Annotated in this window: 49 protein-coding genes (1 of these 49 running past the window's edge); 31 read left to right on the forward strand and 18 right to left on the reverse strand. The window is 70.4% G+C overall.

From position 1 onward, the window contains the following. Window positions 1-1,178: ABC transporter permease (locus tag ACI3KX_RS01515; protein WP_404907270.1), on the forward strand; the 1,178-nt coding region annotated here is incomplete at its 5' end. A gap of 24 nt (window positions 1,179-1,202) precedes the next feature. Here the strand turns inward: ACI3KX_RS01515 and ACI3KX_RS01520 are convergent. Next, window positions 1,203-1,667: an SRPBCC domain-containing protein gene (locus ACI3KX_RS01520; RefSeq protein ID WP_404907272.1), complete on the reverse strand. Its 465-nt coding sequence runs from the start codon at window positions 1,665-1,667 to the stop codon at window positions 1,203-1,205. 16 nt (window positions 1,668-1,683) lie between these two features. Here ACI3KX_RS01520 and ACI3KX_RS01525 point away from each other — a divergent pair, with 16 nt between their 5' ends. Beyond that, entirely contained in the window at window positions 1,684-2,007 is a 324-nt protein-coding gene (locus ACI3KX_RS01525; protein ID WP_404907274.1) for an ArsR/SmtB family transcription factor, read from the forward strand. A 6-nt stretch (window positions 2,008-2,013) separates the two neighbouring features. On the opposite strand, the gene ACI3KX_RS01530 is transcribed toward ACI3KX_RS01525, so the two are convergent. Continuing rightward, the gene (locus tag ACI3KX_RS01530; RefSeq protein WP_404907276.1) at window positions 2,014-2,790 is read right to left on the reverse strand and encodes an alpha/beta fold hydrolase; all 777 of its coding nucleotides are present in this window, start codon (window positions 2,788-2,790) and stop codon (window positions 2,014-2,016) included. A 229-nt stretch (window positions 2,791-3,019) separates the two neighbouring features. Here ACI3KX_RS01530 and ACI3KX_RS01535 point away from each other — a divergent pair, with 229 nt between their 5' ends. The 18 genes from ACI3KX_RS01535 (at window position 3,020) to ACI3KX_RS01620 (ending at window position 22,784) form a co-directional block, all read left to right on the forward strand. Further along, on the forward strand, window positions 3,020-3,694 hold the full coding sequence (locus tag ACI3KX_RS01535; protein WP_404907277.1) for a GntR family transcriptional regulator: 675 nt from the start codon (window positions 3,020-3,022) through the stop codon (window positions 3,692-3,694). Window positions 3,695-3,812: 118 nt separating this feature from the next. Continuing rightward, a complete protein-coding gene (locus ACI3KX_RS01540; protein WP_404907279.1) occupies window positions 3,813-5,102 on the forward strand; it encodes an amidohydrolase in 1,290 nt (429 codons plus the stop codon). A 43-nt stretch (window positions 5,103-5,145) separates the two neighbouring features. Beyond that, window positions 5,146-6,714 (forward strand): ABC transporter substrate-binding protein, encoded by a 1,569-nt coding sequence (locus ACI3KX_RS01545; RefSeq protein ID WP_404907281.1) that lies wholly within the window; start codon window positions 5,146-5,148, stop codon window positions 6,712-6,714. A 70-nt stretch (window positions 6,715-6,784) separates the two neighbouring features. Then, window positions 6,785-7,810 carry an ABC transporter permease gene (locus ACI3KX_RS01550; RefSeq protein WP_363358192.1) on the forward strand — a complete coding sequence of 342 codons (1,026 nt, stop codon included), beginning with the start codon at window positions 6,785-6,787 and terminating at the stop codon, window positions 7,808-7,810. After that, window positions 7,807-8,769, forward strand: a complete 963-nt coding sequence (locus ACI3KX_RS01555) for an ABC transporter permease (RefSeq protein WP_404907283.1) — start codon at window positions 7,807-7,809, stop codon at window positions 8,767-8,769. Before ACI3KX_RS01550 ends, ACI3KX_RS01555 begins: the two co-directional genes overlap by 4 nt. Beyond that, window positions 8,766-9,680 (forward strand): ABC transporter ATP-binding protein, encoded by a 915-nt coding sequence (locus tag ACI3KX_RS01560; protein WP_363358190.1) that lies wholly within the window; start codon window positions 8,766-8,768, stop codon window positions 9,678-9,680. Before ACI3KX_RS01555 ends, ACI3KX_RS01560 begins: the two co-directional genes overlap by 4 nt. Further along, window positions 9,677-10,546 (forward strand): ATP-binding cassette domain-containing protein, encoded by an 870-nt coding sequence (locus ACI3KX_RS01565; RefSeq protein ID WP_363358189.1) that lies wholly within the window; start codon window positions 9,677-9,679, stop codon window positions 10,544-10,546. The genes ACI3KX_RS01560 and ACI3KX_RS01565 overlap by 4 nt, the downstream gene beginning before the upstream one ends. Next, complete coding sequence (locus tag ACI3KX_RS01570; protein ID WP_404907285.1) at window positions 10,543-11,640, forward strand: sugar phosphate isomerase/epimerase family protein; 1,098 nt, start codon at window positions 10,543-10,545, stop codon at window positions 11,638-11,640. The genes ACI3KX_RS01565 and ACI3KX_RS01570 overlap by 4 nt, the downstream gene beginning before the upstream one ends. Before the next feature lie 14 nt (window positions 11,641-11,654). Continuing rightward, a complete protein-coding gene (locus ACI3KX_RS01575) occupies window positions 11,655-13,094 on the forward strand; it encodes an FAD-binding oxidoreductase (protein WP_404907287.1) in 1,440 nt (479 codons plus the stop codon). Next, a complete protein-coding gene (locus ACI3KX_RS01580) occupies window positions 13,091-14,152 on the forward strand; it encodes a sugar phosphate isomerase/epimerase family protein (protein WP_404907289.1) in 1,062 nt (353 codons plus the stop codon). The genes ACI3KX_RS01575 and ACI3KX_RS01580 overlap by 4 nt, the downstream gene beginning before the upstream one ends. 30 nt (window positions 14,153-14,182) lie before the next feature. Further along, window positions 14,183-15,448 (forward strand): M24 family metallopeptidase, encoded by a 1,266-nt coding sequence (locus tag ACI3KX_RS01585; RefSeq protein WP_404907291.1) that lies wholly within the window; start codon window positions 14,183-14,185, stop codon window positions 15,446-15,448. Beyond that, window positions 15,445-16,701: an amidase gene (locus tag ACI3KX_RS01590; RefSeq protein ID WP_404907293.1), complete on the forward strand. Its 1,257-nt coding sequence runs from the start codon at window positions 15,445-15,447 to the stop codon at window positions 16,699-16,701. The genes ACI3KX_RS01585 and ACI3KX_RS01590 overlap by 4 nt, the downstream gene beginning before the upstream one ends. Then, window positions 16,698-18,044, forward strand: coding sequence for an amidohydrolase family protein (locus tag ACI3KX_RS01595; protein WP_404907295.1), 1,347 nt, complete (start codon window positions 16,698-16,700; stop codon window positions 18,042-18,044). The genes ACI3KX_RS01590 and ACI3KX_RS01595 overlap by 4 nt, the downstream gene beginning before the upstream one ends. A gap of 131 nt (window positions 18,045-18,175) precedes the next feature. Next, window positions 18,176-19,111 (forward strand): NADP-dependent oxidoreductase, encoded by a 936-nt coding sequence (locus ACI3KX_RS01600; protein ID WP_404907297.1) that lies wholly within the window; start codon window positions 18,176-18,178, stop codon window positions 19,109-19,111. Next, window positions 19,108-20,178, forward strand: a complete 1,071-nt coding sequence (locus tag ACI3KX_RS01605; RefSeq protein WP_404907298.1) for an alkene reductase — start codon at window positions 19,108-19,110, stop codon at window positions 20,176-20,178. Before ACI3KX_RS01600 ends, ACI3KX_RS01605 begins: the two co-directional genes overlap by 4 nt. A gap of 9 nt (window positions 20,179-20,187) precedes the next feature. After that, window positions 20,188-20,655 (forward strand): MarR family winged helix-turn-helix transcriptional regulator, encoded by a 468-nt coding sequence (locus ACI3KX_RS01610; RefSeq protein ID WP_363358180.1) that lies wholly within the window; start codon window positions 20,188-20,190, stop codon window positions 20,653-20,655. Window positions 20,656-20,716: 61 nt separating this feature from the next. After that, window positions 20,717-22,093, forward strand: a complete 1,377-nt coding sequence (locus ACI3KX_RS01615; RefSeq protein ID WP_404907300.1) for a TrkH family potassium uptake protein — start codon at window positions 20,717-20,719, stop codon at window positions 22,091-22,093. After that, on the forward strand, window positions 22,086-22,784 hold the full coding sequence (locus tag ACI3KX_RS01620) for a potassium channel family protein (protein ID WP_404907302.1): 699 nt from the start codon (window positions 22,086-22,088) through the stop codon (window positions 22,782-22,784). Before ACI3KX_RS01615 ends, ACI3KX_RS01620 begins: the two co-directional genes overlap by 8 nt. Before the next feature lie 54 nt (window positions 22,785-22,838). On the opposite strand, the gene ACI3KX_RS01625 is transcribed toward ACI3KX_RS01620, so the two are convergent. Next, entirely contained in the window at window positions 22,839-23,315 is a 477-nt protein-coding gene (locus ACI3KX_RS01625; protein ID WP_404907303.1) for a hypothetical protein, read from the reverse strand. Window positions 23,316-24,523: 1,208 nt separating this feature from the next. Here ACI3KX_RS01625 and ACI3KX_RS01630 point away from each other — a divergent pair. From ACI3KX_RS01630 to ACI3KX_RS01640, 3 genes are all read left to right on the forward strand, one after another. Further along, on the forward strand, window positions 24,524-25,915 hold the full coding sequence (locus ACI3KX_RS01630) for an AAA family ATPase (protein WP_404907304.1): 1,392 nt from the start codon (window positions 24,524-24,526) through the stop codon (window positions 25,913-25,915). A 436-nt stretch (window positions 25,916-26,351) separates the two neighbouring features. Further along, a complete protein-coding gene (locus ACI3KX_RS01635; RefSeq protein ID WP_404907306.1) occupies window positions 26,352-28,394 on the forward strand; it encodes a vWA domain-containing protein in 2,043 nt (680 codons plus the stop codon). Between the two features lie 172 nt (window positions 28,395-28,566). Beyond that, a complete protein-coding gene (locus ACI3KX_RS01640; protein ID WP_404907308.1) occupies window positions 28,567-29,280 on the forward strand; it encodes a head GIN domain-containing protein in 714 nt (237 codons plus the stop codon). 72 nt (window positions 29,281-29,352) lie between these two features. Here ACI3KX_RS01640 and ACI3KX_RS01645 read toward each other — a convergent pair whose 3' ends face one another. Then, on the reverse strand, window positions 29,353-32,238 hold the full coding sequence (locus ACI3KX_RS01645) for an AAA family ATPase (protein WP_404907309.1): 2,886 nt from the start codon (window positions 32,236-32,238) through the stop codon (window positions 29,353-29,355). 126 nt (window positions 32,239-32,364) lie between these two features. Between ACI3KX_RS01645 and ACI3KX_RS01650 the strand changes: the two genes are divergently transcribed. Next, a complete protein-coding gene (locus ACI3KX_RS01650) occupies window positions 32,365-36,237 on the forward strand; it encodes a S8 family serine peptidase (RefSeq protein WP_404907311.1) in 3,873 nt (1,290 codons plus the stop codon). Between the two features lie 109 nt (window positions 36,238-36,346). Here ACI3KX_RS01650 and aztD read toward each other — a convergent pair whose 3' ends face one another. From aztD to aztB, 4 genes are read right to left on the reverse strand one after another with little or no spacing between them, the layout of a single operon-like run. Further along, on the reverse strand, window positions 36,347-37,558 hold the full coding sequence (gene aztD / locus ACI3KX_RS01655; protein WP_404907312.1) for a zinc metallochaperone AztD: 1,212 nt from the start codon (window positions 37,556-37,558) through the stop codon (window positions 36,347-36,349). Between the two features lie 26 nt (window positions 37,559-37,584). Then, window positions 37,585-38,508 carry a zinc ABC transporter substrate-binding protein AztC gene (gene aztC / locus ACI3KX_RS01660; RefSeq protein ID WP_404907314.1) on the reverse strand — a complete coding sequence of 308 codons (924 nt, stop codon included), beginning with the start codon at window positions 38,506-38,508 and terminating at the stop codon, window positions 37,585-37,587. Continuing rightward, complete coding sequence (locus tag ACI3KX_RS01665; RefSeq protein ID WP_404907316.1) at window positions 38,505-39,737, reverse strand: ABC transporter; 1,233 nt, start codon at window positions 39,735-39,737, stop codon at window positions 38,505-38,507. The genes aztC and ACI3KX_RS01665 overlap by 4 nt, the downstream gene beginning before the upstream one ends. Before the next feature lie 60 nt (window positions 39,738-39,797). Beyond that, a complete protein-coding gene (aztB, locus tag ACI3KX_RS01670; RefSeq protein WP_404907318.1) occupies window positions 39,798-40,640 on the reverse strand; it encodes a zinc ABC transporter permease AztB in 843 nt (280 codons plus the stop codon). 56 nt (window positions 40,641-40,696) lie between these two features. On the opposite strand from aztB, the gene aztA reads away from it, so the two are divergent. The 4 genes from aztA (at window position 40,697) to ACI3KX_RS01690 (ending at window position 42,506) form a co-directional block, all read left to right on the forward strand. Beyond that, on the forward strand, window positions 40,697-41,359 hold the full coding sequence (gene aztA / locus ACI3KX_RS01675; RefSeq protein WP_404907320.1) for a zinc ABC transporter ATP-binding protein AztA: 663 nt from the start codon (window positions 40,697-40,699) through the stop codon (window positions 41,357-41,359). A gap of 313 nt (window positions 41,360-41,672) precedes the next feature. After that, window positions 41,673-41,837: a hypothetical protein gene (locus ACI3KX_RS01680; protein WP_363358171.1), complete on the forward strand. Its 165-nt coding sequence runs from the start codon at window positions 41,673-41,675 to the stop codon at window positions 41,835-41,837. A gap of 80 nt (window positions 41,838-41,917) precedes the next feature. Beyond that, window positions 41,918-42,232, forward strand: coding sequence for a TraR/DksA C4-type zinc finger protein (locus ACI3KX_RS01685; protein ID WP_363358170.1), 315 nt, complete (start codon window positions 41,918-41,920; stop codon window positions 42,230-42,232). A gap of 73 nt (window positions 42,233-42,305) precedes the next feature. Next, on the forward strand, window positions 42,306-42,506 hold the full coding sequence (locus ACI3KX_RS01690; RefSeq protein ID WP_404907322.1) for a hypothetical protein: 201 nt from the start codon (window positions 42,306-42,308) through the stop codon (window positions 42,504-42,506). A 146-nt stretch (window positions 42,507-42,652) separates the two neighbouring features. On the opposite strand, the gene ACI3KX_RS01695 is transcribed toward ACI3KX_RS01690, so the two are convergent. From ACI3KX_RS01695 to ACI3KX_RS01740, 10 genes are read right to left on the reverse strand one after another with little or no spacing between them, the layout of a single operon-like run. Continuing rightward, window positions 42,653-43,306 (reverse strand): alpha/beta hydrolase, encoded by a 654-nt coding sequence (locus ACI3KX_RS01695; RefSeq protein WP_404907324.1) that lies wholly within the window; start codon window positions 43,304-43,306, stop codon window positions 42,653-42,655. After that, window positions 43,303-44,856 carry an arylsulfatase gene (locus tag ACI3KX_RS01700; protein ID WP_404907326.1) on the reverse strand — a complete coding sequence of 518 codons (1,554 nt, stop codon included), beginning with the start codon at window positions 44,854-44,856 and terminating at the stop codon, window positions 43,303-43,305. The genes ACI3KX_RS01695 and ACI3KX_RS01700 overlap by 4 nt, the downstream gene beginning before the upstream one ends. Continuing rightward, window positions 44,853-45,779, reverse strand: a complete 927-nt coding sequence (locus ACI3KX_RS01705; protein WP_404907328.1) for a dihydrodipicolinate synthase family protein — start codon at window positions 45,777-45,779, stop codon at window positions 44,853-44,855. The genes ACI3KX_RS01700 and ACI3KX_RS01705 overlap by 4 nt, the downstream gene beginning before the upstream one ends. Further along, window positions 45,779-47,398: an FAD-dependent oxidoreductase gene (locus tag ACI3KX_RS01710; RefSeq protein ID WP_404907330.1), complete on the reverse strand. Its 1,620-nt coding sequence runs from the start codon at window positions 47,396-47,398 to the stop codon at window positions 45,779-45,781. The genes ACI3KX_RS01705 and ACI3KX_RS01710 overlap by 1 nt, the downstream gene beginning before the upstream one ends. A gap of 20 nt (window positions 47,399-47,418) precedes the next feature. Further along, window positions 47,419-48,240 carry an ABC transporter ATP-binding protein gene (locus ACI3KX_RS01715; protein WP_404907331.1) on the reverse strand — a complete coding sequence of 274 codons (822 nt, stop codon included), beginning with the start codon at window positions 48,238-48,240 and terminating at the stop codon, window positions 47,419-47,421. Next, window positions 48,237-49,226, reverse strand: coding sequence for an ABC transporter ATP-binding protein (locus ACI3KX_RS01720; protein WP_404907333.1), 990 nt, complete (start codon window positions 49,224-49,226; stop codon window positions 48,237-48,239). Before ACI3KX_RS01720 ends, ACI3KX_RS01715 begins: the two co-directional genes overlap by 4 nt. A gap of 15 nt (window positions 49,227-49,241) precedes the next feature. Further along, window positions 49,242-50,768 (reverse strand): ABC transporter substrate-binding protein, encoded by a 1,527-nt coding sequence (locus tag ACI3KX_RS01725; protein WP_363358162.1) that lies wholly within the window; start codon window positions 50,766-50,768, stop codon window positions 49,242-49,244. Between the two features lie 35 nt (window positions 50,769-50,803). Further along, window positions 50,804-51,676, reverse strand: a complete 873-nt coding sequence (locus ACI3KX_RS01730; RefSeq protein ID WP_404907335.1) for an ABC transporter permease — start codon at window positions 51,674-51,676, stop codon at window positions 50,804-50,806. Beyond that, window positions 51,673-52,596, reverse strand: a complete 924-nt coding sequence (locus tag ACI3KX_RS01735) for an ABC transporter permease (RefSeq protein ID WP_404907337.1) — start codon at window positions 52,594-52,596, stop codon at window positions 51,673-51,675. The genes ACI3KX_RS01730 and ACI3KX_RS01735 overlap by 4 nt, the downstream gene beginning before the upstream one ends. Beyond that, entirely contained in the window at window positions 52,593-53,660 is a 1,068-nt protein-coding gene (locus tag ACI3KX_RS01740) for a LacI family DNA-binding transcriptional regulator (protein WP_404907339.1), read from the reverse strand. Before ACI3KX_RS01740 ends, ACI3KX_RS01735 begins: the two co-directional genes overlap by 4 nt. A gap of 191 nt (window positions 53,661-53,851) precedes the next feature. On the opposite strand from ACI3KX_RS01740, the gene ACI3KX_RS01745 reads away from it, so the two are divergent. The 3 genes in view from ACI3KX_RS01745 to ACI3KX_RS01755 are tightly spaced (at most 24 nt apart) and all read left to right on the forward strand, a layout consistent with a single transcriptional unit that may run on beyond the window. After that, entirely contained in the window at window positions 53,852-55,666 is a 1,815-nt protein-coding gene (locus ACI3KX_RS01745) for a fumarylacetoacetate hydrolase family protein (RefSeq protein WP_404907341.1), read from the forward strand. Next, window positions 55,663-57,045: a sulfatase gene (locus ACI3KX_RS01750; protein WP_404907343.1), complete on the forward strand. Its 1,383-nt coding sequence runs from the start codon at window positions 55,663-55,665 to the stop codon at window positions 57,043-57,045. Before ACI3KX_RS01745 ends, ACI3KX_RS01750 begins: the two co-directional genes overlap by 4 nt. 24 nt (window positions 57,046-57,069) lie before the next feature. After that, window positions 57,070-57,671, forward strand: partial view of a glycosyl hydrolase family 28-related protein gene (locus tag ACI3KX_RS01755; RefSeq protein ID WP_404907344.1) — the 5' portion only. 1,228 nt of this gene lie beyond the right edge of the window; only the first 602 of its 1,830 coding nucleotides appear in the window; the start codon lies at window positions 57,070-57,072; its stop codon lies off the right edge, out of view.

A 57,671-nucleotide genomic window follows, 5' to 3' on the forward strand; every position in this document is an offset into this window, starting at 1 on the left:
TTCACGAGGTCGCCTCGCTCTCGCCCGCGTCCGGCGTCGGCAGCACCCGCCGGCGACGCGGGCGAGAGCGAGGCGACCTCGTGAACGGTCAGCGGCTCGGCACCATCGTCGGCCTCGAGCTGACGCAGCGCACGCGGAGCGTGGCCTGGTACGTGCTCCTCGGCGTCTTCGCGCTGCTCCTGGTCATCGTCACGGCGCTCTCGTTCCTGGCGTGGGGTGCCGCGTACCAGCCCGGCGGCGCGATCTACTCGACGATCGTCTACATCACGCTGCTGCTCGTGGTGCTCGTCTCGCCGACGCTGAGCGGCAACGCGATCAACGGAGACCGGGATGCCGCCACCCTCGCGCCCGTGCAGATCACCCTGGCGACGACGGCCGAGATCCTCATCGGGAAGTTCCTCGCGGCGTGGATCACGGGACTCGCCTTCGTGGCGGTGTCGGTCCCGTTCCTCGCGGTGGCCACGCTGGCCGGCGGGGGAGAGCCCGCGACCATCGCGGTGTCGCTGCTCGTGCTCATGTTCGAGGTGGGCATAATCGCGGCGATCGGAGTCGCGCTCAGCGGCATCCTTTCGCGCCCGTTGTTCTCGGTGGCGAGCACCTACCTCGTGGTCGCGGCGCTCGTCATCGGCACGCTCATCGCGTTCGCGCTGGTGGGCTACTCGATCCGGTCGGAGGCGACCAGCAGCTACCGGTCGTTCGAGTACGGCGAGTACTCCGGCGACACGTTCCCGTGCATGCCGGGGGAGGAGTCGAGCGACGAGTATCCCTGCGACGAGGATGCCGAGGTGCGCTGCGGCGAGTGGCAGACGTCGACGTACGAGGTGCCGCGGTTCGACCGCGTGTGGTGGCTGCTCGCCGCGAACCCCTTCGTGATCCTCGCCGACGCCACGCCGACGCAGTTCGACGAGTACGGCAATCCCAACGACCTCTTCGGCCAGATCAAGTTCGGTGTGCGGGCGGCCCAGCAGCCCCCCGACCTCGAACAGCGCTGGGACGACTGCGCCCCCGATCTGCAGAACGACAGGCCGACGCCCGAGGAGGTCATCGACCAGTCGGCGCCGATCTGGTTCGTCGGCATGGCGCTGCAGCTGCTGCTCGCGGCCGGACTGATGTGGTGGGCCTGGGCGCGCACCCGCACCCCGGCCGGGCGCCTGCCGTCGGGCACGCGCATCGCCTGACGGTCGAGGCGGGACCGGCGCTCGTCAGGCGTAGAAGCCGTCGCGCAGGTTGATCCCGTGCTCGACCCAGATCTTCAGCGCGGCGAGCATGCCGGTCCAGCCCTCGCAGTTGCCGAACGCGCTCTTCGCGCCGTCGGGGCTGGCCTCCCAGGCCGACTCGGTGATGGTCACGAGGGTGCGTGCGCCGTCGTCGATCGGCTCGAACTCGAACGTGGTCGTGGTCTCCGACTCGACGCCCGCGCGGGCCTCCCAGCGGATGACGAGCTTCCGCGGCGGGTCGGACTCTACGACGGTCACCGGGAACCGGCCGGGGAAGTCCGCGAAGTCCCAGGTGACATCGGCGCCCTGCTCGAGCCGGCCGCGCGCGCCGCCGGTGGTGAAGTAGCGCGACAGCTGCTCGGGGTCGGCGACGGCCTCGTAGACCTCGGCCGCCGGCCGCGAGACGCGCCCCGACACGGTGAACGAGAGGGCGGTGAGTTCTTCAGACATGTTGTAGTTTTATAACATGACGGATGCCGAGCACAAGGGGTCCGATGACGACCTGGTGTTCAAGGCGCTCGCCGCCCCGCTGCGCCGGCGCATGCTCGATGCCTTGAAGGGCGAGCCGCTCACGACGGGGGCCCTCTGCGCGCGCTTTCCCGAGGTCGATCGCACGACCGTGCTGCAGCACCTCCGCGTGCTCGAGCGGGCCGAGCTCGTCACGGGCCGCAGGATCGGCCGGGAGCGTCACCTGGCCCTGGCGCCGGTGCCGATCAAGCGCATCCATGACCGCTGGATCGGGGAGTACGCGCGCGCCGCCGTCGACCTGCTCGACCGGCTGAACGACTGACGGCGTCTACCCGAGGCGCTCCTGGATCACGCGGGCCGTCGCCACGGGGTCGGGACGATGCATCACCGACTCGGGAACGACCACGAGCTCCGCGCCGTCCATGGCGTCGGCGAGGCGGTCGGCCGCGGTGACCAGGATCGGGAAGGTCTGCTCACCGCGCAGCACCGTCACCGGCGCCGCGACGCCGAGCATCTCGTCGGTGGGGAGGGACGCCTGGCGGACGAGGTTGGTGTCGTAGACCGTGGACTGGGCGAGCGGGAGCAGCGAGGCGAACTGGTCGCTCGCGCGGATGCCCTCGACCATGTCGCGCGGGAGCCCGACGCTTTCGAGCTGGAAGGTGACGATCGCGTCGTCGAACCGGCCCTCATCGACGTCCCGCTGCAGGCGGTCGGCGAGGTCGTCGGCCGGCTCGTCGACGCCGAACCGCAGCGGCGGCTCCGACAGGAACAGTGCGCGGACCGGCACGCCGCGGGATGCCGCGACCAGCGCCAGTACCGCGCCGGACGAGTGCCCGAGCACGGCCGCGTCGCCGCCGACCGCGTCGATCACCGCCGCGAGATCCTCGACCTCGCGGTCGGGCGTCGAGTGCCGTGCGTCACCGCTGGAGCCGCGGGCGCGGCGGTCCCACGTGACCGCCCGGAAGCCGGCATCCGACAGCGCCTGCGCGAGCCCCGCGGCGTCGGCGGCCGTCGACATCGCGCCGTTGACGATGACCACGGTGGGCCCGTCGCCGGTCGCTTCATACGCGATGGGGGTGCCGTCGGCGGAGGTCGCGGTGCGCATGGCGTCAGCAAACCACGGGCCGCCGACATGCGCCAGGCATGCGGCATCCGTTCCTCAGAACGTGCGCGCCCGCGCGCGAGCGGTGGCGTCCGTCACCGATCGCCGAGGTGCGCGCTCACGAGCCCGCCGCGCTGCGCGGCCGCCCATGGGAACCGCGGGCGAGGCCGCGGGCTGGCATACAGTAGGCACACTCCACCGTCCCACCGCACTCCGTCGAAAGGTGTTCTGCATGGCGAACGACGTTCCGCTCGGCCTTGCCGACCAGTCGCTGTCCGTCAAGATCTATGAGGAGCTGCGCGAGCGGATCATCGAGGGCACGCTCGCCGCGGGCGAGCGCATCCGAGAGCGGGAGCTCGCGGCGGAGTTCAACGTCTCCCGCATCCCCATCCGCGAGGCGATGCCGAGGCTCGAGGCCGAGGGGTTCATCAAGACCCTGCCGCGCCGGGGCGCCGTGGTGACAGAGATGACGCTCAACGACGTCGAGGAGCTGTTCGTGGTGCGCTCGAGCCTCGAGGTGCTCGCCGCCAAGCTCGCGGCACAGGCGTGCGCGGCCGGCGCCTCGTCGGACGAGCTCTTCGCGCGACTGGCGAGAGCGGAGGCAGCACTGGATGCCGGTGGCGACCGGGACATCGCCGCCGCCAACTCCTCGCTCCACGAGGAGATCCTCGACCTGTCGGGGAACTCGCTGCTCATCGGGCTGATGGGGTCGATCAACGGCCGGGTCCGCAGGCTCTTCCGGCTGGAGGCCGAGCGGGACCAGCGCGTGCTCTGCGCGGAGCATCGCGAGATGTGCCACGCGATCGCCGACGGCAACGTCGAATGGGCGGGAGCGCTGGCGTACGCGCACGTCGAGCACAGCAGGGTCGACTCGCTGCGGCTCATGCGGCAGCGCCTCGAGCACTGACGACCTCACTTGGCCTACCAAGCGGATCGAAACATGCAGTTTACGTAGCGCCTGATCGAGCGAAACACGGGAATGGAATCTTGTATACCAAGTTCCTCCTCCTCCCGAAGGGTCCTCGGTGCCACGCTCGCTCCTCCTCCTCGACGGCTCGCTGCCGGACGGCTCACGCGCCGACCTGACGATCACCGACGGGTGCATCGCCTCGGTGTCGCCGGCATCCGCGGTGACGATCGAAGCACCCGGGGTGTCGTCGCGGCGATTCGCCGCCGCGCTGCAGGAAGGCAGCGCGAGCGAGCTCCCGGCCATCGATCTCGAGGGACGCCTCGTGCTGCCGGCGCTGGTGAACGGCCACGCGCACCTCGACAAGACGTTCGCCGGCTCGCCCTGGCAGCCGCACCGCCCCGGCTCCACCGTCCGTGAGCGGGTCGCCGCCGAACGCGCCATCCGCGACGAGCTCAGCGCCTCGGTCACCGAGCGGGGGTCCGCGCTCGCCGCCGCGATGATCGGATTCGGCACGGGCACCGTCCGCACGCACGTCGACATCGACACCGCGATCGGCCTGTCGTCGCTCGACGCGCTCCTCGAGCTGCGCGACGAGCTGCGCGACGTCCTGGGCGTGCAGATCGTCGCCTTCCCGCAGAGCGGCATCCTCGCCTCGCCCGGCGTCGGGCGGCTCCTCGCCGAGGCCCTCGCGGCCGGCGCCGACGTCATCGGCGGGCTCGACCCGGCCGGCTTCGACGACGACGCGGAACGCCACCTCGGGATCGTGTTCGCGCTGGCGGCCGACCACGGCGTCGGTGTCGACATCCATCTGCACGATCTGGGCGAGAGCGCCGTCCGCCAGTACGCGCTCATCGCCGCGAAGACACGCGAGATCGGGCTGCACGGGCGCGTCACCGTGAGCCACGCCTACGGGCTGGGCTCGATCTCGACCGAGGCGGCCCGGCGCGTCGGAGCGGAGTTCGCCGACGCAGGCGTCGCCATCATGACCAACGGCCCGGCGGGCCCCATGCCTCCCGTGCTGGCCCTGCGCGAGGAGGGCGCCGTCGTCTTCTCGGGCTCCGACAACATCCGTGACGCGTGGTGGCCGTTCGGCGACGGCGACATGCTCTCGGTGGCCCGCCAGGTCGCCTACCAGTCGAACTTCCGCACCGACGACGAGCTGGCCGTCGCGCTCGACATGGTCACCGGCGCCGCCGCCCAGGCGCTCGGCGTCGGTCCGTATGGCGTGATGCCGGGCGCCCCCGCCGACCTTCTCGTGCTCGACAGCCCTTCGCCGGCAGCCGCCGTCGCCGCGAACCCGAGCGACCGTCTCGTGCTGCACGGCGGCCGCGTGGTCGCCGCCCAGACCTCCGCCTCCCACAGACTCGCGCCCCGCACTCTCGGCGCGTTGGCCGCCCGGCCGTGATCCACCCGTTCCTGCAGCACCCGACCCCGAACCCGGAGTGAACATGAGAACCACCAGGACCCGCCTCGCCACCGCCCTCATCGCCACGCTCGCCGTCGGCGCGCTCACCACCGCCTGCGCCGGCGGCTCGAGCACCGCGCCGACCACGGCCGCCCGCGACGACACGGTCATCATCGGCACCGGAGCGACGCCCCAGACGCTGGACCCGGTCCTCGCCTCGGACGTGCAGACCGACTTCACCGTCGGCGGCGCCTATGACAAGCTCATCGACTACGACGAGGACGGCGCGATCGTGCCGATGCTCGCGACCGAGTGGGTCTACAACGACGACGCCACCGCCGTCACCATCACCCTCCGCGACGACGCGACCTTCCACAGCGGCAACGCGGTCACCGCCGCCGACGTCGTGTACACGCTCGACCGCATCCAGGCTCTCGGCGTGGGCGTCGCCTCGTTCCTCTCGTCGTACTCCTCGAGCACGGCCGTCGACGACACGACCGTCGAGATCGCGCTGTCGGGCACCAACACGACGTTCGTGGGCGCGCTGAGCAAGGTCTACATCCTGGACTCGGCACTCGTGTCGGAGCACGAGGGGGACGACCACGCCCAGGCCTGGCTCGCGACGAACGACGCCGGCTCCGGGCCGTATGTCATCACCGACTACACCGCGAACCAGCAGGCGACGCTGGAGCGCTACGAGGACTCGTGGCGCTTCGACGAGGCGCGGCCCGCGAGCCTCGTCTACCGCTACATCACCGAGAGCTCGACCCTGCGCGACGAGCTGAAGTCCGGTGGGGTGGATGTCGCCACCGGCATCGTCGGCACCGACCTCGACGCGCTCGCCTCGGCCGACGGGCTGGAGGCGCTGGAGCTGCCGAGCCCGCTGCAGCTGTTCGTCATGATGAACACGCAGGAGGGCATCACCGCCGACCCGCGGGTGCGTGAGGCGATCAAGCTCGCCTACGACTACGAGGGGCACATCGCCTCGATCCTGAGTGGTCGCGGGTCGGTCGCCTCGGGCCTGGTCTCTCCGATCGTGGCCTGCCGTGTCGACACCGGCCCCACGGAACAGGATGTCGACGAGGCCAGGGCCCTGCTCGAGGAGGCGGGCGCGGTCGGCGCGACCGTCACGATGGCCTACCAGGCGCAGATCCCCGAGCACCAGAAGGCCGCCACGCTCCTGCAGTCGAACCTCAAGGACATCGGGCTGACGCTGGAGCTGCAGACGGTGACCTACCCCGAGTACGTCGCGATGATCGAGTCTCCCGAGACGACCCCGGACCTCGGCCTGCTCTGGGACTTCCCCTACTACCCCGAGATCGGACCGATGCTCTTCCGGGTCTACGACTCGCAGTTCATCGGGCAGACGAACTACGCGCTCTACTCGAACCCCGAGGTGGACGCGCTGCTGGAGGAGGGCATCGCCACCGTCGACCCCGACGCCGCCTGCGACCTCTTCACGCAGGCGCAGGAGCAGATCCTCGCCGACGACGTCAGCCTCAACATCTCCAACCCGGCCACCACGATCATGCTCCGCGACGGGGTGGGCGGCATCAGCTACTCGCCGACGTACCAGCTGTTCGACCCGACGATGCTCGTCGTCACCGAATGACGCCGCGGTGGCCCCGCCCGACGGCGGGGCCACCGTCCACCCCTGACCGACCCGAAACGAGGAGGCCCGAATGGCGAGCTACATCGCCAAGCGGCTGGGGCTCGCGCTCCTGAGCGTGTGGGGCATCATCACCATCGTCTTCTTCATGACGAAGCTGATCCCCGGCGACGCGGCGCGCGTCGCCGCAGGACGCACCGCCACCGCCGAGCAGATCGCGCAGGCCCGCGAACGCCTCGGCCTCGATCTGCCGGTGATCGAGCAGTACCTGGTGTTCCTGGGCCGGGCGCTGCGCGGCGACCTGGGACAGTCCGCGTCGACCCACCAGAGCGTGGTGAGCGACCTGTCGGCGACCGTCCCGACGACGCTGCAGCTGGTCGTGGTCACCATGATCCTGACCGTGATCGTCGCGGTGCCGCTCGGCGCCGTGTCGGCCGCGCTCCGCGACCGCGCCCCCGACGTGTCGGCGCGCATCCTGTTCGTCCTGGCGGGCGGCGTGCCCGTGTTCTGGCTGGCCATCCTCTTCCAGTGGGGCTTCGCGTCCACCCTGGGGTGGTTCCCCATCTCGGGCGCCAACTCCTTCGGGATGGCGCCGCCTCCCGTGACCGGGTTCACCCTCGTCGACTCGCTGCTCGCCGGCAGCCCGCCGATGTTCGCCGACTCGCTGTCGCACCTGATCCTCCCGGCCCTGGCGCTGAGCGCTCCGTTCATGTCCACGATCGCCCGCAACGTGCGCTCGAACATGATCGGCGCCCTCGACTCGGACTACGTCTCGTTCGCCGTCTCGAAGGGGGCGGGGCCGTACCGCGTGGTGCTGCACCACGGGCTGCGCTCGACCATGGGGTCGACGCTGACGCTGCTCGGCATGCAGTTCGGCTGGATGATGGGCGCCGCCCTGCTCGTGGAGAGCGTGTTCGCGCTGCCCGGCATCGGGACCTACCTCAATCAGGCCGTCCTCAATCAGGACACCTTCGCCGTGCTGGGCTGCGTCCTGGTCATCGGCGTCGTCTTCACCGTCGCGAGCCTCATCGTCGACGTCGTGCAGATCTGGACCGACCCGCGCGTGCGCGCGTCGCATCTGACGGGAGCCCGCGCATGACGCTGACCACCGATCCGCCCGGACTTGACGAGGAGAGCACCTCGTCCGACGACCCGCGTCCTCGCCCGCCTCGCACGGCGGAGTGGCTCACGCCCGCCGGCCTCGGCGGCGGGATCTCGAAGGGGCTGCGAGGTCTGTTCGGGACGCACGCCGGAGCGCTGGACCGCATCGCCATCGTCGTCTCGGCGGCCCTCGTGGTCGTCGCGATCATCGGCCCGCTGCTCGCTCCCTACGACCCGTACCTCGCCATGCCGTCCGACGCGCTGCTGCCGCCGAGCGCCGCGCACTGGATGGGAACCGACGACGCCGGCCGCGACGTGCTCTCGCGGCTGCTCGCCGGTGCCGGCATGACGCTGCTCGCGGCGATCGCCGTCGTCGCGCTGTCCACGCTCGTCGGCGTCGTCATCGCCTGCGCGGCGGTGCTGTCTCCCCGCGGTGTCGACGCCACCATCATGCGGATCTGCGACATGTTCATGGCGCTGCCGTCGATGGTGCTCGCGCTCGGCATCGCCGCCGCTCTCGGCCCGTCGCTCGGCTCGGTCGTGCTGGCCATGGTCATCGCCATGTGGCCCGGCACGCCCCGCCTGGTCCGCGGCATCCTGCGGGTGTCCATGAACTCGGCGTACGTCGAGTCGGCGAGGGTGAACGGCATCCGCCGCATCCCGACGCTCGTGCGTCACGTGCTGCCCAACTCGATGGATTCGGTCTACGTCCAGGCGAGCATGGAGATCTCCGGCGCCGTCGTCCTCATGGCGGGCCTCGCGTTCCTCGGCGTCGGCGCGCCCCCGCCCAGCGCCGACTGGGGAGCCATGGTCGCGCAGGGCCGCGAGTACATCACCACCGCGTGGTGGGTCACCACGTTCCCGGGACTGGCCATCACCGTCGCGGCGATCGCCTTCGGGCTGCTGGGCGACGCCCTTCGTGTCCGTCTCGACCCGAGCCTGCGGAGGAAGCGATGACCGACGCCCCCGTCCTGAAGATCACCGACCTCACGGTGCGCGTTCCCGCGGCGACCCGCACCGACTCCGGCCACGGCGACCTCACGCTGGTCGACAGGGTCAGCCTGACGATCGCGCGCGGCGAGCGCGTCGCGCTCGTCGGCGAGTCCGGCTCGGGCAAGTCCATGACCGCGAAGGCCGTGCTGCGGCTGGACCCCACCGTCGAGCTGTCCGGCTCGGTGCGCGTGGCCGGTCAAGAAGTGGTGGGTGCGCCCGAGCGCCGGCTGCGGCAGCTGCGCGGATCGACCGTCTCCATGGTGTTCCAGGACCCGATGACCGCGCTCAACCCCGTCCTCACCATCGGCGACCAGGTCGCCGAGCCGCTCGTGATCCGGGGCGTCGGCCGCCGGGCGGCGCGACGCCAGGCCGTCGAGATGCTCGATCGGCTGGGTGTGCCCTCCGCGGCCACGCGCCTCGACGCGTACCCCCACGAGTTCTCGGGCGGCATGCGCCAGCGGGTCGTGATGGCGGCGGCGCTGATCGCCGGACCGCAGCTGCTCATCGCCGACGAGCCGACCACGGCGCTGGACGTGCGCGTGCAGGAGCAGGTGCTCGACCTCCTCGAGGAGCAGTCCCGCGAACTCGGCCTCGCGGTGCTGCTGATCACCCACGACCTGGCGATCGTCGCGGGCCTCGCCCATCGCGTCGCGGTGATGCGTCACGGCCGCATCGTCGAGGACCGCCCGGTCGACGACCTGTTCCGGGCGCCCGAGCACGCCTACACGCGCGGGCTGCTGGCATCCATTCCGAGTGTCGACGCGGATCCGCTCGTCAGGCTGCAGACCGTCGAGGACGTGATGCGAGCGGATGCCGCGGCATCCGTCCCGCCCGCACCGGTGAGCGACACCACCCTCGAGGAGGCACGGCGATGAACACCCTGACGACCGATGGCGTCGACCTGCGGGTCGAGGACCTCGTCAAGCGCTTCGGGCGAGGCTCGCGGGAGTTCACCGCCGTGGATCACGTCTCGTTCCATCTGGGCGCGGGGGAGACGCTGGGGCTGGTGGGCGAATCGGGGTCGGGCAAGTCGACCACGGTCCGCTGTCTGATGGGACTGGAGCGGCCGCAGGCCGGGTCTCTGGTCTACAACGGCCTCAACCTGCGTCGCATGACCTATCGCGCCGAGCGCGTGTTCCGCTCTCAGGTGCAGATGGTGTTCCAGGACCCGTACTCGAGCCTGGATCCCCGCATGACGATCGGGCAGATCGTGTCGGAGCCGCTCCGTGTGCACACCGACCTCGACGCCGCCGGCCGCCGCGCCCGCACCACCGAGATGCTCGAGCGCGTCGGCCTGGACCCGGCACACGTCAAGCGGTACCCGCGCAGCTTCTCGGGCGGTCAGCGGCAGCGCATCGCGATCGCGCGGGCGTTGGTCGTGAGGCCCCGCGTCCTCGTGTGCGACGAGCCCGTCTCGGCGCTCGACGTGTCGGTGCAGGCGCAGGTGCTCAACCTCATCAAGGACATGCAGGCCGAGTTCGGCCTGTCCGTGCTGTTCATCGCGCACGACCTCGCCGTCGTCCGCTACCTGTGCGACCGCCTCGTGATCCTCGAGAAGGGCCGCGTCGTCGAGCAGGGGACGCGCGAGCAGGTCTACGAGCACCCCACCCACCCCTACACGCGGTCGCTGCTGGAGGCCGTGCCGCGGGCGGATCCTGCCACCGAGCGGCAGCGACGCGAGAACCGCCGCCGAGCGGCAGCCGCCCTCACCCCGCACACCGACAAGGAGATCGCCGCATGACCCGCGTGGGAACCGACGTCAAGTTCACCGACGGCAGCAGCGGATGGGGCGACCCCCTCCAGACTCTGCGCGCCGTCGCCGCCATGGGACTCGAAGGCGTCAACGTGCGCACCCTCGACGAGATCGCACCGACCCTCGATCCGGGGTTCCTGCGCGACTTCGCGCAGCTCGCGGACGAGCTCGACCTCTACGTCGAGATGGGGGTCGGCAAGGTCAACCCGTACATGACCGCCGAGCTGCCGCGCGTGCGCGACCTCGGGGAGGGGAGCTATCTCGCGGGCATGGAGCGGATGATCCGCACGTGCGCCGAGTTCGGCTGGACCGAGACCTGGACCGCGGTAGGCGGCTACAAGCCGTACCCCGGCATCTTCTTCACCGACCGGTTCCGCACCGACGCCGACTGGGCCGATCAGCTGGCCGCGACGGAGCGATTCCTGCAGCGCCTGGCGCCGGCGCTGCGCGAGACGGGTGTGCGCCTCAATCTCGAGACGCACGAGGAGATCACCACGTTCGAACTGCTGCGGCTCATCGACGCGGTCGGCGAGGACGTCCTCGGTGTGTGCCTCGATCCTGCCAACCTCGCGGTGCGCGCCGAGGTGCCGCTCGAGGGGATCGCCCGCATCGCGCCCCACGTGCGCACGACCCAGCTCCGCGACGCGGCGCTCTGGCGCACCGAGGAGGGGCTGTCGCGCTTCATCGCCCCCTGCGGTGAGGGTGTCATCGACTGGGATGCAGCGCTCGACCTCGTCCTCGCGGAGAACCCGTCGATCAACCTCACGATCGAGCCGATCGGCGTCGTCCGCGCCGAGATGAAGCTGCACGTGGCCGACCCGACGTGGCGGGCGGGGCATCCCGATCTCACCGACGAAGCGCTGCAGAGCCTCGATGCGCTGGCCGTCGCCTACGAGGCGCGCGTCGCCGCCGGCGACGCCGAATCGCTCGCGCAGCTGCGGGCGCTCCGGCCCGACAGCGAGCTTGAGCAGTTCCTGCTGCGCTGCGCCGCCCACCTGCGCGCGACCCTCGCCACACGCACGACCCCCGCCACGCCCGCGGCAGCAGCGCATTCCGCCGCCGTCCCCGTGCCGACCCGATGACCGAAGGAGCCACCATGACCCTCACCCACGCCACCGCCGCGCTCTCCGAACTGGCTGCCGCCGTCTCGTGCGACGTCGTCTATCCGGACCACCCCGACTACGACCTGCTCCGTCGCGTCTGGAACGCCGACATCGACCGGCTTCCCGCCGCCATCGTGCGCTGCCGCGATGCGCAGGACGTCTCGGACGCCCTGCGCTGGTGCGTCGGCAACGGGGTGCCCCTCACCGTGCGCGGCGGCGGCCACAACCTCGCCGGCACCGCGGTCGCCGACGGCGCGGTGCTCATCGACACGGCGCTGCTGGACGGGGTGGCGTTCGACCTCGAGGCGGGCACGGTGACGGTCGGAGCCGGATGCCGGTGGGGCGACGTCGACCGCGCCGCCCAGCCGTACGACCTCGCCGTTCCCGCCGGTGTCGTCTCGCACACCGGTGTCGCCGGGCTCACGCTCGGCGGCGGCTTCGGCTACCTCGCGCGGATGCACGGCGCGACCGTCGACCACGTCGTCGAGATCGAGGTGGTCGTCGCGGACGGCCGCATCCTGACCGCGAACGCCGACGAGAACCCCGACCTGTTCTGGGCGCTCAAGGGTGCCGGCCACAACTTCGGGATCGCGACGCGGTTCACCTTCCGCACGGTTCCGCTCCCGGGACTGGCGACGGTGCGCCAGGCGCTCTTCCCGGCATCCGACCGCACCGCCATCATGCGGCATTTCCGTGAGTGGGGTCTCGACGCGCCCGGCAACATCGGCACCTACCTGCGGCTGCTCCGCGCTCCCGAGTACTGGTCGCAGATCCCCGCCGAGCATCGCGGGCAGCCGATCCTGTCTCTGGCGACCGTGTTCTACGGCGATCCGGCCGACGAGCCCGCGGCCACAGCGGGGATGTTCGCGCTCGGCACGCCGATCTACGAGAGCCTGCGCACGATGCCGCACGTGACGCTGCAGCACGCGACAGACGACGAGTTCCGCTACGGCATCTCGCACTACTGGAAGCACCTGTTCCTGCAGGACTTCTCGGACGCCGCGATCGACACCGTGATCGAGATGAGCGACGCCTACACCGGTCGCGCCCTCAACTCGAGCGCGCACATCGCCCACCAGGTGATGTGCCCCTTCGAGATCATCGCCGGCCGACGCACGCCGCGGGACTCGTCGAACGACTCGACGGCCGGCGTCGGCGCCCCGTTCGGCGCCAACATCGGGGCGGACTGGGAGTACCCCGGCGAGAAGGCGCCGCTCGTCGCATGGGCCAAGCGGTTCGACGAGGCGCTGGCGCCCTACAAGGCCGGGACGTACATCAACTTCACCTCGGTCGCCGGCGATGAGGCAGTCGCGAGGGCCGTGTACGGCGGCAAGTACGAGCGTCTCGTGGCAGTGAAGCGCGCCTATGATCCGGCGAACGTCTTCTCGCGCGGCCTGGTCGACCTGAGCCCGGCCGCGGGGGAGCTCGCATGATGCGCCGCGTCGGCACCGACACCAGCAAGTTCCCGGGTGCCGCCGATCTCGGTGCCATCGGCACCCTCGAGCAGATCGCCGCCCTCGGACTCGAAGGCGCTTTCTTCCGCTCGGCGTTCGCGCTGAGCCCGACGCTCGACGCGGGCGAGCTGTCGGAGGTGACGGATGCCGCCGCCGACCTCGGACTGTACCTCGAGGTCGGCGTCGCGAAGGTCAACCCGTTCGCGACGCCGGAGGCCCCCGAGATCCGCCGCCTGGGCGAGGGGGACTACCTGCTCGGCATGGAGCGGATCATCCGCGCCATGACCGCGGCGGGCATCACCGAGCTGTGGAGCGCGACCGCGAACTACCAGTTCCGCATCCGCGGTCTGTACGCCTGCGACCGGTTCCGGACGGACGTGGACTGGGCCGATCAGCTCGCCGCGACGGCCAAGGTGCTCGACCGGCTCGCACCGCTGCTGCGCGAGACCGGGGCCCACCTCAACATCGAGACCCACGAGGAGATCAGCTCGTTCGAGGTGGTGCGCCTGGTCGAGACGGCGGGCCCGGACGCCTTCGGCATCACGTTCGACACCGCGAACGTGCTGGTGCGCGGCGAGGACCCCGTGGCGGCGGCGCGCCGCGTCGCCCCCTACACGCGCTCGACGCACGTGCGAGACGTCGCCCTCCACCGCACCGACGAGGGCATCGGCCGCTTCCTCGCCCCGGTGGGCAGGGGCGTCATCGACTGGGAGGCGCTCCTGGGCGAACTGGACCGGGGCGGCGCGACGGCGAACCTGTCGATCGAGGGCGTCATCGGGATGAACGCCGAGATGCCGCTCTACGTCGAGGACCCGCGCTGGTGGGCGGGGCATCCCGATCTCACGGCCGACGAGTTCGCGGTCGTCGAGAGGCTCACCGGCCGCTACGAGGAACGGGCCCGCGCGGGCACGGCTCCCGGACTCGATCGCCTGCGCGCTCCCGTCGACACCGACGAGGCGCTCGCCTTCATCACTGAGAGTGCGGCGGCGCTGCGCGCCGCGCTCGCCGCCCGCATCCCGACATCCACCGCGGCCTGAGCCGCATCCGACCATCTCCGAGGAGCGAACATGACCCTGACCATCGTCCCCAACTCCGTCGCCACCGACAGCGACTACTTCCCCACGCTGAGCCTCGCCGAACGCGATCGCCGCTGGGCGAACGTGCGTGCGTTCCTGTCCGAGCAGGGCATCGACGCACTCGTGATCTTCGGCCAGGGGCGCAACGCCAACGACTCGTACCTGACCAACGAGGAATCGCACGCGACGGTGCTCTTCACCCCCACCGAGGAGCCGCTCATGCTGGTCGGCGACGTGCCGCTCAACCGCTACGACGGCGCGGGCGCGCGCTACGAGCGCTGGACCGACAGCTGGCTGCACGGCAACCCGATCGCCAACCTCACCGCGGTGCTCAAGGAGCGGTCGCTGGACGCCGCCACGATCGGCGTCGTGGGGCTCACCAGCCGCGCGGTCGGACAGTGGAACGGCGTCATCCCGTTCCGCACGTGGACGAACGTGCTGGGTGCGCTCCCCAAGGTCACCTGGGTGGACGTGGCCGACGCGTTCGAGACGCTCACGCAGTTCAAGAGCGCCGAGGAGCGGGAGATGATCCGCAAGGCCGCCGCCATCGGCGAGGCCGCCTGCGCCGCCTACGTCGAAGCCACCCGGGTCGGCGTGCGAGAGAGCGTCGTCACGGCCGCGGCCATCAACGCCATCGTCGCGGGCGGCGGATGGATGCGCGCTCCCTTCATCCTGGAGCGCGCCGGCTCGCATCGCTTCGGCTGGGGGCAGCCGGAGTGGTTCGGCATGGGCGGCGCCCCGTACGTCCTCGAGGCGGGCGACAGCATCGCGTCCGAGGTCTTCGCGTACTACGGCGGGTTCGAGTCGCAGCAGCAGATCGACGTCGTCCTCGGCGAGCCGGACCGTCTGCTGCGCGAGCTCGAGGACGTGTGCCTGGAGTCGTACCACGCCGGCATCGCGGCGCTGCGTCCCGGCATCCGCTTCGCAGAGCTGGCCGAGATCATGGACGAGCCGCTCAAGCGCTCGAAGACGTGGAACACCGGGCCGATGGTGCAGACGGTATCGGGTGTGCTGTACAACTCCGCGACGCGCATCGACCCGAGCGTCGACCCGGCGCTCGCGCACCTGCCCAAGCTGCCGTCGGGTGTGGCGCTGGACGGCGACTTCGAGATCGGCGAGGGCGTCGCGTTCGCCTTCGAGCCGAACGCCCTCCGCGACGGCAAGCGCGTCTGCATCGGCGGCACCGTCATGCTGACCGACCGCGGCATCGAAGAGCTCAACACCATCCCCAACCGCCTCGTGGTGGTCGACGCATGAGCGCCGTCCTCCCGTCGGCCGAGGCGGCCGCGGCCAGCGGCGCCCTGCGCGTCGGGCCCGCGATGCTCGCACCGGGCGCGGCGACCGGCCCGCTCGCCGGCACGGTCACCGTCACCAAGGATCTCTTCGACGTCGCCGGCCAGCGCATCGCCGCGGGCAACCCCGACTGGCTGGCCGATGCGGAGGTCGCGACGAGCAACGCGGCCGCGGTGCAGCGCTGGGTCGACGCCGGCGCGAGCGTGGTCGGCATCTCGCACAGCGACGAGCTCGCCTTCAGCCTGTCGGGCACCAATGTGCACTACGGCACCCCGCGCAACCCGCACGACCCGGACCGCATCCCCGGCGGCTCGTCGAGCGGCTCGGCGGCTGCGGTCGCCGCGGGGCTGGTCGACTACGCCCTGGCGACCGACACCGGCGGCTCGACCCGCGTGCCCGCCTCGTACTGCGGCATCTTCGGCATCCGCACGACGCACGGCCGCGTGCCCACCGCGGGCCTGGTGCCGCTCGTGCCGCGGTTCGACACCGTGGGGGTGCTCGCCGCCACCGGAGAGGATCTCGAGCGTGCGACGCGGGTGCTGCTGGGCTCCGCACCCGTGCCCGAGGCCCCGCCCGCGGTGCCGCGCATCGTGCTCGCGCAGGACGTGCTGGCTCTCGCCGACCCCGATACGACCGACGCCGTCGCTGCGGCCGTCGATCGGCTCGCGGAGCACCTGGGGGCGGAGCGCACCGTCGTCGACCTCGTCGGGCCCGAGACCCTGGGCCGCTGGCGCGCGGCGTTCATGGCGCGTCAGCTCCCCGAGATCTGGCGCACCCACGGCGAATGGGTCACGGCGCGCGAGCCGTCCTTCGGCCCGGGCATCACCGCGCGCATGAACGACGCCCGCAACGCCCCGACCGGCGGGATGCATCTCGCCGACGAGGCGCGCGACGAGATCCTCGCGCGACTCGCGGAGATCCTTCCGGAGGGTGCGGTCCTCGCGTTCGCGGCGGCATCCGGTCCGGCGCCCCTCATCGAGCTGGATGCCGCGGCGAAAGGATCGCTCCGCGGCCGGACGATCGCCATGACGTGCATCGCAGGACTGGCGGGTCTGCCCGCCGTGTCGCTGCCGCTCGCCGAGGTCGACGGGCTTCCGGTCGGCGTCTGCCTCGTCGGCCGCCCGGGCGACGACGAGCTGCTGCTGGCGGCCGCGCGCTCCGCCGATGCGCTGACCGGGGTGCGCGTGTCGAGCGCGGTGCCCGCAGCGACGGCATGAGCGCCGACGCGCGCACCGGCGCACTCGTGCTGTCGCGCGCGTCGGTGCGCGACGCGGACGGGCTCGTCGACCTCCTGCTGGAGGACGGTCGCATCACCGGCATCGCGCCGGTGGGTGAGGGCATGCTCCCGACGTCCGCCGAGATCGTGGACGTCGGCGGGCGCGTCGTCGCGCCGGCGTTCTCGGAGCCCCACCTCCATCTCGACAAGGCGCTGCTCGGCGGCCCGTCCAACGGCGGCGCGCTGGATGCGGCGATCGCCTACACCGCCGAGCGCAAGCGCGACTTCACCCACGCGGATGTCGAGGCGCGGGCCGAGCGCGTGCTGGCGGCGGCGCTGCGAGCGGGGACCACCGCGATCCGGGCGCAGACCGAGGTCGACCCGACCGTCGGCCTCCTCAGCGTCGAGGTCATGCACGACCTCGCCGCGCGGCACCGTGACTGGCTCGACCTGCAGATCGCCGTGTTCCCGCAGGAGGGCATCCGCTCCCGTCCCGGGACGCTCGAGCTCATGCGGGAGGCGCTGCGGCTGCCGGGCACAGTCGTCGGCGGCTGCCCGTATACCGAGGCCGATGTGGCGGACGCGCGGGCGCATGTCGACACCGTGCTCGATTTCGCGGTCGAGTTCGGGACCCTCGCCGACCTTCACCTCGACCTCGCAGACGACGCGACCGATGAGCGCTTCGCGCTCGCCGAGTACGTGGCACAGGCGACGGCGGCCCGGGGGCTGCACGGGAGGGTCGCGATCGGTCACGTCACGACGCTCGGCGCGCTCGAGCCCGACCGTCGCGCGCGTACGCTCGATGCTCTGGCCGGCGCCGGCGTCGCCGTGGTGGTGCTTCCGGCCACCGACCTCTACCTCGTCGGCCGCAACGATCGGAGGTCGGTGCGCCGTGGTGTCGCGCCGATCGGCGAGCTGTGGCGCCACGGCGTTCGCACCGCGGTGTCGTCCAACAACATCCGCAACGCCTTCACCCCGACGGGGACCGCGGATCCGCTCGATATGGCGCTGCTGCTCGGGCGCGTGAGCTTCGCCTCGGATCCGGCCGACTTCGCCGCCCTCCACCGTGCCGTGACCACGGATGCCGCAGGAGTCATGGGATCGGAGCGGGCACGCGGCCTGGCCGTCGGCGCGCCCGCCGAGCTCGTGGTGCTCGACGCGCACGATGCGGAGTCCGTGGTCGTCGACCAGCCCGCGCGCCGGCTCGTCATCGCGCGGGGGCGCATCGTCTACAGCGCGGCGGTGTCGGAGCAGTTCCACGGGACGGCCGCCGATCACTTCGGCGGCGAGGTGGCGGTGGGTTTCGGCGGGACGCGGCGAGCGGAGCACGCCCACCGCTTCTGATTCCGTAAGTGCGCCGCCACCTCGAGAGTGCAGGGGGTCGGCTGTTCGCTGTCGTCGAACAAAGGTTGCCGACCACATATATCGCGCTATCGTCATTCATGTTGCCGACCACATGAATGAAGGAGACGGTCATGAAAGCTCAGGTCATCACTCGGTTCGGAGATCCCGAGGTGTTCGAATACGGCGAGGTGGACTCGCCCGCCGCCGGACCCGGACAGGTTCTCGTGCGTGTCGCTGTGGCCGCCGTGAACCCGCTCGACGCGAAGATCCGCGCCGGCGCCCTGGCGTCGATGTTCCCCATCGACTTCCCCGCGGTGCTCGGCAACGAGATCGCCGGTGTCGTCGAGGCAGTCGGTGACGGCGTGCCGGACTTTTCGGCGGGGGAGCGTGTCGTCGGATTCGCACCCTCCGGCGGATATGCCGAGCTCGTCGTGACGACGCCGGATCGGCTCGTCCGCGTGCCCGACACGCTGCCGCTCACGCAGGCGGCGACGCTTCCCACCGCCGCCGAGACGGCGCAGCGGGCGCTGGCGCTCCTGGACGTGCAGCCGGGTGAGACCGTCGTGGTCAACGCGGCCGCCGGATCCGTCGGAAGCGCCGCCGTGCAGCTGCTCGTCGCCGCAGGCGCGCGGGTCATCGGCACGGCCTCCGAGACCAACCACGACTACCTGCGGGCGTTGGGCGCGACCCCGGTCCGGTATGGCGAACACCTGCTCGCCGACCTCGATCAGGCCGCACCCGACGGGGTGGATGCCGCCTTCGACGCCGGTGGTCGCGGGTTCGCCGAGCAGATGCTGGCGCTGGTCGATCCGTCGCGGATCGTCACGATCGTCGACTTCGCGGCCGCGGCGAAGGGCGTCCGGATCGCCGCCGGCGACCCGTTCGCGCTGAACGCTCGCTCGCTCCCGCCCGTGCTCGACCTCGCGGCGGCCGGGCGGTTCGCCACCGAGATCGCCGCGGTGGTGCCCTTCGACGGCGTCGCCGAGGCGCATCGTCGCAGCGAACGCGGCCATCTGCGCGGCAAGCTGCTCGTGCGGGTCGCCGACATCCCGGGGGCGCACGCATGAGCGCCCTGTGGGAGCCCCTCACTGTCGGCCGGATGCGGCTGCCGCACCGCCTCGCACTGGCGCCCATGACGCGCAGTCGAGCGCTTCCCGACGGCACGCCGGGCCCGCTTGCCGCCGAGTACTACGCCCAGCGCGCCTCGCTGGGACTGCTCATCACCGAGGGGGTGCAGCCGTCCGATGACGGCCAGGGCTACCTGAACACACCCGGCATCTCCCGGCCCGCGCACGTGGACGGGTGGCGGACGATCGCCGACGCCGTGCATGACCGCGGGGGTCATCTGGTGCTGCAGCTCATGCACGTCGGCCGGATGTCGCATCCCGACAACACGCCGCACCACCGGCAGCCGCTCGCGCCGTCGGCAATCGCGGCCGGCGTCGAGATGTTCACGCCCAGCGGGCGACGGCCGGCGCCGCGGCCGCGCGCGATGACGAGCGATGACATCCGTCGCACGGTGGCCGAGTTCCGCGACGCAGCCGGCAAGGCGGTGGAGGCCGGCGCCGACGGCGTCGAGATCCACGCGGCCAACGGGTACCTGCTGCACCAGTTCCTGTCGCCCAACGCCAACCTGCGCACCGACGGCTACGGCGGCTCGATCCCCGCTCGCTCGCGCTTCGCGATCGAGGTCGCCGCCGCCGTCGCCGACGAGATCGGCGGTGACAGGGTCGGCATCCGGATCTCGCCCGGGCTGCTCATCGGCGGCATCGACGAGGGACCGGATGCCGCAGACCAGTATCGGCACCTCGTCGGTGAGCTGGCCCCGCTCGGCCTCGCCTACCTGCACGTCGTGCAGTCGTCGGATGAGGCGCTCCTCCGGGACCTGCGTGCGCTGTGGCCGGGTGCCCTCCTCGTCCTGCGCGCGGGCCGATCCCTCGAGTCGGTCGCGGACGACGTCGACGCCGGCGTCGCCGACGTCGCGCCGGTCGCGCGATGGGCGCTGGCGAACCCGGACCTCGTCGATCGGATCCGCGCGGGTGCGCCGCTGAACGACGCCGACCCCGTGACGTTCTACGGTGGAGGTGCCGCCGGCTACACCGACTACCCGGCGCTCGCGAGCATCTCGACCTGACGAGGAACCATGGCCGCCCAGCCCACGACGCCCGACCCCGACGAGCACCGGTCCGTGCTCGCCGACGTCGCGCCCGTGAGCTGGGCGGTCATGCAGCTCGCTCACACCCAACGCGCCCTGGCCGCACAGCGCCTCGCCACGCTCGGACTCTTCCCCGGGCAGGAGCTCGTGCTGGCGCACCTCTGGACCGTCGACGGCCGCTCGCAGAAGGAGCTGCGCTGCCTGCTCGGCCTGGACCACTCCACGATCGCCAAGTCGGTGCAGCGCCTGGAGAAGGCCGGCCTCGTCCGCCGGGAGCGCTCAGCCGTCGATGGCCGCGTGACCCTGGTGCTGCTGACCGACGCGGGCCGCGCCCTGCAGGAGCCGGTGCGCCGGATCTGGGAGGACCTCGAGACCCGCTGGGCGGATCTCGCGCCGGAGGATGCCGACAGGCTCACGTCCCTCGCGCGTTCCCTCCGCGCCTCGACCGCCGACTGACACCCCGCGTCCGGGACCGGGCCCCGTGCCACGCGACCGCCGCGAACGCTAAGGTGCGTGAGTGAGCACGCGGGTGGATCTGAAGCGCGCGCTGCGCCGGGGAACCGGCCGGCGGCTGCGGCTGCATCCGGCCCAGGCCGTCGTCACCGGCTTCGGGATCGCCGTCGCGGTGGGCACGGTGCTGCTGATGCTTCCCATCTCGAAGGCGGGAGCCGGCGGGGCGACATTCGTCGAGGCGCTCTTCACCGCTACGAGCGCGGTCTGCGTCACCGGCCTCACCGTCGTGGATACGCCCACGTTCTGGACGCCGTTCGGCCAGGTGGTGATCCTGGGCCTGATCCAGCTCGGCGGTCTCGGCATCATGATCTTCGCGTCGCTGATCGGGCTGGTACTCGCCCGCAAGCTCTCGGTGCGGGCCCGGCTCAACACCGCCGCCGAGGCGAAGGTGGTCGGATTCGACGACGTGCGAGGGCTGGTCCGCGGCATCGTGCTGACCTCCCTCGTCATCGAGGCCGTCACCTTCGCCATCCTCTTCGTGCGATTCCTCACCGGCTACGGGTACGGCGTCGGTCAAGCCGCCTGGCACGGCTTGTTCCACGCCGTCTCGGCGTTCAACAACGCCGGCTTCGCGCTGTACAGCGACAATCTGATCGGATTCGCCCAGGATCCGGTGGTCTGCCTGCCGATCTGCGCGGCGATCATCCTGGGCGGACTGGGGTTCCCCGTCCTCCTGCAGCTGCGCAAGGAGTTCCGCCGGCCCCTGCACTGGTCCATGAACACCAAGCTGGTGCTCTGGGCCACGGTTGTGCTGCTCGTCGGGGGAACCGTCTACATCACCGTCCTCGAGTGGAACAACCCCGACACCCTGGGGGCCATGAATCCTTGGGGGCGCCTCCTCGCGGGCTTCTTCCAGTCGGTTCAGACCCGCACCGCGGGCTTCAACTCGGTCGACATCGGTGCGATGCGCGACGAGACCTGGCTCGGGATGGACGTGCTCATGTTCATCGGAGGCGGACCTGCCGGAACCGCCGGCGGGATCAAGGTGACGACGTTCGCGGTGCTGTTCTTCATCATGATGACCGAGCTGCGCGGCGAAGGCGCCGTCAACATCTTCGGCAAGCGGCTTTCGCGCGCGGTGCACCGTCAGGCGATCACGGTCGTGCTGATCGCCGTTGCAGCCGTCGTCGTCGGCGCCGTCATCCTCATGCTCCTGTCGGGTGAGAATCTCGACCGGGCGATGTTCGAGACGGTGTCGGCGTTCGCTACCGTGGGCCTGTCGACCGGCATCACGGCGAGCCTGTCGCCGGCAGCGCAACTGGTGCTCGTGGTGCTGATGTTCCTCGGGCGGCTGGGCCCGCTGACCCTCGGCTCGGCCATCGCCCTGCGCGAGCGCCGCATCCTGTACGAGCTTCCGAAGGAGAGGCCCGCCATTGGCTAGATTCCCGTTCTTCGGCGGGGACACCTCCCGTCGCATCGCCGAGGCGGACTCTGTCGCCGTCATCGGACTCGGCCGGTTCGGCAGCGCTCTCGCCCTGGAGCTTGTCAGCGGGGGCACGGAAGTGCTCGGCATCGACCTCGACGAGGATCTCGTCCAGTCGTTGAACGGCGAGCTGACCCAGGTCGTCCGCGCCGATTCGACGAAGTACGAGGTGCTCAAGCAGCTGGCCATCGACGAGTTCGACCGGGTCGTCGTCGCGATCGGCGGGGACATCTCGGCATCGATCCTCACGTGCTCCGTGCTGCGCAGCATGGAGATACCGGTCATCTGGGCCAAGGCGGTCGACGACCGCCACGGTCTGATCCTCGAACAGCTCGGCGTGCACCACGTGATCTACCCCGAGAAGGACATGGGGCGCCGTGTCGCCCACCTCGTGCGCGGCGCGGCGCTGGATTTCATCGAGGTCGCGCCCGGCTACGCGCTGGTCAAGTCCCCTGTCCCGTCGACGATCCAGGGCATCCCGCTGGGCGATACAGCGCTGCGCAAGAAGTACGGCGTCACGATCGCCGCCTATCACCATGAAGGCGGGTCATGGACGAACGCCGACAACACCACGGTGCTGCAGAGCGGCGACACCATCCTTGTGGTGGGCCCGACGAAGGATGCCGAGGGGTTCGCGCAGCTGCGGTGAACGTGAGCGGGCGCTGACGGGCGAGAGCCACCGCAGGGTTCGCGCCCGGCGACCTCAGCCCACGGTGTGCCCGCCCGGCCCGAAGGACGCCGCGAGCGCCTCGAGCGTGACGGTGCGCTCCTTCATCGCGATACTCCGCAGGAAGGGGGTCGCCAGCCGATACATGCCGTACGTGCGCATCTTCGCGTGATGGTGCACGAGCGTCGTCTCGTCGTCGGTCGCCTCGAGCCGATACGCCGGCCAGCCCTCCAGCTTGAACCTGCCCCGCTTCGTCTTGTCCCACCAGTGGTAGACGAGCGTGTGCGGCGGCTGGAACTCCGCGATCTCACCCGGGGTGGGGCCGTACGACGTGTCGTCGAGATAGGTGGTGCCGAGGGCCGGAGCACCGAGCGAGGTCTGCGTGGTGCGTCGCAGCATGCTCCCCTTGTCAGGCATCCACTCGTTGTGCCCCTCGATGTCGGCGAGGCGGGCGAACACCGCGTCGATGCCGGCAGGGACGGTGCGCGTCAGCTCGAACTCGATGACACCCATGCGCTCAGGGTACGACCGGGAGGCCGCCCGTGTACCGGTGACCGTGCGACTGCCGCCCCCGGTCATTGAGCGGAGGGCGCTCTGGCGCCCGCAGACGAAACGCGTCGGGATCGCGGTCTGCGCCAGGTTCGGCGCGTTTCGTCGCGCTCGTTCCTCGCTCGCTCAACGACCGGAGCTCAGGAAACCGGTCGTTGAGCGGAGGGCGCTCTGGCGCCCGAAGACGAAACGCGTCGGGACTGCGGTCTGCGCCGGACTCGGCGCGTTTCGTCTCGCTCGTTCCTCGCTCGCTCAACGACCGGAGCCCAGGAAACCGGTCGTTGAGCGGAGGGCGCTCTGGCGCCCGCAGACGAAACGCGTCGCGATTGCCGTCTACGCCGGGTTCGGCGCGTTTCGTCTCGCTCGTTCCTCGCTCGCTCAACGACCGGGGGTAGGGAACCGGAGCTTCGACCCCCGGTCGTTGAGCGGAGGGCGCTCTGGCGCCCGCAGACGAAACGCGTCGGGACTGCGGTCCGCGCCGGGTTCGGCGCGTTTCGTCTCGCTCGTTCCTCGCCTCGCTCAACGACCGGGGGTAGGGAACCGGAGCTTCGACCCCCGGTCGTTGAGCGGAGGGCGCTCTGGCGCCCGAAGACGAAACGCGTCGGGACTGCGGTCTGCGCCGGACTCGGCGCGTTTCGTCTCGCTCGTTCCTCGCTCGCTCAACGACCGGGGGGTAAGGAACCGGTCGTTGAGCGGAGGGCGCTCTGGCGCCCGCAGACGAAACGCGTCGGGACTGCGGTCTGCGCCGGGTTCGGCGCGTTTCGTCTCGCTCGTTCCTCGCTCGCTCAACGACCGGAGCTCAGGAGACCGGTCGTTGAGCGGAGGGCGCTCTGGCGCCCGCAGACGAAACGCGTCGGGATTGCCGTCTGCGCCGGTTCGGCGCGTTTCGTCGCGCTCGTTCCTCGCTCGCTCAACGACCGGGGGGTAAGGAACCGGTCGTTGAGCGGAGGGCGCTCTGGCGCCCGAAGACGAAACGCGTTGGGATGGGGGTCTGCGCCGGGTTCGGGGCGTTTCGTCTCGCTCGTTCCTCGCTCGCTCAACGACCGGGGGGTAAGGAACCGGTACTTCGACGCGGGCCTGAGCCGACGTGCGTCGCCGAGAACGCTCATCGGGCGCCGAGGAATTTCACCGATCCGGCCCTCGCACCCCCGCGGCAGTCCTACCCTCTCGTCATGACACCATCGCCTTCCGGAATCGCGACGGCCGGGCAGTTGCGCGCATCGGGTCACACCTATCGGCCGGTGCGGGTCGAACTGCGCGAGAACCTCCTCGACGCACTCGCGAACGGTCGCGACCCGTGGCCCGGCATCCACGGCTTCGACACGACCGTGATCCCGCAGCTCGAGCGCGCCCTCCTGGCCGGCCACGACATCGTGCTGCTGGGCGAGCGCGGGCAGGGCAAGACGCGACTGCTGCGCAGCCTCGTGGGGCTGCTCGACGAGTGGTCTCCGGTCATCGAGGGGTCGGAGCTCGGTGAGCATCCGTTCCACCCGATCACCCCGGCATCCGTCCGCCGAGCCGGCGAACGGGGTGATGACCTTCCCGTCGCGTGGCGCCACCGCAGCGAGCGGTACGCCGAGAAGCTCGCCACCCCCGACACGTCGGTGGCCGACCTCATCGGCGACGTCGACCCGATCAAGGTGGCGGAGGGTCGCTCGCTCGGCGACCCCGAGACGATCCACTACGGGCTCGTGCCGCGCAGCAACGGCGGCATCGTCGCGATCAACGAGCTGCCCGACCTCGCCGAGCGCATCCAGGTGTCGCTGCTCAACGTCATGGAGGAGCGCGACATCCAGATCCGCGGGTACGTGCTGCGCCTCGACCTCGACGTGCTCGTGGTCGCCACCGCGAATCCCGAGGACTACACGAATCGCGGCCGGATCATCACGCCGCTGCAGGACCGCTTCGGCGCCGAGATCCGCACCCACTACCCGCAGACGATCGACGAGGAGATCGCCGTCATCCGCCAGGAGGCCGACCTGGTCGCCGAGGTGCCCGCCCACCTCCTCGAGGTGCTCGCGCGATTCACCCGCAACCTGCGGGAGTCGGATGCCGTCGACCAGCGCGCCGGGGTATCGGCGAGGTTCGCGATCGCCGGTGCCGAGACGATCGCTGCGGCGGCCCTGCATCGCGCGACGCGGCAGCGAGAGGAGGTCGCCGTCGCCCGCCCGGTGGACCTCGAGACCGCCGTCGATGTGCTCGGCGGCAAGATCGAGTTCGAGACGGGGGAGGAGGGGCGGGAGCGCGCGATCCTCGAGCATCTGCTGCGCACCGCGGTCGCCGAGACCGCCCGGGCGCACCTCCGCGGGCTCGACGCCCGCGTGCTCGCCGATGCCCTCCACGACGGCGCGACCGTCATGACCGGCGAACAGGTGACAGCGGCCGACGTCCTCGCGGCGATGCCGGTGCTCGGCGAGTCCGACCTGTACGACCAGGTGGCCCAGCGACTCGAGGCCGTGACGCCGGGGGAGCGTGCCGGTGCGCTCGAACTGCTCCTCGAGTCGCTCTACCTCGAGAAGCGCATCGGCAAGGACAGCGCGGACGGTGAGACCGTCTATGGATGAGCACTGCCGGTCGTTGAGCGAGCGAGGTACGACCGAGACGAAACGCCTCGTACCCGACGCGTTTCGTCTGCGGGCGCTAGAGCGCCCTCCGCTCAACGACCGGTTTCCTGAGCTCCAGTCGTTGAGCGAGCGAGGTACGAGCGAGACGAAACGCGCCGAGTCCGGCGCAGACGGCAGTCCCGACGCGTTTCGTCTGCGGGCGCTAGAGCGCCCTCCGCTCAACGACCGGTTTCCTGAGTCCCGGTCGTTGAGCGAGCGAGGTACGAGCGAGTCGAAACGCCTCGTACCTGGCGCAGACCGCAGCCCCGACGCGTTTCGTCTGCGGGCGCCAGGGCGCCCTCCGCTCAACGACCGGGGGGCGAAGTGCCGGTTCGAGCGAGGTACGAGCGAGACGAAACGCCTCGAACCAACGACGCGCCCGAGCAGAGGCACGTAAATGCCCCGCTCCTTCCACCGCACGCCGGCGCACACGGCGCGATACGGACGGTACAGCGGCGGCGATCCGCTTGCGCCGCCGGTCGAGGTGCAGTCGGCGCTCGAGGCGATCGGGCAGGACGTGATGGCGGGGACCTCGGCCGAGCGGGCGATGCGCGAGTACCTGCGGCGCGGAGACCGCAACCGGGAGGGGCTCGACGACCTGGCTCGGCGTGTGCGCGAGCGCCGCGCCGAGCTGGTGGGGCGGCACCGGCTCGACGGCACGCTCGAAGAGGTCCGCAGACTGCTGGACCGCGCCGTTCTCGAGGAGCGCAAGCACCTCGTGCGCGACGTCCAGCTCGACGACGACACCCGCTCATTCGCGGAGATGCGCCTCGAGAATCTGCCGCCCAGCACCGCCGCGGCCGTCAACGAGCTCGCCGACTACGACTGGCAGAGCCCGAGCGCACGGGCGGACTACGACCGCATCCGCGAACTGCTCGGCCGGGAGATCCTGGACCAGCGATTCGCCGGCATGAAGAACGCGCTCGAGAACGCGACGGATGCCGACCGCCAGGCGATCCGCGACATGCTGAACGACCTCAACGACCTGCTCGAGAAGCGGCGGCTGGGCGACGACACGCAGGAGGACTTCGACGAGTTCATGCGCAAGCACGGGGATCAGTTCCCGGAGGATCCGCAGAACCTCGACGAGCTCCTCGACACGATCGCCGAGCGTTCTGCGGCGGCGCAGCGGATGCTCAACTCCATGACCCCGGAGCAGCGGGGCGAGCTCATGGGCCTGGCCGCCCAGGCGTTCGGGTCGCCCGACCTCATGCAGTCGCTGTCGCGCCTCGACGACAATCTGCGCTCGCTCCGGCCCGGCGAGGACTGGACGGGCTCGGCATCCTTCTCCGGTGATCAGCCGACCGGTCTCGGTGAGGCGACCGGCATCATGCAGGACCTCTCCGATCTCGACGCGCTGACCGACCAGCTCAGCCAGACATACCCGGGCGCGCGCATGGACGACATCGATCTGGACACGCTCGAGCGACTGATCGGCGAGGACGCCGCCGTCAGCGCCCGCACTTTGCGCGAGCTCGAGCAGGAGCTGAGGGACACCGGGATGCTGCAGCGCGCGTCCGACGGACAGTTGCGGCTGACCCCGCGGGCGATGCGCCAGCTGGGGCGGGCGCTGCTCCGCGACATCGCGACGCGCCAGTCGGGTCGCACCGGCCGCCGTGAGACGCGCCATGCCGGCGCCGCCGGCGACCGCACCGGTTCGACGCGCGAGTGGGCGTTCGGCGACACCGAGCCGTGGGACATCCCGCGCACGGTGTCGAATGCGGTGCTGCGGACGGTGCTCGACGGGGGCGATGTGTCGGCGGGCGTGCGACTCGACACGCGCGACGTCGAGGTCGTCGAGACCGAGCAGCGCACGCAGGCCGCGGTCGCCCTCCTCGTCGACACGTCGTTCTCCATGGCGCTGGACGGCCGCTGGGTTCCGATGAAGCGCACCGCGCTCGCCCTGCACCACCTCATCTCGACGCGATTCCACGGTGACAGCCTTCAGCTGATCGCGTTCGCCCGCCACGCCGAGGTGATCGACATCGAACAGCTGACCGCCAAGGACGCCGAGTGGGACAAGGGCACGAATCTGCAGCACGCGCTGCTGCTGGCCCAGCGGCATTTCCGTCGCCACCCGACCGCGCAGCCCGTGCTGCTCATCGTCACCGACGGCGAGCCGACGGCCCACCTGCGGCCGGATGGTCGCGTGCACTTCGCCTACCCGCCGGATGCCCGCACGGTGGCGGTCACGGTGCGCGAGCTCGACACCGTGCAGCGGCTCGGAACCCAGACGACGTTCTTCCGGCTCGGCGAGGACCCCGGCCTCGCCCGATTCATCGACGCCCTCGCGCGGCGGGCCGGTGGGCAGGTCGTCGCCCCCGAGCTCGACGACCTCGGGCGGGCCGTCGTGGACAGCTACCTCGGCTCGCGGCACACGGGACGCGGGTCGCCCGAGGACTTCGGCGACATGCTGCACGGGCGATCGTGGTGGTGGTAGAGCCGGACGCGCACTCGTCGCCCAGCTCGCACCCGCTCGTTGTCGAGGCTGTCGGCGACGTTGAGCACGTCCGCGGCCAGAGCGATTCAGCCAGGTGACGGGACCTTCGGTCCGTGGCACCCGCGCGGCGAGGGCTTGAATGGCGCATGCTCGTGGAAGGAAGGAGTCACCGATGAACTCGATCGGATGCCGGCTGCCGAACGTCCTGGTGATCGCGGCGTCGGTGCTCGCGCTCTCGGGGTGTTCGCTGATGATCCCCGTCGGGCCACAGACCAGCGAGGAGCGGGACATCGGCGACGTGTCGCGCGTGGTCCTCGACACATCCGGTGATCTCGTCGTGTCGGAAGGGGAGCCGGCGCTCACCGTGCACGCGCCGGAGGGTGTGATCGAGCGTCTCACGTCCGAGGTGGACGGTGACACCCTCGTGCTGGCCGCCGAACCCGGCTTCACGATGGGGTTCGGCGACGTGCGGTACGAGCTGACCGTGCCGCGGCTGGAGCTGGTGGAACTGAACGGCTCCGGCGATGTCGAGGCGACGGTCTCCGCCGACGGCACCGTGCAGCTCGACCTCGATGGCTCGGGTGACGTCGACTGGTCGGGCCTGGAGGCCGATCGCGTCGAGGTGCGTCTCTCGGGTTCGGGCGCCGTCGTCCTGACGGGCACGGCGGCCGAGCTCTCTGTCGACCTCGAGGGCAGCGGCAGCGTCGACGCCGACCAGCTCGAGACGCAGGATGCCGTCGTCAATGTCGCCGGATCGGGCGACGTCGACGTCTCGGCAAGCGTCAGCCTCGCCGTCGACCTCTCGGGCAGCGGGCAGGTCACGTACTCGGGTGACCCGAGCACCGACGTGCGCGTGTCGGGATCCGGAGACGTCGTGCGTCGCTGAACGGAAGACTGCACAGAGCCGCGCCATCGGCGGCGAACTGGGCGGCGAACGCCGAGAACCGCGTTCCGGTCGTCAGCCGCGTGCTCCGGCCTCGAGGACGTCTGCGTCGAGCTCGTCACGGGAGCGCAGCCCGAGTTTGCGGAGCGCGTTGGACATGTGCGTCTCCACCGTGCGCGGTGACAGGAACATCTCCGCGGCGATCTCACGATTCGTCCGTCCCGCCGCGGCTCGTCCGACGACCTCCCGCTCACGTCGGGACAGATCATTGCCGTGCGTGGGGCGCCCACCGCGCCACGGGTACGGGACGGGAACGCCGTGACGGCGCATCGTGCGGGTGACTCGGGCGATGTCCTGCCGCGCCGACAGGCGGCCGTAGGCGGTCAGGGCTTCGATGAGCAGGCTCGGCCCGTCGGCCGCACCACGGGCGCAACGCCAGTCGCCCAGCCGCTCGGTGGTCTGCGCCGCGACCTGGACCAGGCCTGCCGCATGCGCCATGGTCCGCGCGTCGGACATCAGACGCTCCGCATTCTCGATGTCGCCGTCGACGTGCGCGATGAGTGCCTCGCACATGGTCGCCGCCACGGAGATCGCCGGCGCCTCGACATGACGGACATACGCACTGATCGTCCCCACCCGGGGACGTGCCTCGTCTGTTCTGCCCAGTGCGGCCGCGGCATCCACCAGGCAGAGGAGGGCATCGGCCGCCCACGTCCACATCCCCTTGCGCTGGAGCTGGTCGAGGGTGGCTGCGGCTTCGTCGAAGCCGCCTCGTGCATCGCCCAGGGTCAGCCGGAGCCGGGCCAGGGCCGCGCGCGCGGGGATCAACGGCCACGCCGTCCCCACCTTCTCGCAGTCCCGGATGAGCTCCGTCAGACGATCGGCTGCCTCGACGGTGCTGCCGAGAGAGCCGAGCATGAGGCAATCGAGGTACCGGGCTTCGAAGGATGCCGCGCCGAATCCGAACGCGCGCGAGGCCAGGTCGTGCGTGCGTTCGGCGAGACCGTCCCACCGGCCCGCGGCGTGGTCCATCATGGCGCCGACGAGTTCGTACACCTCCAGCAGACGCGGTGAGCCCGATCGCTCGGCGATCGCCCGGCCCTCGCTCAGCAACTCGTCGGCGCGGCTCACGTAGCCGATGTGGAGCGCGCCCTGAGCCCAGTTGATCGCCGCTCTCGCGTGTTCCCTGGGCTGGGTGAGAAGGACGGTGTCGTGACGGGCGTACTCGATCAGCTGCCACGCGGACGGATCGCCCTGCTCCAAGAGCAGCGATGCCCGCGCGATCCGCACACCGAGTTCGACCTCCGGCGATCCGGCACGGCTCGCCGCCTGTTCGGCCTGGGCGGATCGCGCGAGATGCACCACGAGAGGCACGTCGATGACGGTCTCCGGAGCCGCCAGCACGGCCAGTGCCCGCGCCTGGAGATCGGGCCGGTCGTGCAGCTCATCGACGGCTCGCTCGATCTCGCCGTAGCCGTCGCGTGCGAAGCCCTGCTGGCGGTACAGCCGGCCGAGGGCGAAACGCAGTTCGCCTCGGGCCGCCTGCGTCAGCTGCTGGCTATCGAGCAGCCGGGTGAGGATCGGGGCGGATTCGGCGTGAGCCAGCCCGTCGACCGCCACCCGCCCGAGCTTCGTCGCGATGCGCACCCGGTCGTCGATCGAGAGCGTGGCGAGGTCGGTCGTCGCCTCGCGCAGGAACTCGGCGGCCGCCGACTCGTTGCCGTGACGCACCGCCTCGTCGGCTGCGGCCTCTGCCCACTGCACGAACTCCCTCACCCGGCCGGCGCGCCGGTAGTGGTGCGCGATCCTCGCTGAGAGCATCGGATCGTTCCGCTCCTCGAGCACCAGCGCGACCCGGGCGTGCCACCACTGACGGGTCGGCAGGGGAGTCGCGTCGTAGACGATCTGCTGGGCGAGGACGTGGCGAAAGCGGATGCGGCCATCGTGCTCGTGCAGGAGGCCTGCGGCGTGGGCTGACGTCAGAGCGGTGGCCACCTGCCGTGGGTCGTCCTGGGTGACCTCCGCGATGAGGGCGGGATCGATGGAGAGATCGATCACGGCTGCCGCGTCTATGACCTCCCGGGACGTCGCGTCGAGAGTGGTCAGCCGCTGCACCACGACGTCGCGCAATGCGGTGGAGACAGACAGCGCGGCAAGGGCATCCGGATGGCTGGGGATCTCCTCGGCAGGCAGGCGCGCCAGCAGGGTGCGGAGCACCTCTTCGATGACGAAGGGGACACCGCCGGTGACTTCGTACAACCCCATCGCGATCGGATCGGGGACGTCGATACCCAGCAGATGTCGCGAGAGCTCGCCGACCTCGGCGACGTCGAGTGGCGCGAGCCGAACGCTCCGAGTGCGGCTGGCGGGTGCGCGGGCGAACGCCTCACCGACGGGAGTGGCTCCGAGGTCCGTGCGACTGGTGACGATGATGGTGAGCTTCGCAGGCTGGTGCGCGATGAGATACGTGAGGAAATCGAAGGTGACGGTGTCCGCCCAGTGCAGATCCTCGAGGACCAACACCGCGGGCGAAACGTGCTCGAGCAGCTCCGTCGCCGCACGGAAGATCTGATGCCGCGCCTCGCGCTGATCCACCGGTCGCTCCGGCGGATCAGGGAGGCGACCGGCGATCTCCGGCACGAGCGGAGCCAGGCTGCCCACGACGGGGCTCAGCCCGTCGATCTCGATGAGGTCGCCATGGTGCTGGAACGCGTCGAGCACCGGCCCCAAGGGGAACGGCTCGTGGAGCTGCTGACAGTGACCGACGAGCACCGCAGCGCCGCCCGGCGCGGCGGCGAGCAGTTCGCGGACCAGCCTGCTCTTGCCGATGCCGGCTTCGCCTTGGATGACGACCAGGGCCGGGGGAGCCGAAACAGCAGCTGTCAGCGCAGTGAACTCGGTGTGACGACCGACCAGCACGGGCGACACCCCGCCTGCGGGTGGAGCGGATTGCTGAGGCATGACTGCCATTCCCTCGGGTGGGGCGCGAGCAAAAGTCAGTGTAGGTCACGGATGCCGCCGCCATTCACCCGTCCGTAACCTGCAACGCAGCGAGTGAATCGAATCATCCGCGCGCGAGGAGAGACAGTGACCAGGTACCTGAGACAACGACAGCGGCGATTCACACCCCCGCGACTGACGATCGCGCTGGCCACCGCCGTCGCGCTGGTGGCGACGGCGACACCTGCCGGCGCCCTCGCTGCGCCGCCGGCTCCGGCCGCCGTGGAGGACATCGGAGAGGGCAGCTGGGGCGTCGAGGTGACTCGGGCCGAGGACGCGCAATCCGAAACGGCAGAATCGGGCGACCCCGAGACCTATGTGGTCCAGATGGCCCTCGCGCCCGTCGTCGCGTACGCCGGCGGTGAGGCGGGGCTGAAGGCGACGAAGCCCCGCGGCGGCGCCAAGGTGGATCCGGCCGACCCCGCGGTCGAGGCGTACAGCAAGCACCTCAAGGGGCAGCAGCGTGCCGCTCTGGCGAAGGTGAACGGCGATGGGCCGTCGTACAGCTACGTCTACAGCTTCAACGGGTTCGCCGCCGAGCTCACCCCCGCGCAGGCCGCCGAACTGGAGGCACAGCCCGACGTGGTGTCGGTGCATCCGGATGAGCTGGTCGAGACGGACACGTCGTCGACGCCGAGCTTCCTGGGACTGGACGGCGAAGACGGCTTGTGGAGCCGGCTCGGCGGTCCGACCGGCGGGAAGAAGTCGCCGGGCGCAGGTGAGGACATCGTCATCGGCGTGATCGACAGCGGCATCTGGCCCGAGGTCGGCAGCTTCTCCGACCGGAACGAGTCGGACAAGCTCGTGTACCAGGGCAAGCCGGAGGGGTTCCGCGGCACGTGCGCGTCGGGCGAGAACGTCGGCGACGACTCGTGGGACGCCAACCTCTGCAACAACAAGCTGGTCACCGCCCAGTACTTCAACGCCGCCTGGGGCGGGAACGAGGGCGTCGCGCAGCAGCTGCCGTGGGAGTTCCTCTCGCCTCGCGACTACAACGGACACGGCACCCACACCGCCTCGACCGCCGGGGGCAACCATGGCGTCGACGTGACCGGCCCGGCCGCCGCGTTCGGTGAGATCTCGGGCATCGCACCGCGGGCCCGCATCGCGTCGTACAAGGCGCTGTGGTCCGTCGAGGACGGCTCCACCGCGAACGGCTACACCTCCGACATGGTGGCGGCCATCGACAAGGCCGTCGCCGACGGCGTCGATGTCATCAACTACTCGGTGTCGGGATCCAGCACGGACTTCCTCGAGCCCACCGAGGCGGCGTTCCTCAACGCCGCTGCCGCCGGCATCTTCGTCTCGGCGTCCGCGGGCAACTCCGGCCCCGATGCGGGCACGGTCGCCCACCCCGGACCTTGGCTGACCACCGTCGCCGCGGGCACGCACGACCGCACGACGACGGGCGCCGTGGTCCTGGGCAGTGGCGCGCGCTACGAAGGGGTGTCGGTCAGCAACGCGGCGGTCGGTCCCGTCCCGCTGATCACCGGAGCCGCCGCGCGCGCCGCGGGTGCCTCGGCCGGCGCCGCGGTGCGCTGCTACCCGGCGAGTGCCAACAACGGCAAACCGGCTCTGGATCCCGCCAAGGTCACCGGCAAGATCGTGCTCTGCGAACGCGGCGGCGACATCGCGCGTGTCGACTCTTCGCGCGCGGTCGCCGAAGCCGGCGGTGTCGGCATGATCTTCGTGAACGCGTTCGAGAACTCGCTCAACGCCGACTTCCACTCCGTGCCCACGGTGCACCTGCCCGACACCGAAGGGCCCGCCATCAGCGCCTACGCGGCTACTGCCGGAGCGACCGCGAGCATCGAGAAGGCCGTCATCGCGAGCGGCGGTGCCGCGCCCTACACAGCGGCGTTCTCATCTCGCGGCCCCCTCGTCGCCGGCAACGGCGATGTGCTGAAGCCCGACGTGATCGCGCCCGGACAGGACATCCTGGCGGCGGTCGCACCTCCCGGCCAGGGCGGCATGGACTTCAACCTGATGAGCGGCACGTCGATGTCGGCACCGCATGTCACGGGACTCGCCGCCCTGCTGCGGGACCTGCACCCCGAGTGGTCGCCGATGGCGATCAAGTCGGCGCTCATGACCACCGGGTCGGACGTCCTGGACGGCGAGTCCTCGAGCGACCCGAACCTGATCTTCAAGCAGGGCGCCGGGCACGTGCAGCCCACCAGTGCGGCCGATCCCGGACTGGTCTACGAGAGCGGTGTCGACGAGTGGCTGGCGTTCCTGTGCGGCTCCACCCGCAGCGTGCCGGCCGCCACCTGTGACGACCTCGAGGCGGACGGGCGCTCGCTGGATCCCAGCGACCTCAACACGCCGTCGATCGGCATCGGCCTGCTCGACGGCACCCAGACGGTCACCCGCACGGTGACCAACGTCGACGACGAGTCCGCGACCTACACCGCGTCGGTGAGCGGTCTCACGGGAGTCGGCGTCACCGTCGAGCCGAGCACGCTCACCGTCGCGCCGGGGGAGACCGCGTCGTACGCAGTGACCTTCGCGGTCGGCGACGAGACCGAGCTGTTCGACTATCTCGCGGGTCAGCTCTCGTGGACGGACGGCAGCCACACGGTGAGGTCGCCGATCGTGCTGCGGGCGAAGCAGCCGGGTGAGGAGGACTGGGCCGCTCGGTACGACGGAGCAGGCGGGCAGTTCGGGACCTCATCGGATGCCGGCAACGAGGTTATCGTCCACCCCGACGGGCAGCGCGTCTACATGAGCGGCTATAGCCGACCGCCGGCGGCCGGCGGGCTGGTGAGCGACTTCCTCACCGCTGCCTACGACCCCGAGACCGGTGAGGCGCTCTGGGAGGACCAGTGGGATGCGTCCGACGGCGGCTCCGATGAGCCGGCGGGCTTCGGGATCAGCCCCGACGGCGACACCGTCTACGTCGCCGGAACCAGCGGTGGCGATTACCTGACCGTCGCATATGACGGGGCGACGGGGGAGAAGCGGTGGACCACGCGTCTCGATGGCCCGGGTGAGGCCGGTGATTTCCTCAACGACCTCGTCGTCAGCCCGGACGGCTCGACCGTCTACGTCACCGGGTACCAGAACATGGGCGGGCCGCAGCTCGACTACGCCACCGTGGCGTACGACGCGGCGACCGGTGAGCAGCGCTGGGTCACGCGGTACGACGATCCGGTGAGCGGCACCGACGACGCGCGGGGTATCGCGGTGAGCCAGGACGGCTCGACGGTCGTGATCACCGGGCAGAGCCAGGGCGACGGCACGGGACTCACCGACTGGGGGACTGTCGCTTACGACGCCACCACCGGTGAGCAGCTCTGGCAGGTCCTGCGCAACGGGTCGGAAGGCCAGATCGACATCGCGGAGAACATCGCCGTGACCGGTGACACCGTGATCGTGGCGGGCGTCGTCAGCAACACCGACCGTCAGGTCGACTGGGAGACCGTGGCGTACGACCTGGCGACAGGGGCGGAGCGCTGGGCCATCGGGTACGGCGAGGCGCTCACGGATGTGCCGCAGTCGCTCGCTGTGAGCCCGGACGGTCGCACGGTCGTGGTGGTCGGCAATGTGGAAGGCGGAGCCGACATGGACTACGCCACGGTCGCCTACGACGTGGCCGGCGGCGAGCAGCTGTGGGCGATGCGATACGACGGCACCGCCCACGGGCTCGACGTCGCCTATGACGTCGCGCTGACCGAGGACGGCACCCATGCCGTCGTCACCGGCGAGTCCCGGAACGCCGAGACGGCCTGGGACTACGTCACGATCGCGTACGACATGAGCACCGGCGAGCAGATCTGGTCGGGGAACTACGACGCGACGGGAGCAAGCGACGGGGCGAACGGCGTGGCTGTCGACCAGAGAGCCGATGGCTCGCGACGCGTGTTCGTCACCGGAGCGAGCACGACCGCGTTCGACTCGGTCGGACTCGACAGCAACATCGACGCCGCGACGGTCGCCTACTTCGACCCGTTCGACTAACCGACAGCGGCGCGGCCGCCGGGAGAGGAATCGTTCCTCGCCCGGCGGCCGCGTCGTTTCTGCCGTTACCGGGGGAGGGTGGGCCTCCGGGTCCGCCCTCGCTGTGCACTCAGCCGGCGGCGACGGCGATCTCGTTGGGCGTGATGTCGAGGGTGGCCGAGGCCACGATCTCGCCCGTCGTGAGATCGACGGCGTGGATCGCGTCGGCGGCGGGCTCGGTCACGTAGGCGATGTCGCCCTCGACGACGATCGCGGGGTGGGGATCCTGCCACTCAGCGGGACCGTCCCATGCCTCGACGACGGGGAACGCGTCGACGATCTCGCCGGCGGCGGGGTCGAAGACGTGGACGGATCCGTCGGTCGCGACGATGTAGGCGAGATCCTCGGGTCCGCGGGCGATGTCACGGAACGTGTACTCGACGCCCTCGGGAAGGTCGACGACCTCGAGCGTGCCGGCCTCGGTGTCGATGACGGTGACCGCACCGAGGAGGTAGCCCTCGGCATCCGGGTCGTTCTTGTAGTCGCCGACGACGAGCGGGCTCGTCTCGCTCACGTACGCATTGCCCATGCGGCCGTACGGCTGGTCGGGGGCGTCGAGCTTGAGGATCTCGCCCTCGCGGTACAGCAGCGCGCCGTTCTCGCAGCCGAAGACGACGGCTTCGTCGGCCGCGGTCCCCTCGCCGTGCACCCCGGGGCAGGCGTCGCTCGTGGCGATCACGGCGCCGGATTCGTCGCTCGCGGAGATGCCTGTGCGCCCGTCGGCATTGCCGACCGTCGTGAGGAAGGTGCCGTCCTCGAGCACCACGGAGACGCCGTGGTGGGACTCCACGCCGGGAACCGTCTCGGTCTCGGGCAGCTCACCCGAGGCGGAGAGCAGCGCATCGGTGTCGAAGATCGTCGTGTCGCTCGTGCCATCGGCGTAGAGGATCGTCTTGCCGCCGTGGCGGACGACGTGGCCGGGGGCGTCGGCATCGAAGATCAGATCCGTGAGCTCAGGCTCGTCAGTGGTTCCCGCCGCGGTGTCGAGCACCTGGAAGCCCTCGCTCATCGTGACGAGCACGTGGCGTCCGTCGCCGGCCGGGTTGAGCCGGGTGAAGTCCTCGGCGGAGTAGTCGTCGACCGGCTCGAGGCTCTCGCCGTCGAGCAGGAGGATGCCGCCCTCGTATGAAACGGCGATCCGCGACCCGGCTTCGGTGGCCGAGGGCGTCTCCGCGCCGGTGCCGACGGACGCGGATGGTGCCGACGAACAGGCCGCGAGTGTCGCGACGGCACCGGCGGAGACCGCGATCAAGCCGGCGCGACGCAGCGTGCGTGTGCGCATGGGTGTTCCTCTTTCTGGGTGGGGGCTCATTGCGCGAGCCCGGTGACGATGCGCTGCGTGTTCTCGCGCATCATGGTCAGGTAGTCCTCGGCGCCGCCGCCCTCGGCGGTGAGCGACTCGGTGTAGAGCTCGATGACCTCGACGTGCATGTCGGTCTCCTGCGCGAGGGCGTGCATCAGGCGGTCCGGTGATGAGGACTCGGCGAAGACGGCGGGCACGCCGTTCTCTTCGATCGCCGAGACGAGGTCGGCGAGGTCGGAGGCGCTTGGCGCGGCGAGGGTCGTGCCGCCCGGGATCGCGGCGCCCACGATGCGGAAGCCGAAGCGCTCCGCGAGATACCCGAACACGTGGTGGTTGGTGACGAGCGCGCGGCGCTGTGCCGGAATGGTCTCGAACGCCGCCGCCATGTCGTCGTCGAGGCGCCGCAGCTCAGCGAGGTAGGCGTCGACGTGCGCGTCGACGACGGCTTCATCCACCCCCGGAAGCTCGGACAGGCGAGGGGCGAGCGCCTCGACCACATCGATCATGCGGGCAGGGTCGGTCCAGAAGTGCGGGTCGAGGGTGCCGACGGTATCCCCGGTCGTGTACTCGAGCGCGTGCATCGACTCACCTGCGACGAAGCTGTCGACCTCCTCGGCCACGGCGGCGTCGAGATGCTGCTGCAGCCCTTCTTCGAGGCCCAGCCCGTTCGACACCAGCAGGTCGGCGGTGCGCAGGCGCGCGGCATCCTGTGCCGAGATCTCGAACGAATGCGGATCGGCATCCGGCCGCATGAGCGTCATCACCTCGACCTCGTCGCCCACGAGCTCGTCCACGACGTCACCGAGGATGTTCGTCGACACCACGACGAGCGGGCGATCGCCGGCGGCCGGTGCGCAGGCGGAGAGGACGGATGCCGCGAGCGCAGCCGTCAGCAATGTGGCGAATGCTGCGGGGCGTCGGCGGATCATCGGCCGGTCTCCGCGAGCAGGGCGGGCTGAGTCGGCGTCTCGAACGTCCTCGAGATGCGGGCGGCGTCGGCGAAGTCGATCTCGTAGACGACGTGCTCCGCAGGCCCGTTGAGGTAGGCGCGGGGCTGATCGGCGACGAGGGTCGGACGGCCGGCATCCGTCGCCAGCGACTCGGCGACCAGCGATTCGGTCTGCGAGAGGAGCGTCCCGGTGGCGCCGTCGATCACGAGCACCCGTCCGTCCGCCGCGAGCGCGAGCACGTGCTGGGCGTCGTCGTCGATCGCGGTCGCCTGCACGATCGGCCGGTCGACGGGGAGCAGCGTCCAGGTGCGCTCGCGGGTGTCGAGCAGCCAGATCGCGTCGTTGCCTGCGAGCCCGGCGACGGTGGGGCGGCCGCTGCGTCCCTCGAGCGTCGTGGCCGGGGGAGCGGTCGTCCCGTCGGGGTAGGGGATCCGCTCGAGCTCGACCGCGCCGTCGACGAGGGTCGCGAGCAGCGCACCGTCGGCGCATCCGATGACCGCGCCGACGCGGGTCGTGACGGTGCCCCGCGCATCGACGCAGTCGGCGGTGGCGCCGGGCACCGGCATCCCGTCCTCATCCAGGACCGACACGGATGCCGCTACGCCGCCCTGCGGCTGGGTCACGAGCGCGTACGAGCCGATCGGCACGACCATGCCGTCGTGCGGGTCGGTCTCGAGGCGGAAGCGCTCGACGAGCTCGCCCCGCGACATCGCCGTGGTGTCGAGCAGCACCGCGTCGCCGCTGCCGGCGAAGAAGACACCGGTGCTGCCGGTGGTGGAAGACAGCGTCGTCGCCACGGTGGCCGCCCCGTGACCCGGTACGTCGCCCAGCATCGCCGGTGCGGCCAGGTAGTAGTGGAAGTGGTCGACGTGGTCCCACGTCCACCGGCCGCTGTCGACGACCGAGACGCCCTCGTCGCCGTCGGCGAAGACGTAGCGGCCATCGGTGCTCGCCTGAGACGTCCCCGGCACGTCGCCGAGCTCGGCGACGGTCTCGTCGAGCAGGTCGAGCTGACGCACCACGCCGGCCGGGTCGATGGTCACCACGGCGAGCGGTGGCTCGCTCATCTCGGTCGCGCCGTCGACCGCGCCGTGCCCGTCGGATGCCGGACTCGCGGCGGGAGGGGCGGGTTCGGCGCCGGCGCAGCCGACGAGCGTGAGCCCGGCGAGGGTGAGCATCGCAGTGAGCGTGGGGGAGCGGGGGAGCACGGGGACTTCATTCCTTCGAGGGGTGGTGGCGGGGCTGGGCTGGGCGACTCGCGCCTGTCGTCACGCGTATGTCGCCTGTGGGGCCCGCGTGCGGTCATGGAGGGCGCGCCCGGCCCACGAGGCAGCCGCGAGGAGGATCGCGGTCAGGGCGATGGAGGCACCGGCGGCGGTGCCCGCATGCCACGACAGCAGCAGGCCGAGTACGACGGCGGCGACGCCGAAGACGCACGCCAGGGCCATCGCGGACGGCAGCCGACGGGTCCAGTGGCCGGCGGCGACCGCCGGTGCGATGAGCAGGCCCACCACGAGGAGCGAGCCGACGGCCTGGTACGACGCGACGACCGCGAGTGTGACGAGGCCGACCAGCGCCGCCTGAGCAAGCCTCGGTCGGAGTCCGAGCACCGCCGCGACTCGCGCGTCGATCGCCAGCGCCACGAGTGAGCGGTGAGCGGCCGCGGCGATCAGCAGAGCGATCCCGGTCGCCCACCCGAGCACCGCGAGATCGTCAGGCGAGATCGCCAGGATGTCGCCGAAGAGGATCGCCGTGGCATCCGTGGCGAAGCTTCCCGAGTGCGAGATGACGATCACACCCCCAGCGAGCATGGCCACGAAGAGCATGCCGATGCTGGTGTCGTACGAGAGCCGGCCGCGCCGCTGCAGGGCCCCGATGCCCAGACTCATGGCGACCGCGCTGAAGGCGGCGCCCAGCAGCACGGGAACACCGAGCAGGGTCGCCACGGCGACCCCGGGGAGCATGCCGTGGCCGAGCGCCTCGCCCAGGAACGCCATGCCGCGAGCGACGACCCACGTGCCGACGACCCCGCACAGCACGGCCACGAGGCTGCCGCCCAGGAGGGCCCGCTGGACGAACTCCAGCGCGAACGGGTCGGTGATGAGGGGCACGAGCGACGACGGTAGCGTTAATGAGAACGATTCTCAAAATCGTTTAAGCTGTAATCGTGCCTGTCGAAACCTCGTCCATCGCCACCGTCTCCCTGCGCGGGGTCTGCGTGGACTACGCCGGGACTCCTGCCCTGCGCGACGTCGACTTCGACGCGGCCGCCGGAGAGCTCACCGTGATCGCGGGACCGAACGGGGCGGGCAAGTCGACGCTCCTCGAGGTGCTCGCGGGAACGATCACGCCGCGTGCGGGCAGCGTCGAGATCCGCGCGTCTTCACGGGCCTTCGTGCCGCAGCGCACGGCGATCTCGCCGACGCTGCCGCTCACCGTGCACGACGTCGTCACGGTGGGAGCGTGGGGCCGGGTCGGCGCGTGGCGCCGCCTGGATCACGCATCGCGAGAGGCGGTGGATGCCGCCCTCGAGCGCCTCGACCTGACCGCGCTGAAGCGCGCGGCATTCGGCGTTCTGTCCGGCGGGCAGCAACAGCGGACCCTCCTCGCGCAGGGGTTGGCACGACGTGCCGAGACACTGCTGCTCGACGAGCCGACGACCGCCCTCGACCTCGACAGCGCGGAGCGGATCATGTGCGCGATGCGGGCAGAGGTGGATCGCGGCGTCGCCGCGGTGTGCGTCAGTCACGATCCAGCGGTGATCGACGCGGCGGACGTCGTCGTCCGTCTGGAGCCGGGCGGCGTCATGTCGCCGCGCGGGAGGGCGTAGGTCGCCCGCGGATCGGACGGCGAGGAGCCCGCGCCGTTCGTCAACCGGACGCGCCTTTGCGTGGCTTGATGAACGCTCTTGACTCCGCGCTCGCGCGCTTCTCGGCGCGCTTCTCCTTGAGTGATGACTGAGCGACCTTCTTCGCGCCGCGTGCTCTTGGTGATCTGCCTGACATGACGACTCGCTTCCCCTGGTCGGCTGGCGGGTGAACCCTCGACCATAGCCGCCTTCCCAGGAAAGTCAACTCGCCGACTCGCGCCAGGGAAAAAACCGCTGACTTGCCTTTTTCTGGAACCGGGCTACGGTGATGGCCATGACCACGATGGCCCGCCCGCACCGCATGGAGCGTCTCACCGACGCCTCCGTGGTGACGGCCGTGGTCGATATCGCGGGTGCTCGCCACGAGGTGCTGCCGCCCCGGCTGAGCGGCGCGGATGGACTGCGCCCGCAGCCCACCCGTCGCGTCGCGCCCCCGTAGTACCGATCACCTCGATCGGTCCGAACCGGACACCCCGCGCGTCGCACATGCGGCGATTTTTTTGTACCCGAGGAGCACAAATGTCCATCGAAGTCACCGAGTCCGTTCCTGTTGCCGGCCTCCAGCGCGAGCTCGAGCGGCAGCTCGAGGAACGGCTGGCGCTCATCCAGGAACTCGCACCATTCGCGCTGCCGAGCGTCGACCCTGTCGCCTACCAGGCGACGGCATCCCACCGGGTCGCGATCGAGCAGATCACCGCGGCGCTGAATCGGATCGCCCAGGGCACGTACGGCCGCTGCACCCGGTGCGGTCGGCAGATCGCGTCCGCGCGGCTCGAGGTACTCCCGTACGCGGCCGCCTGCATCGATTGTCAGAGCCATGCCGAAGCCGCGTAACCGCAAGCCCGTCGCCATCCCGTCCATCCCGCCTGTGGCTCGGGTCGTCGACGACCATCACCGAGAAGCAGCCATGACGTCCCTTCCAGCCCGGATTCTCGCTCGCGCGGGCGCGCTCCTGCGTCCGCGCGGCGATCGTCCCGCCGCGCATCGCCGGCTCGTCGATCCGCGCTCCGAGCCGCCGCCCGCTTCGACCGATGCTCCGGTCGATGCAGACGGCGGCCGGGCGAGCACGTTCCGCGGTGCCACGGCTCGCTTCGTCGCGCTCGGCTGAGCCGTCCGGTGGCTGTCACCTGTGGGTTGGGTCGCGATGACGGCGGGGGCGGGTACCGCGCCAGCGGCGGCATCCGTCACCACCCTGAACGCGTGGGTGCGGACGTCGCCAGTCAGTGCTGCCCGGCGGGGCCGTACGTGCCGGTGCTACGGCGCCCATTCGTAGGAGCGCAGCCACGATCGGCATAGGGCCGTCCAGGCCGAGGCGGGGCCGGCATCGCGGGCGAGTCCGAGGGCATGATTGCCCCGCTCGAAGATGTGCGCCTCGTGCGGAACACCCGAGCGCGCGAGCGCTGAGCCGAGTAGGTAGGCATGCTCGACAGGCACGACGGTGTCGCCCACGGTATGCCAGAAGAACGAAGGCGGCGCGCCGGGGGACACCAGACGGTCCAGCGACGTCGCTACGCGCAGCGCGGCGTCGGCGTCCTCGCCGAGCAGATTGATGCGTGATGTACCGTGCGAGCCGAGCTCCATGGACACGACGGGGTACGCGAGCGCCACGAAGTCGGGCACCTCGTCGCGCTCGCCGTGCGGTGCGTAGGCGGCGAGTCCCGCCGCGTGCCCGCCTGCCGAGAACCCCATCAAGCCCACGGTGTCCACACCGGCCGCGCGACGGCTTCGGATCTCTGCCCGAATCGCGAGCAGGGGACCCGGATGCCGCGTCATCAGCGGGTAGCGGAAGACGGATGCCGACACCCCGATCGACGCCAGCCAATCGACGATCGGCTCCGACGAGCGCTCCGCGTGTGTCGCATAGCTGCCGCCTGGGAGCACGAGGACGTGCACGGACGCGCCGCTCACTGAGGCACCGCCCGACCCCGCTGCCGGAAGTCCTCGAGCACGCGCTCCCAGGGGATCACCCCGTTCGCTTCCGCCCACCGCTGCCACGCGGCCTCGAGATCGGCGACGACGTCGGGGTGCTCGGCAGCGACGTCGGCCGTCTCGCCGCGATCGGCCTCGATGTCGTACAGCCCCCAGGGCCGGCCGGACTCACGGACGAGCTTGAAGCGCCCGCGGCGCGCGGCGGCGTTGCCCATGTGCTCCCAGCAGAGGGTGCGCTCCGCCGGAGCGTCCCCGGACCCGGGCTGCCGCCACAGCTCGAGGAGACTCACCCCGGGGCCGTCGCCCGGTTCGTCGACGGCATCGAGGATGCTGGGAACGATGTCGACGATGTGCGCGGGTGCGTGCGCGATCTCGCCGCCGGCGATGCCGCCGCCGGGCCAGTGGACGATGAACGGGGACGCGATACCGCCCTCGTGCACCCAGCGCTTGTAGAGCCGGAACGGAGCGTTCGACAGATGCGCCCACGGCCGTCCGTAGCTGGAATAGCCCGCTTCCGGGCCCGGGCGGATGCCCGGCTCGTTCCCGACCATGACCTCGACGCCGTCGCGCGTGAACGGCGGGCAGATGTCGGGGTTCATGCGGCGCTCCGAGAACGGAAGCTCTTCGGCACAGGCTCCGTTGTCGGAGCAGAAGACGATCAGCGTGTCGTCACGCACGCCATGGGCGTCGAGCGCCGCGATCAGGGTGCCGATGCCGCGGTCCATGATCTCGACCTGCGCCGCATAGACGGCCATGCGTTCGCTCTCCCACTCGGGGTCCGCAGCATCCGTCCACCGCGCCACGTCCGGGTCGGGGGCGGACTCGATCAGTCGTGCGATCCCGAGCTCGTGAAGCCGCTCCGCCCGCTCTTCTCGCAGCCGATCCCAGCCGCCCCGGTACCGCTCTCGGTACCTCGCGACATCCGCCTCGGGCGCGTGCAGCGGCCAGTGCGGTGCCGTGTAAGAGAGGTACAGGAAGAACGGCGTCCCCCGCTGCGCCGATCGCGCGACGAAATCCGCGGCACGGTGGGAGAGGTCGTCGGTGAGGTAGTAGTCGGCCGTCGTCTCTTCGTCCAGCCTCCGCTCCCCGTCGTACAGCGGAGGCCGGTAATAGCTGGATGCGCCGGGGAGGATGCCGTAGAACTCGTCGAATCCGCGATGGGTCGGCCACGTCTCGTTCGGCGTCGAGATGTCGGAGGACAGATGCCACTTCCCGACCAGGGCTGTGGCGTATCCCCGAGCCTTCAGCCGTTCGGCGATCGTCGGCGCGTCGACGCTGAGTGATCCCGCGTACCCGTGGGGACGGTCGTCCGTGGTGAGGATGCCGATACCGACCGAGTGGGACTCGCGGCCCGTCAGCAGCGCCGCGCGCGACGGGCTGCAGCGGGGAGTCGCGTAGAACGCGCTCATGCGCACCCCCGTCGCAGCGAGCCGATCCAGGTTCGGGGTCTCGATCTCGCCACCGAACGCCCCGGCATCCGAGAATCCGAGGTCGTCGGCGAGGATGACGACGATGTTCGGAGCCGTCATGAAGGCGTTCCGCCGCCGTCGAGGAGAACCGAGCGGTGCGGCGCGATGAACGCTTCGAGCGCACTCCTCTCGGATGCCGTGCACGCCGCCAGCGGCGGGGCCACGTGGGGCGGCAGCAGGCCGAGGAGGTCGAGGATCGCCTTCACCGCGGGCACGCCCGGCCGGATGCCGTGCAACCCGGTGAGCACCGTCGTGATCCGCTGCGCCTCGTCGGCGGCGGCGTCGTCGCCCGTGCGGAGGGCGGCGACGATCCGGAGCGCCAGTTCAGGCGCGACGTTCCCGGTGCCGGGCACGATGCCGTCGGCACCGAGACGCAGTCCCGCCACGAGTGCGGTCTCGCCGCCCTGACTGACGCCGAAGTCGGGACGCGACTCCTTGAGGGCCAGGAACCGCGTGAGCGTCTCGAGATCGCCGGAGCTGTCCTTCACCCCGACGACGTGAGCAAGGGCCGGAAGTTGCTCGATGACGGCCGGGCTCATCTCGTTCGTGTAGCGGGGGAGGTTGTAGACGATGACCGGGATGCCGAGCCTTTCGAACCGACGGTAGTGGTCGAGGATCTCGTCGTCCCGATGCCGGAAGTAGAAGGGAGGACACAGGGCGACCGCGTCCGCCCCCGCATCGACCGCGATCGTGCCGCGCTCCAGCGCCTCCGTCGTCGCGGGCGCCGTCGCATTGACGACGACCACCCCGGCCGGCACGCGTTCGCGCCAGGCGGCGACCATCTCGGCGACGTAGCGCGACAGGCTGCTCGTGGCGAGCAGCGGCCCCTCGCCGTTGCTCCCGAGCAGCATGAGCTTCGTGACGCCGGTGCGGGCCATCGCGTCCAGCAGCCGCGTGCTGGCCGAGGCATCCGGCATGCCGTTCTCGTCCAGGCCCGTCACGAGCGGGACGACCAGGCCATCGAGCAGTTCGACGCCGTTCATCAGTAGGGGCGCACTTCCGGCAGATCGGGCCACGCGAGCTCGATGCCCGCCGCGACGAGCCGCGCCTGGAAGTCCGCGAGCTCCCCGTCGTCGTTGCGCACGCCGGAAGGCGTGAGGCCGCGTTCGAGGCAGTGGGCCGCGAGAAGGCCCGCCACCTCGCCGACGTTCCACTCCACCGGGTGAAGGCGGAAGCAGCCGTTGGTGATGTGGGTCGTGCCGATGTTCTTGCCGGCGGGAAGCAGGTTGGTCACCCGCTGGGGGATGAGCGCTCCGAGAGGGATCTGGAACGGGCAGCTCGCGACGTCGATGTAGTTGTCGCCCCCGGTGGAGGGGTGCAGATCGATGCGGTACATGCCGATGCCCACGCTGTCGGCGTAGTCGACGGAACCTGCGTCGCCCCGGACCGCGAACGAGAGGTCCTGCTCGACGACCGTGTACTCGGCGCGGATCCGGCGGGACTCCCGGATGTACGGCGCCTTCGCGAAGCCGTCCGGCGTGCCCATGACGTCAGGTCGCAGCCGCAGCCCCGGCCAGCCGCGGCCGCCATCGGGACGCGGCACTTCGGTCTGCAGCCAATAGAGCATGCTCCGGGCAAGCTCGCGGCTGCCGTCGAGGTGGCGCTGCTTCTCGTCGTCGCTCACCCCGATGAGGCTTCCGTCCAGGTAGTCGATCATCGGCCAGTTGACGATCGTCACCTCGCTGTCGCAGAACCCGGGCTCGAAGACATCGCGAGAGACGATGCGGCGGAAGGCCCACAGTTCGCGGTCACCGGGATCGACGCTCTGATCGGCGACCACCTCGGCGGCCTTCTCGTGCGGCACGAAGCGCCGCTCCAGCGGCTCGAGCGTGCGCGGGTCCGGCGCGGTGAGACCGAGCAGTGGACCCGGCCAGTAGTCGGGGCGATACGAGCGCCAGTAGTCGTAGCAGGCGGGTCGCTCGATCGTATGGTCCTCGCCCTCGCGGTACTCGAGCGCGAACACCCACGAGAACGCCTGCATGTTGTCGGGCTGTGACTCGTCGGACGCGCTCGGCTCGCCCGTCTCTGCGCGCGACTCGAATCCCGTGACGAACTCCGTGCCCGTGAGGGGAAGCAGGTCGCCCAGTTCGGTCGCGTCCAGGAAGTACCGCGCCGTGACCGTGACGTCGCCGCGGGGACCGCTCAGGGTGACGGCGGTGACCTCGTCTCCGTCGGTGTCGGAGGCCACCGGGACGTGGTTGTACAGGATGCGCAGCCGCCCGGACGTGAGGTAGGGCGAGAGCAGGGACTCGAGGACGGATGCCGCGACCCGCGGTTCGTGACAGAGCCGGCTGACCCGCCCGCGGCCGGGATTGAGCTCGGGGTCGCCCATCGCCTCGGCCGTGAGCGGATACCAGCGTCGATAGTGCTCGCGGATGCTGTCACGCAGGGCGCGGTACGTGCGCGTAGCCCCGAATCGCTCGATCCACGGATGCTCGTCCGGGGGCACCCCCTGGCTGGTCAGCTGACCGCCGACCCAGTCGGTCTCTTCGCTGATGATCACGCGAAGCCCGCTGCGCACGGCGCTCAAGCCCGCCGCCACCCCTCCGAGCCCTCCTCCGACGATCATCACGTCGCACGTCTCGACCCCGACTTCAGTCAACGCTCTCCCTTTCATCGTGCTCATGTCGCGGCATCCGCTGATGCCTCCGCGCCGGACAGATCCAGCGCGGCGGCCAGGAGGTTCCGCGTGTACTCGTGCTGCGGGGCGCCGAAGATCTGCGCGGCGTCGCCGGATTCGACCAGCTCGCCGTGGCGCATGACCACGACGCGGTCTGCGATCTGCCGCACGACTCCGAGGTCGTGCGAGATGAACAGCATCGACAGCCCGTGCTCCTGCTTGAGATCCACCAGCAGACGCAGGATCTGAGCCTGCACCGAGACGTCGAGGGCTGAGACCGCCTCGTCGCACACGAGCAGGCGCGGCTTCATCGCAAGGGCCCGAGCGATGCTGACCCGCTGACACTGTCCGCCCGACAGCGCGGAGGGCCGGCGGTCGGCGACGCCTGAGTCGAGACCGACATCGTCCAGCAGCGCGGCGAGGGCCTTCTCGCGATCTCGAGCGGGTGCGATCGAGCGGTTCGTGCGCCATACCTCGTTGATGATCGCGCGCACGCTCATGCGGGGGTTCAACGATGAGCGCGGGTCTTGGAACACCATCTGAAGCTCGCGCTTGAGTGCGGCGGGGCGGCGCGAGACCACGTCGAGCGGCGCGCCGCCGAACATCATCGTGCCCTCTTGCGGGCGCTGCAGGCCTACGACGCAGCGGGCGACGGTGGTCTTTCCCGAACCGGACTCGCCGACCAGCGCGAGAGTCTCGTTACCACCGAGGGTGAACGAGACGTCATCGACGGCCCGGGGAGCAGGCGGCTTACCAGGCTTCTCGCGACGTTTGCGGCTGAAGTCGACGACGAGGTCGCGGACCTCGAGCAGATCGCCGTTCATGCCGGGACCTCCTCGGCGAAGTGACACGCGCTGCGGCGGCCGGGTCCGACTTCGATCAGCGCCGGATCCACGTCGCGGCAGATGTCGCGTGCCATCGGGCATCGGGGGTGGAAGGCGCAGCCGGTGGGACGAGCGCGCGGATTGGCGGGTGCACCGGGAAGCGGATCGGCGATCGCGCTCTTCGCGCTGACAGAGGGAACGCTGCGCACGAGGGCGCGGGTATAGGGATGCCGTGGCCGCCGCAAGAGCTCGCGCGCCGGGCCACGCTCGGCCACCCTGCCGGCATACATCACGACGAGGTGGTCCGCGACGTGCGCCATGACGCGCAGATCGTGACTGACCAGGAGCATCGCAGTCCCCTCGTTGTCCCGCAGCGAGCGCAGCAGGTCGAGGATGCGCGCCTGCACCGTGACGTCGAGTGCGGTCGTCGGCTCGTCCGCGAGGATCAGCTGCGGTGTGCCGGCGAGTGCGAGCGCGACCATCGCCCGCTGGCGCATGCCGCCCGAGAACTGGTGGGGGTAGTCGTTCGCGCGAGCGGCGGGATCGGGGATCCCCGCCCGGTCGAGGAGTGCGACCGCGGTTTGCTGGGCCTCGGTGCGGCTCGACCCGTTCGCGCGCAGGATCTCGCCCACCTGCTTGCCGATGCGCTGCGTCGGATTCAGGGCTGCGAGGGGGTCCTGGAAGATCATCGAGATCTCACGACCGCGGACCTTGCGCCGTTCGTCCTCGTTCATGGTCAGCAGGTCCCGACCACGGAAGCGGATGCGGCCGCCGGTCGTGGAGCCGGGAGGCAGCAGCCCGAGGACGGCCATGGCCGTCATCGTCTTGCCGCTCCCGGACTCCCCGATCAGACCGGTCGTGTTGCCCGCCTGCATCGAGAACGAGACGTCGTCGATGATGCGCACGGGACCTTCCGCTCCGGGGACGTCGACCGTCAGGTTCTCGACCTCCAGCAGCGGCGGTTCGGTGCTCCGTGCATCTGTCATCGACGATCCCCGTTCCTACTCGGCTGCGATCGAGACGCCGGAGAAGTCGACGCGGCCGTCCGGCGCCGGCTCGAAACCCTGCACGTTGCTCTGCCACGCGTACGCCGTCTCCACGAACATCGGGTACATGCCCACGGCGTCGTTCCAGATGATCTCGATCGCGTCGGCGTAGAGCGCTTCGCGCTCCTCCACATCACCGGTCGATCCTGCAGCGGCCAGGAGCTCGTCGAGGTCCGGGTTGCAGTAGCCCATGCGGTTGGCGGCGCAGGTGTACAGGCGTCCGAGGTTGGTCGCGGCGTCGAAGCCCGCCGAGCCGAGCTGCTGGATGTTGATGTCCCAGTTCAGCGCGAGGAGGTCCTCGAGGAACACCGCCTGTTCCTTCTCGAGCACTTCGACCTGCACTCCGATCTCGGCGAGGTCGGAGGCGACGGCCTTCGTGACTTCGGCGAACTGCGGCTGCGAGTACTGGAAGCGCAGGACGGTCGAGTAGTCGAACCCGGCCTCGTCCAGGGCGGCCTTCGCCGCCTCGGGGTCGAACCCAACTGCCTCCTGCGGCGCGTAGCCGAGGACATTCGGTGCCACCGGCGAGTCGGCGAGGCTGCCTGTCTCGGGGAAGAGGCTGGCGATGATCGTCTCGAAATCGACCGCCTGCCACAGGGCCCGGCGCACCTCGGCGTCGGCGAGTGCCGGCGTCGAGCTGTTCATCCACATCGTGAGGACCGCGGCGCTGGGGATGGTCTCGACGACGAGTCCGCTGTCCTCACGGAGCATGGTGACCTGATCGTCGGGCATTCCCCACGCGGCTTGGATCTCTCCGGTCTGCAGCGCTGTGATGCGCGCCGCGAGCTCGGGGATCGTGCGCATCTCGAGCGACTCGAGGGTCGGCACCCCGTCCCAGTAGTTCGGGTTGGGTACGAGCCGGAGCGACGATCCGGGCACGAACTCGTCCACCATGAAGGCTCCGGATCCGACCGGCTCGCTGAAGCTCGCCTCGTCGACGTCGGCGGGGGTGACGACGAAGTTGACCAGCTTGCCGAGCAGCGCGGCGTCCGAGGCCGGGGGAGTGAAGACGACGGTGGTCTCATCCGGAGCCGCGACCGTGTAGTCCTTGAAGTTGCCGGCGAGCGGCCCGGCAAGCGCCAGGAGCCGCTCGAACGATGCCACGACGTCCTCCGACGTCACGGGCGTCTCGTCCGAGAACACGATGTCGTCGCGGAGTGTGAACGTCCATTCGCTCGCGTCCTCGTTGGACTCCCACGACTCCGCGAGTTCGCCCTCGAACTCGCCTGCCCCTGTCGTCTTGAGCAGGTTGCTGAAGATCGCCTCTGCCGCGAGGCCGGTTCCGCCGTCCTGCGACAGGGCGCCGTGCGGGTCCAGGCCCTCGATCGGGAACTGCACGCCGACGATGAGCTCCTGTTCCTCGGCGAGTGGCGCTTCCGATGTGTCGGGGGACCCGGTGGTTGTGGTGGTGGTGCACCCCGCGAGAGCGAGGACGGCGATCGCCGCGCCCACCACGGAGAGTGCGGTTCTTGTGCTGTGCATTCTCTTCTTCTCCTTGCGTGACTTCGTTGTCGGGTTCATCTGTGATCACCGCTGGTGAAGCGAGCGGTGAGCCGGTCTCCGAGCAGCCCTGCGCAGATGACGAGTCCGCTCAGGGCGATGCCGGGAAAGGTCGAGATCCACCAGGCGCTGCCGAGGTATGTACGTCCTTCGGCGATGGTCTGCCCCCACGACACCGAGGAGGGTGGCAGCCCCAGGCCCAGGAAGCTGAGCCCTGCTTCGGCGAGCACCGCGCCGGCGAACTCGGTGGTGGCGAGCGCGACGATCGGGCCGAGGACGAACGGTGCGATGTGCCGGCCCAGGAGAAGTGGCGTGCGCACTCCGATGAGCCGTGCGGCATCGACCCAGGGGCGTTCGCGCAATGAGAGGCCGAGCCCGCGAGAGAGCCTCGCGAAGCCGATCCAGTTCGCCACAGAGAGGGCGATGATCACGACGAGCATGCTGCGCTCGAAGACGCCCGTGATGATGATGGCGAGCAGGATGCCGGGAAACGCGAGCAGCACGTCGATCAGGCGCGACACCGCGACGTCGACCCAGCCGCTGAAGTAGCCGGCGATGGTGCCCAACAGCACGCCGACGAACCCTGAGATGACGACGACGCACGTGCCGATGATGAGGGAGGTGCGGGTGCCGTACACGAGCTGGCCGACCATGTCGCGGCCGAGACCGTCCGTGCCGAGCGGGTAGAAGGCGCCGTCGGCGCCGACAGACCCGGGCGGCAGCAGACGGTCGCCGACCGAGGTGAAGACGGGATCGTACGAGATCACGAGCGGTCCGATGAGGGCCACGAGCACGTACATGCCGATGATCGCGAGCGGAATCATGCCGGCGGTCGCGCTCAGTCGGCGTCCGCGGCCCGCGAAGACGCTGGTCAGTGAGATGGCGGTCATGAGCGCACCAGCCGGATCCGCGGGTCGAGCTGCGCGTAGAGCAGGTCGACGGTGAGATTGAGGATCACGACGATCGTCGCGGCGACCAGAGTCCCTGCCTGGACGATCGCGTAGTCGCGATTCGACACGGCCGACACGAGGAGTGTGCCCAGTCCCGGCCACGCGAACACGTTCTCGACGATGACGGCACCGCCGAGCAGTGCGCCGACCTGCAGGCCGAAGATCGTGACGATCGGGATCGAGGAGTTGCGCATCACGTGACCGGTGAGCACGCGACGCTCGGAGAGCCCCTTGGAGCGAGCGGTCTGCACGTACCCCTCCGACATCGTCTCCACGACGCTGCTCCTCGCGATACGGGTGAGCAGCGCGATGAAAGGCGCGGCGAGCGTCACCGCCGGCAGTACGAGGTGGGCCCAGCTGCCGGTGCCCGAGCTCGGCAGCACCTGCAGCTCGAGGGAGAACAGCAGGATGAGCATGATGCCGACCCAGAACGTCGGCATCGCCTGCAGCGTGAGGGCGAGGCCGGAGATCCCCCGGTCGCGCAGTGAGCCGGGGCGAGACCCGGCGAGCGCGCCCAGCACGAGACCGAACAGCGCGATGGCGGTCGCTGCGAGGGTGAGCTCGATGGTGGCCGGAAGCCGGCTCATGACGAGCTCCAGTGCAGGCTGGCCGAAGCGATAGGAGTCGCCGAAGTCGAGCTGCAGCACATTGACCAGATACAGCCCGTACTGCACCAGCAGCGGCGCGTTCAGGCCGAGCTCCTCCCGCAGGGCCTCGACTTCCTCGGTGGTCGCATCGGGTCCGAGCAGGATCGTCGCCTGGTCGCCAGGCACCATGCGGACGATGATGAACACGAGCGTGACGGCGCCCCAGATGATGAACAGTCCGCTTCCCACGGCCCTGAGCATGTATCGGGTCACGTGTGCACCGAGACGGACGAGGCGAGGGCGATCGAGTTCCCGTCGACCGGCTCGCAGGGCAGGAGCTTCTGCAACGGCCCGGCATCGCGGTCCTCGAGGAGGGTGATGAGCATCCGGACGGCTTCCTGCCCCATCTCCGCCCGCGGCAGCGCGAGCCCGGTCCAGATCCGCGTGGGCGTCGACCCCGGCGCTTCACCGAGGAAGGCCACCGACAGATCGGTGGGGATGCGGATGCCGGCGCTCGCTGCGGCGAGCTCGAGTGCGCGGCCGATGCCATCGGCCTCGCGCGGCTCTACGAGGATCGCGGTGATTCCGGCATCCGTCCACGAGCGCAGCAGTTCGGCATCGATCTCGGACCCGTCTCCGACCTGGTGCACCAGGTCGGGCGTGAAGGGCAGGCCGGCTGCTTCGAGGCCTGCGCGATGACCGGCGGCACGGTCGAGGCCGGGCTCCGCCCCCTCCGCGCGGCGCACCAGCAGGATGCGGCTGTGGCCCATCGCGGCGAGCCGCTGCACCATCGTCTTCGTGGCGTTCGCATAGTCGGCACCGACGTACGAGAGGCGGACCCCCTCGACTTCGCGTCGGCCGATGAAGACGTAGGGGAAGTCCTCGCGTGAGAGCCGCGCGAGCTCGTCACGCGCGAGGTGGCGACCGAGAAGGACGCATCCGTCCGACTTGAGCAGGCGGTTGGACCCTCCGGCGTAGATGCTGCGCTCCGTCGATCCGCCGGCCGACGTGAAGAGCAGCATGTCGTAGCCCAGCAGTGCAGCCTCGGCCTCGACCCCTTGGAGGAACGGGAAGTAGAAGTCCCGCTCGCTCACCGGGAACACCGGCTCGAACGTGTAGAGGCCGAGGATGCGGTTCCCCTTGCCGCGAAGGCTGCGCGCCGCGGTGTTCACGGTGTACCCGAGCTCCGCGATGACGGCCAGCACGGCCTCGCGGCGATCGGCCGACACCTGCGAGCCGTGGCCGTTGATGACGAGCGACACCGTCGCCTGCGACACCCCGGCACGACGCGCGATCTCGACCTGTGTCGGACGGCGGCTTCCCTGTCGTGTCCCCAACTGAACGCTCCGTTACGTATTAGGAAATGGGCGTTCCCGACTGTATATGAGCCCCTTCGAAGGCGTCAAGCGTCGATTCCTGGCCAAACTTCGGTCGCGATCTCCCCTTGCAAGGCGGTTCTGGATGCCGTTACCCTGCCAATCACTAATACGAAACGATGAAGTGATCAAACCACGAGCGAAGGAGCTCAGTGAAGCTCGCGACATTCCTGCACGAGAACTCCGAACAGTGGGGATTCGTGTGGGCGGACCCCGTCACCGCGGAGCTGCGCATCGTCGAACCCGGCCTTGCCGAGGCGGCGCTCGCCGGGAGCGGAGGCGGGACGAGCGGCTATGCGGCGAGCCGGCCGAGCTTCCTGGGCACGTGGCCCGGCACGCTCGCGGAATTCCTCGCGCTCGGCGATGAGGGAATGGCCGTGCTCGACCGGCTGGAGCGCTTCCTGGCGCGGTTCGCCTCCCAGTCCGATGCCACGATCCTCGACACGATCTCGCACGCGGTCGCCGACGTCGAGCTGCTCGCGCCCATCCCGCGCCCGCGGCTGTGCCTCGGGCTCGTCACCAACTCGCCGTCCTTCGCCCGAGCCAATCCGCGCATCGAGCATCTGAACCTGTTCCCCGTGGCGCACCAGCGCCCGCAGGGGAGTGTCGTGGGCGCGGGAGCCGCCGTGCTCATGCGCAACGGACATCACGATCCGCTCATGTCGTTCAATGTCGAGCTCGGGGTGATCATCGGCCGGGGAGGGCGGGAGATCCCGCTGAACGAGGCGATGCGCCATGTCGCCGGCTATACGAATGTGACCGACGTGGCGGGCACGTACTACTACGGCCGAGTGCCGGGGAACGCGGGGCGCGGCTACAGCCTGCCCGCCGAGTACGGTGATTGGTTCTTCCAGGCCACGGCGTCTTGGGGCGGGAAGATCGCCGACACGCTGTGCCCGGTGGGGCCCTTTCTCGTCACGAAGGACGAGGTCGGCGATCCGTACGACCTGCTCGTGTACACGCGGCAGGACGGGCGCCAGCGCGACCGTGCGCACACTTCGGCGACGATCCTCGGGGTCGAACGGGTCATCCAGTGGTACTCCTCGTTCGCCACGCTGCATCCCGGCGACATCCTCCATCTCGGCACCATGGGCGTCGACGGGCTGGCGATCCCGCGTGAGGTCGTCGAGCGCCGCGAGGTCGTGCTCGAATCGGAAATCGAGCAGCTGGGCGTCCTGCGCAACCCCGTCCAGGTGGTGCCGGTCGGTGAGCGCGTGCCGTTCGACCGGCATCCGTCCTACGCGATCAGGCGCGCGGCGCAGGAACCGCCGACGGACGCCGCCACCTGGCATCCCGACGATGCCCGGCATGTGTTCACGGCCTTCGGCAATCACATCGGCGCGCCGGGCGAAGGTCTGCCGCGACTGCAGGTCCCTCGCTTCTTCACCGGACCGGCGAGCTCTCTCGGGGCAGACGGATCGCGCGTGGTGCTGCCTGCTCGCGCGACGGTCGTCGAGGTGACGATCGAGCTCGCGGCGATCATCGGCCGGCTCGCGTCGGACGTCGACCCGGACGATGCGGAGTCGTACATCGCCGGCCTCTCGCCAGTCGTGTCGCTGTGCGACGAGTCGTTCGGCGACGCCGTTGCCGAACCCGCCCGGCTCGGCGAACGGCACATCCCCGCCGTGTACGGCCGGTGGGGCGACGGCTTCAACGTGATCGGTGCGCTCGAGCCGCAATCCGGCAGATGGCGCGGGCGTCGCATGCGTCTGGACGCGGGCGACGAGTCCGTCTCCGGCTCCACCGACGATTACCTAGACGGCGCAGCTGAGATGCTCGCCACGATCTCGGCGGTGACGACGCTGTTTCCCGGCGACGTGATCCTGCTCGGCCGCACGGCCGCCACGCTGCGACTGCCGGTGAGCGGAGGCGTCGTCGCCGGCGAGATCGAGGGTCTCGGGCGCGTGCGCGCCGAGATCGTACGGGCAGGTGCGGGCGGGGCGACGGACGGGGAGGCATCCGCATGACAGCGGGCCGCGGCATCCATCAGAACCTCCTCATCCTCCACTGCCATGACTTGGGACGCTTCCTCGGCGCGTACGGAGTGCAGACCGTGTCGACGCCGAACCTCGACGCGCTCGCCGCACGGTCGGCGGTCTTCGACGACGCGTTCGCCACCTCGCCGCAATGCAGCCCGGCGCGCGCTTCCCTCTTCACCGGGACCTACCCGCAGCGCAACGGCGTGCTCGGCCTCACTCACTCGCCGTTCGACTGGGATCTCGCCGATCCGTCGTCGCACCTCGCGACACGGCTGAAGCGCGAGGGATTCCGCACCCACCTGATCGGGGTGCAGCACGAGTCACGGGTGCTCGACGAGGATGTCGTGGCGCAACGCCTGGGATTCGACCATGTGGAGTCGACCGGCGCGGGAGGTTCGCGCTCGGAGCGGTCAGGAATCGTCGTGGGCGACCGTGCGATCGACGCTCTGTCCCGGTACGCCGGTGATTCCCGGCCCTTCTATCTGCAGGTCGGATTCTTCGAGCCCCATCGCGCGCCGGACCCGCGGGACGAGCCCGGCGTCATGGGATTCCTCGGCGGCTACATCGAGCCCGACTCCTCGCGTGGCCACGGGGTGCCGGGCTACCTTCGCGACGACGACGGCGCCCGCGCCGAGATCGCCGAGCTGCAAGGGGCGGTGCGCTATCTGGATGAGCACGTCGGCCGGGTGCTGGACGCTGTCGAGAGACTCGGACTCGCCGACGAGACGATCGTCGTCTTCACCACGGATCACGGGCTCGCGCTGCCACGTGCGAAGTGCACCCTCTACGACCCGGGACTGGAGGTCGCTCTCATCGTGCACGCGCCCGGCAGACATGCGTGGAGCGGAGTTCGCGTCGGTGGACTCGTGAGCCACCTCGACGTGCGGCCCACCGCGCTCGGGCTGCTCGGCCTCCGACCCGACGACGACCCCGACGGCACGAGTCTCGTGCCGGTGGTCGAGTCGGCGGCGACCGCGCACCCGCACGTCTTCGGGCAGCTGACCTATCACGACTACTACAGCCCCCGACGCTCGGTGCGCTCCGACAAGTACAAGCTCATCGTCAACTTCGACAACGCCCCCAACCCGATGGATGCCACCCAGTCGTGGCTGCGGCGCAGTTCGGTGCGTGACCTGACGAAGGGCGGCATGCGCACCAGTCCGCTCGTCGAGCTCTACGACCTCGAGGTCGATCCCGGCGAAGAGCTCGACATCGCCGCGTCGCCTCGCAACGCGAGGATCCGCGACGAGCTCGCCGCAGCAATGCTCGGGTGGATGCGCGACGTGGACGACCCACTGCTTTCCCAGGGGCCGCGATCCCCGCACCATGCCGCGGCCGTGCAGTTCCTGACCACCGCAGGTGCGTGAACGACCGAAGGAGTAGGACGAGGAATGTCAACGCTCAGTAGACGGCACGTGATGGGTGCGGCAGGCATAGCCGCGCTCGGTGCCACCATGGCCGGACAGCTGTCTCCCTCACAGCCTGCCGCGGCGGCCGAGGCCACCGCCGACGCGCTGATGGGAACGACCCCGCAGGAGTTCGGCGCGGTCGGGGACGGGGTCGCTGATGACACGGATGCCATCCAGCAGGCCATCGACGCCCAGCTCACGCGTCCGAACAAGATCGTGTTCTTCCCTCCGGGGACCTACCGCATCACGCGCACGCTGGTCGTGCCCGACGTCGAAGGACTCGGGGGCGACAACTTCAACCGCATCGTGCTGGCCGGTGCGAGCACCATGAGCTCCCGGGTGTCGATCATCGATGTCGACTTCGACGGGACGGGACTCGAGATGCGAGCTCCCCTCGCCGCACTGCGGGGGCTCTGCTTCGTGGCGCCGGCCAGTCTGAAGAACACCGTCGCGGTGCAGTCGGCGCGCGATGCCAACCGAGTGGGCGCGAACACCGACGACGTCGATCTCGTTGTGACGGAGTGCACCTTCATCGAGTTCTACCTCGCGCTCAGGCACGTGGGTCGTGGGCTCGTGTTCACGAA

Origin of the sequence: Microbacterium sp. ZW CA_36 (assembly GCF_044987475.1) — a bacterium.
Classification (GTDB): Bacteria; Actinomycetota; Actinomycetes; order Actinomycetales; family Microbacteriaceae; genus Microbacterium.

Coding starts and splice junctions, on each gene's coding strand:
- ACI3KX_RS01590 (WP_404907293.1), top strand. CDS start 15,445: ATGAGCGCCGTCCTCCCGTCGGCCGAGGCGGCCGCGGCCAGCGGCGCC.
- ACI3KX_RS01575 (WP_404907287.1), top strand. CDS start 11,655: ATGACCCTCACCCACGCCACCGCCGCGCTCTCCGAACTGGCTGCCGCC.
- ACI3KX_RS01705 (WP_404907328.1), bottom strand. CDS start 45,779: ATGAACGGCGTCGAACTGCTCGATGGCCTGGTCGTCCCGCTCGTGACG.
- ACI3KX_RS01645 (WP_404907309.1), bottom strand. CDS start 32,238: ATGCCTCAGCAATCCGCTCCACCCGCAGGCGGGGTGTCGCCCGTGCTG.
- aztD (WP_404907312.1), bottom strand. CDS start 37,558: ATGCGCACACGCACGCTGCGTCGCGCCGGCTTGATCGCGGTCTCCGCC.
- ACI3KX_RS01715 (WP_404907331.1), bottom strand. CDS start 48,240: ATGAACGGCGATCTGCTCGAGGTCCGCGACCTCGTCGTCGACTTCAGC.
- ACI3KX_RS01580 (WP_404907289.1), top strand. CDS start 13,091: ATGATGCGCCGCGTCGGCACCGACACCAGCAAGTTCCCGGGTGCCGCC.
- ACI3KX_RS01520 (WP_404907272.1), bottom strand. CDS start 1,667: ATGTCTGAAGAACTCACCGCCCTCTCGTTCACCGTGTCGGGGCGCGTC.
- ACI3KX_RS01680 (WP_363358171.1), top strand. CDS start 41,673: ATGACCACGATGGCCCGCCCGCACCGCATGGAGCGTCTCACCGACGCC.
- ACI3KX_RS01605 (WP_404907298.1), top strand. CDS start 19,108: ATGAGCGCCCTGTGGGAGCCCCTCACTGTCGGCCGGATGCGGCTGCCG.
- ACI3KX_RS01685 (WP_363358170.1), top strand. CDS start 41,918: ATGTCCATCGAAGTCACCGAGTCCGTTCCTGTTGCCGGCCTCCAGCGC.
- ACI3KX_RS01570 (WP_404907285.1), top strand. CDS start 10,543: ATGACCCGCGTGGGAACCGACGTCAAGTTCACCGACGGCAGCAGCGGA.
- ACI3KX_RS01550 (WP_363358192.1), top strand. CDS start 6,785: ATGGCGAGCTACATCGCCAAGCGGCTGGGGCTCGCGCTCCTGAGCGTG.
- ACI3KX_RS01635 (WP_404907306.1), top strand. CDS start 26,352: ATGCCCCGCTCCTTCCACCGCACGCCGGCGCACACGGCGCGATACGGA.
- ACI3KX_RS01630 (WP_404907304.1), top strand. CDS start 24,524: ATGACACCATCGCCTTCCGGAATCGCGACGGCCGGGCAGTTGCGCGCA.
- ACI3KX_RS01700 (WP_404907326.1), bottom strand. CDS start 44,856: ATGACGGCTCCGAACATCGTCGTCATCCTCGCCGACGACCTCGGATTC.
- ACI3KX_RS01565 (WP_363358189.1), top strand. CDS start 9,677: ATGAACACCCTGACGACCGATGGCGTCGACCTGCGGGTCGAGGACCTC.
- ACI3KX_RS01585 (WP_404907291.1), top strand. CDS start 14,183: ATGACCCTGACCATCGTCCCCAACTCCGTCGCCACCGACAGCGACTAC.
- ACI3KX_RS01750 (WP_404907343.1), top strand. CDS start 55,663: ATGACAGCGGGCCGCGGCATCCATCAGAACCTCCTCATCCTCCACTGC.
- ACI3KX_RS01610 (WP_363358180.1), top strand. CDS start 20,188: ATGGCCGCCCAGCCCACGACGCCCGACCCCGACGAGCACCGGTCCGTG.
- ACI3KX_RS01625 (WP_404907303.1), bottom strand. CDS start 23,315: ATGGGTGTCATCGAGTTCGAGCTGACGCGCACCGTCCCTGCCGGCATC.
- ACI3KX_RS01555 (WP_404907283.1), top strand. CDS start 7,807: ATGACGCTGACCACCGATCCGCCCGGACTTGACGAGGAGAGCACCTCG.
- ACI3KX_RS01730 (WP_404907335.1), bottom strand. CDS start 51,676: ATGACCGCCATCTCACTGACCAGCGTCTTCGCGGGCCGCGGACGCCGA.
- ACI3KX_RS01595 (WP_404907295.1), top strand. CDS start 16,698: ATGAGCGCCGACGCGCGCACCGGCGCACTCGTGCTGTCGCGCGCGTCG.
- aztC (WP_404907314.1), bottom strand. CDS start 38,508: ATGATCCGCCGACGCCCCGCAGCATTCGCCACATTGCTGACGGCTGCG.
- ACI3KX_RS01530 (WP_404907276.1), bottom strand. CDS start 2,790: ATGCGCACCGCGACCTCCGCCGACGGCACCCCCATCGCGTATGAAGCG.
- ACI3KX_RS01640 (WP_404907308.1), top strand. CDS start 28,567: ATGAACTCGATCGGATGCCGGCTGCCGAACGTCCTGGTGATCGCGGCG.
- ACI3KX_RS01535 (WP_404907277.1), top strand. CDS start 3,020: ATGGCGAACGACGTTCCGCTCGGCCTTGCCGACCAGTCGCTGTCCGTC.
- ACI3KX_RS01720 (WP_404907333.1), bottom strand. CDS start 49,226: ATGACAGATGCACGGAGCACCGAACCGCCGCTGCTGGAGGTCGAGAAC.
- ACI3KX_RS01545 (WP_404907281.1), top strand. CDS start 5,146: ATGAGAACCACCAGGACCCGCCTCGCCACCGCCCTCATCGCCACGCTC.
- ACI3KX_RS01600 (WP_404907297.1), top strand. CDS start 18,176: ATGAAAGCTCAGGTCATCACTCGGTTCGGAGATCCCGAGGTGTTCGAA.
- ACI3KX_RS01690 (WP_404907322.1), top strand. CDS start 42,306: ATGACGTCCCTTCCAGCCCGGATTCTCGCTCGCGCGGGCGCGCTCCTG.
- ACI3KX_RS01725 (WP_363358162.1), bottom strand. CDS start 50,768: ATGCACAGCACAAGAACCGCACTCTCCGTGGTGGGCGCGGCGATCGCC.
- ACI3KX_RS01525 (WP_404907274.1), top strand. CDS start 1,684: ATGACGGATGCCGAGCACAAGGGGTCCGATGACGACCTGGTGTTCAAG.
- ACI3KX_RS01560 (WP_363358190.1), top strand. CDS start 8,766: ATGACCGACGCCCCCGTCCTGAAGATCACCGACCTCACGGTGCGCGTT.